The following is a 44365-nucleotide window of genomic DNA, read 5'->3' as shown; positions in this document are numbered from 1 at the left end:
CATTGTTTCGGTCTCGCGTACCGATAACGGTTTTGAAGCATCGTCAGACAAGATCGAACTGACCACCAAAAAGAATGTCGCTTCTGGCACCATCGAACAGAGCCTGTTTCTGGCGGCCGAGCGCAATGGCGTTCCGATCCCTGTTCTGATGAATCTGATCGAACTGTATTCCTATGAAGTCGACTTCCAGCGCGACATCCAGCCAGGTGACAGTTTCGAAGTCATGTATCAGGAGCTCGAGAACGACAAGGGTGAGCGCGTACGCTATGGTGATGTGCTTTATGCCAGCATGACCCTGAGCGGCAATGAAGTACGTCTTTATTCCTATACCGACAGCAACGGTGAAACCGACTTCTATAATCAGAAGGGTGAATCCTATCGCCGCGCACTGATGCGGACCCCGATCAATGGTGCGCGCCTGTCATCAGGATTCGGCCAGCGCAAGCATCCGATCCTTGGCTATACCAAGATGCATAAGGGCATTGATTTTGCCGCCCCGCGCGGCACCCCGATCTTTGCCGCCGGCAATGGCACGATTGCCAAAATTGGCCGCAATGGCGGTTATGGCAATTACATCCGCATCCGTCACAATGATTCCTATGAAACAGCCTATGCCCATATGAAGGGTTTTGCCAAAGGCCTCAAACAGGGATCCCGCGTCAAACAGGGTGACGTGATCGGCTATGTCGGAAGCACAGGCGCATCAACCGGCCCGCATCTTCATTACGAGATCCTGAAAAACAATGCGCAGGTCAACCCGATCCGCGTCAAGATGCCAAGTGGCAAAAAGCTTAAAGGTGATGAGCTGAAGACCTTCCTTGCGGATGCCGACATCCTGCGCAAGCAATATGCCGAGCTATCCCTTGATAACCGAAAGATTGCCAGCGCCGAATAACCCAAAGCCGAACCAGATAAAAAAGCCTGCCCCACGTCATGTCGGGCAGGCTTTTTTTTGAAACCGCTTCAGGTGATCATCATGAGACGGGCGATGCTACCCAGCATAGCCTCAATTGATCGAAACCATTCTTGCGATTAACGCTGAACAAACCTGCGACCCTGATCAGGCCGCATCTCGATCAAATTGCAGCTTGGCCAGGCGGCCATAAAGCGGGGATGTTTCAAGTAATTCCTGATGGGTGCCGATCGCAACCAGCTTGCCATCATCAATCACCGCAATCCGGTCGGCATGCAGCACTGTGGCCAGGCGATGGGCAATCACAAGCGTCGTCCGCTCTGCCATGATGGTTTCAAGCGCCTTTTGCACCACCTGTTCGCTTTCCGCATCCAGTGCACTGGTGGCTTCATCAAGCAGCAGGATCGACGGATTGCGCAAGATCGCACGTGCGATTGCAATACGCTGACGCTGACCACCAGACAACCGGACACCTTTTTCACCAAGATAGGTGTTAAAGCCATCGGGCAGACGGTCAAGGAACTCACTGGCATGCGCGGCTTCGGCTGCGGCACGGACATCAGCATCACTGGCACCCGGGCGCCCATAGCGAATATTGTCCCAGGCATTGGCAGCAAAGATCACCGGATCCTGTGCAACCAGACCAATGCGTTCACGCACATCGACCGGATCAGCTTCGCGGATATCAACACCATCCACCCGAATTGCACCTTTGTCCGGATCATAGAAACGCAGCAGCAACTGGAAGACTGTGGTTTTCCCCGCCCCTGATGGCCCGACCAGCGCAACCGTTTCACCCGGCCTGACCGAAAGGGTCAGACCTTCGAGTGCGGATCGATCCGGACGGGCCGGATAATGGAACGTGACATCTTCAAAACTGACATGCCCCTGATGCGGGACCGGCAAAGTCACCGGATTTTCGGGTGCTGCAATCTTTGGTTCGGTTTCCAGCAAGGCAACAAGACGTTCGGCCGCCCCGGCGGCGCGTTGCAAATCACCGATCACTTCACTGATAGCACCGACCGATCCGGCGACAACCACCGCATAAAATACAAAGGCAGAAAGCTCGCCCGCTGAAATCACGCCATCAAGGACGTCATGCCCCCCAATCCAGAGGATCGTGCCAACTGCCCCGAACACCATGACAATAACAATAGCAGTCAGAAGGGCACGGGCCGAGATACGGGCGACAGCCGTTTTGAATGCCCCCTCGACATGGCCGTTAAAGCGCGTGCTTTCGATTTCTTCGTGGGTATAGGCCTGAACCGTGCGCAACGCATTCAGCGTTTCCTCGGAAAAGGCACTGACATCCGCAATCCGATCCTGGGATTCGCGCGACAGGCGGCGCACCCGGCGGCCATAGCCGACAATCGGGATCACAACCAGAGGCACGACCAGAAGAACAAGGGCGGTCAGTTTCGGACTGGTGATGGCAAGCATCGTCAGACCACCGACAAACATCAACGCATTGCGCAAGGCGATCGAAACACTCGATCCGATGACAGATTGTAAAAGTGTGGTGTCCGTCGTCAGACGCGAAAGAACCTCACCGGTCCGGGTCACTTCAAAAAATGCGGAATCAAGACGGATGATATGGCGATACACGGCAGAGCGGATATCGGCGACAACCCGCTCCCCGATCCAGGAGACCAGGAAAAAGCGCATATAGCTTGCCCCCGCCAGAAGCAGGGTCACGGCAAACAGAACGAACAGTGCCCGGTCAAGCAGACCGCCATCGCCGTCAGCGAAGCCTTCATCGACCAGCATGCGCAAACCATTGCCAAGGGCAAGAACGGTTCCCGATGCCGTCACCAGCGCAAGCAAGGCCCCGACCAGCTGCAACCGGTATTTCAGAACAAAGGGAACGATCGCCCTCAGTGACGACAGGTTCCGGCTGGTTTCACGATCAATCAGTTTTGCAGAAGCAGAAGGTGTACGCGCCAAGGCACTTTATCCCGTATGCATTGGGAACGACAAAGCCGCTCAGAGATCAGCCAAGATCAAGTTTGTTTCCGGTTTTCACCGCAATATCCATCGCAAGCTGATCATGAAGCGTGGTCGAACCACGCGTTGATGTCCAGGTCTCGTTATCTTCGTCAAAGTCATAGTGACTTGCACCACTGACCGGTGAAGAGAGCCAGACCTGACGGTTCGGACCATGCTTGTTGATAATGAATTGCTCACCCGAATCGAGTTCGATTGTCAGGATGCCAGATTGCAAATCGACTTCAAGCTCATCGCCCAGCGCGTCATCAATGACATCAGAGAGGGTCTCGATTGTTTCATCTGCAATCTGATGGAAGCGGGTTTCCTCAAGGGCCACAGTCTTGTTCTCCGTCTGTCGCCGGAAGCGCGTTTGGCCCCGGCAAGGCGATAATCAATTGTTGGCGCACCATACTATATAAAGTGTGCTGTGCAAGTATGCATAAGATGCACCTTGCGAGAAAAGCTTGAAACCTGTGTCTGCGGCTGCTACATGACCGCGAGATCGTTACTGCACTCCCCTCATTTGGCGTTAATTGGATAAAACCGGTTACAGGGGTTGCGCGAGCCGATTTTTTACACTATACACCGCGCTTCAAATTCCGGAGTGATTAGGCGATGAAAAAAGATATCCATCCCGATTACCATGAGATCACCGTTCAGATGACTGACGGCACCACCTTCACCACGCAGTCGACCTGGGGCAATCCGGGCGACGTGATGAAGCTTGACATCGATCCGAAAAGCCATCCGGCTTGGACTGGTGTTCACCGTCTTCTGGACAGCGGCGGGCAGCTTGCTAAGTTCAAAAAGCGCTTCGCTGGTTTCAATATCGGCAACTAAGCAAAGAACACATTTCTGTGTTCTGTGGGATCAGCGCCCGTTGCATCTGATTGATGCTGCGGGCGTTTTTCTTTGTCTGAACCATTGATTGATGGAGCAGACCACACAAAAAACTGCCAATGACGACAAATCTGGTCTGCTATGCAGCATATCTGATGGTTATCCCGGCTTTTTTTTGCCATAATTCCATTTGTCAGGACAGGGTGGCATTTAATTCGCCGCCCTCTTTGGCTTGTCAAAACGACCAGGTTTATAGATGAACCAAGTGGCGGCGCGTAATCAGGTAAGCTATGAGGTCTATGTAAAAGACCGCTCAGGCCGTTGGCAGATCCACGGCCACTTTACTGGTGCGCAAAAAAAACAGGCTGAAGAAGAAGCGAAGAATATTGAACGCGCGAACCATGTTTCGGGCGTCAAAGTGATTCGCGAAGTCTATAATCACGCGACCAACAGTTCGGACGAATATGTCGTCTACGAAACGCGTGGTCAGGGCCGCCTGGAAAACAGTAACGTCCAAAGCAAGCCAAAGGCATCCCGCCCGCAAGCACAGGCCAAGGCACCTGCCTCGCGTCCGGCACCATCCCCGGCCCCCGCCGAGGCAGCTTCTGACAGTACGGAAAGCAGTACTGCAACAGCTGAACCTGTCAAACGACGCCCTGCTCGTGCCGTTGCAGAGGAAGGCCAAAGCATTTTTGGTCTTGCTCTCAAGATGATGATTGCCTTTTGCATCGCGATTGCGATCGGGCTGGCAACGATGCTTGTAGCGGCCAAGGGGCTTGAATATCTGCCAAGTATGGGCATGCATATCAGTCAGGGCTTTTATGACAAAGCCAACTTCATGTCCTTTACGATTGGCTTCCTTGCCAGCGTCGTGCCGATGCTGATGGCTGTGACCAAGAAATTCAAAGGACGCAGCCGAACCAAAGCATCAACAAGCCGGTCGCCCAGACAGGCGCGCGACAAGGTATCCCGCGCAAGTCTGTCCGGCAGCGCCACAGCAGCACAAACTTCTGTGACGCGAAAAACAGCCGCCGAGATGGCAGCAGAACTGGCCCAAGAGGATAACGATGCTGATACGGACGCATCGGTTGAAAGCACGGATGACGCATCGAAGGACGAGGCAAAAGACGCCCCGATTGATGATACGCCTGATCGACCACTGGTCGAGACCAGGGAAATGCGAGCCACCCGCGATCAGATGAAAAACTTCATCTCCGGGTCGATGCAGGCGATCAAACGCACTGTGCCGGTTCTTGATGCCTATCATAAATTTGGCGTCAATCTGTATGTCGCGGGTGCCTGTGATGCCTGCAGCGAAAAGAACGCCCTGGAGCAAAGAGACGGGCGCGCGGTTTTGCGTGACTGTATCTCGGCCCTTGGCGCGAACAAAAGCATGGCCGATACATTCTGCAAAAATGTAGACAGTTACATCCTTGAGCCGAAATACAAGGATATGTACGGCGCTGGTCGCGAATCGATGGATGCCTACCTTAGAGACGAGAAAAGCATCATGACGTCAGTTTCGCGCGCCATCGCGAACTGGAGCGAAAAGCCCGCCGCAGGTCCGCAAGGGGCAGCAGGCAAGAAGCTTCATGCGCTGATGTTTACCGACATTGTCAATTCGACAGCCAAAACCCAGGAACTGGGCGATCATGGCGCCCAGCAAATGGTCCATATTCATAACCAGATCGTTCGCACGGCCCTGATCAATAACTATGGCAAGGAAGTCAAGCATATGGGCGACGGCATTATGGCCGTGTTCCCGTCTTCTGCCAGCTCTGTCGAAGCAGCGATTGAAATTCAGAAGAATATGGCAATCCACAATGCCTCACAGGATATGAAATTCCAGATTCGCATCGGCATTAATGCCGGCGAGGCGATTGCCGAAGAAAATGACCTGTTTGGCACCGTTGTTCAGCTTGCCGCACGCGTATGTGCACAGGCAGGCGGTGACGAAACGCTGGTATCAGCCAACGTCAAAGACACCTATAGTGGTAGCCGCGCTGCTTTTGTCTCGATGGGAACACGTCAGATGAAAGGCTTTGCTGAACCGGTCGAAGTATTCCAGGTTCAATCCCGCGCCTGACATCCCCCGATATTGATCACTTCAATCATCGTCAGAACCCGACTGCCCGGGGCCTTTGCCCAAGCGGGGGTATGTTCTCTGCTTGATTTCGGGATTCTCAGGCAATCAGTTGGCACAACGCGCGGCGACCTGAAGTTCCATTCGGGCCGTTCGCATATAAAGCGCCTGTGCACGATGCATCAGATCGACCAGTCCTGGTGACAGAAACTCGTAAGTCTCGTTGCGCTCTTCAAGACAGACCCGAAGGTCAACCATCAGGTTGTCGACATCAACCGCCTCTTCCCACTGGATTTCCCCCTCTTCGACCGCACGTACAGCAAGCAACCAGGCCATGGCCCGGATCAGACGGGTGGTCATGCGCATTTCTTCGACACACCGTGCAATCGCTTCACCGCTATTTTGCTTTTTGCCGCGCTGGCTTCTGTGAGCAGAAAGGTAATTGCGCGCCTCTACGAGCAGCGTAAAGGCTTCGTCATATGTTCGCGAGAAGTGAATGACCGAGAAGTTGCTCTGATATGACGCCTTCTGCGACGCCGGGGGATGCTCATATGTCATCCATATAATATTGGAAAGGCCCGGGGCGGCTTCAAGACACAGAAGCCCCAAATAGAAAGACCGCCCACTTTCGGGGCGGTCTCACCTCAACCTGCTAAACTTGCCGGACTTTTTTGGTTTTGTTTTTCTTGTGGCCGAACTTTAGCCAGCGGTTCATAAGCGGTCAAGGCTATTCATGGCACAAATGTGACAATACGTATTAACCCGTACCCTTTTACGTATTTTGCGCACTCAATCTGCGGCAATCCCGCGCAATCCGCGCCATACAAGTATTTGAAGATACAAGACAAAGAAAAAGAACCGCCCCAAAAGGGCGGCTCAGTTTAACAGGGAGGCATCGAAACATCACGTTCGACAAGGGGGTCAACAGATGACCCTCTATTCCACATATAAGACGATAAGTTTAAATTTCAATTAACCTCAGGTTTAAAATCTCTATCCTCACGTCTAGTGTTTGGAGAGACTTCAAACCGCCTCTCCAACTCTTGTCGATACTTTGCCCTAACTCTTGAACAATGCCTCTGCGCCGGCATGCGCGCCCTTGCGATGCTCAAGTGCGGCATCGACCCGTTTGACTTCCTGTTCAAGAGCGACGCGATACTCCTTCAGGCTATCCACCGACATGCCTTCAAGGCTGCGCGGCAGACCAAAAGCCCCCTTCATGAAATTGCCGAGTTCTTCTTCGTCCACGCTTGTCCTCCATATCCTGCAATCAAACCTTTGCCGAACGGTTCCGTGCACCATTTGGGCAATTGAATTCGGCACCGACCCTAGATAGGTATTAAACTAACTTTTCGCCACGGAGGTCACCATGCCCAATCATCAATTGCCATCGAAAATGCAAGCCGTCGAAATTCGCAAGGATGCCGATGCGCCCTATCTGGCACTGGGCGAGATTGATGTTCCGGTATTTGGCGATGATGATGTTCTGGTTCGGGTTCGTGCCGCGGGTGTGAACCGCCCTGATCTGATGCAGGTCGCGGGCATGTACCCGCCGCCGCCCGGTGCATCGGATATTCCAGGATTGGAACTGGCGGGTGAGATTGTGGCACTTGGCGCCAATGTAACCGGCTGGAATGTTGGTGATCATGTGTGCGCACTGGTAACCGGTGGCGGCTATGCCCAGTATACCACCGTGCCAGCCGCGCAGTGCCTTCCTGTTCCCAGGGGTCTTTCAATGATTGAGGCTGCGGGCCTTCCCGAGACCTTCTTTACTGTCTGGCACAATGTTTTTGACAAGGCCGGACTTGCAAACGGGGAAACATTCCTTGTGCATGGCGGGACTTCGGGCATCGGGACAACCGCCATCCAGCTTGCCAAGGCGTTTGGCGCCAAGGTCATCGCCACCGCGGGCAGCGACGAGAAATGCGAGGCTTGCCTTAATCTTGGCGCGGATATTGCCATCAATTACAAGACCCGGGATTTCGTCGAAGACGTGATGGCAGCGACCGATGGCAAGGGGGCGAATGTCATTCTTGATATGGTGGCGGGGGACTATGTCAGCCGCAATTTCAAGGCCGCAGCCGTCGAGGGGCGGATATTGATCATTGCCTTCTTGCGCGGCCCCAAGGCCGAAACCAATTTCACCCCGCTGTTGCTTAAACGTCTGACACTGATGGGATCGACTTTGCGTGCGCAACCTGTCGCCAGCAAGGCCGCAATCGCCGATGCCCTGCGCAACCGGGTCTGGCCGATGATCGAAGACGGTAAAATTGGCCCGGTGATCTATAAAACCGTCCCGTTTGCCGATGCACAGGGCGCGCATGCCATATTGAAGGGTGGCGCACACATCGGAAAAGTGATACTGGAAGTCGATTGATCGTTGATGGATGCTGGTCTGAACAGTTTATCTGACCGTTCCATCGCAACATGACTATGATTGCGGATCGAAAAGAAATATTCTTTTCACAAGACCGCAACAGATTGTTGCATTTACCCGCACATTGATCGAAAAGAACGCAATGGCGGCTCCGACGATGCGCGGCAACCCTGGATCACCCCTTGGTTGCCTTTGCAGCATTGCCGGACCACCAAAAGAGATTATATTCTGGGGCAAAGATTCCCGCGCTTTTTGGGCTCATACCCAACGCCGGTCTCCAGAGAGAAAGAAGGAAACAGGAGGAATTATGGCACAGCCCCTCATGCCCAAAGCAACCGCTGTATGGCTTATCGACAATACCGGCTTGTCGTTCCGGCAGATTGCCGCCTTTACCGAGCTTCACGAGCTTGAAATTCAGGCAATCGCTGATGGTGACGTCAGTCAGGGTATCGTCGGACTTGATCCGGTTGCCAATGGTCAGCTGACCAAGGATGAAATTGCGCGCTGTGAAAAAGATCCGCGTGAATTCCTGAAAATGGCAAAAACCGATCTGCCACGCCCGCGTGCGCAGTCCAAAGGTGCCCGTTACACCCCGGTTTCCAAGCGCCAGGATCGCCCGAATGCGATTGCGTGGCTGCTGAAGCATCACCCGGAGCTGTCTGACGCGCAGGTTTGCAAACTGATCGGTACCACCAAGGATACCATTGGCAAGATCCGCGACCGGACCCATTGGAATTCCGCCAACCTGACCCCGCGCAACCCGGTTACCATGGGCCTTTGCACCGAACTTGACCTTGAAAAGCAGGTTGTGATCGCACGTTCGAAGAACCCGGAAAAAATCGCCCGCGATGTCGAGCCGGATCCGCTGCCCGAAGAATTGCAGATCAACCCGGAACCAGATTATCCGGGCAAAAAAGCTGCCGAGAAGAAGGACGAGCCGAAAACTTCCGACTACATGGAAGCGGCCGAAAATCTCTTCCGCTCCTGATCAAAACAAAAGGTCGCCCGACGGGCGGCCTTTTTTCTTTGGGTTATCCGGCTCTTATTGCATAAAGTTTGTTTCACATGATTGCCGCTAAACCGTAACGCAACCGACATATGCGCGACATACCATTCGCCTGCTTTCGAACGAACAACACCGAAGAAACGTTTCCATGCAAAAACGTCCAACTGAACGCCAGGCTGGCATTGTCGAACTTGTACGCGCCGACGGTTTTCGCACCATCGATCAACTTGCCGAACGCTTTGACGTCACACCTCAGACCATCCGCCGCGATGTGAACGCCCTTTGTGATGAAGGGTTGCTGCGTCGCCGCCACGGGGGTGTAGAACCCGCGCTTGAACATGAAAACATTGCCTACCGGGCCCGCAAGGTTCTGAACGTCAATGAAAAACGCAAGATCGCAGCCCTTGTTGCACGCGAAATTCCCAATGGAGCTTCGTTGTTCTTTTCAATCGGCACCACGCCTGAACTGGTGGCGAGTGCGCTTTTGCAGCATCGCGATTTGCGGATTTTCACCAACAATCTGAATGTTGCCTATGTGGCCGCGACCAATGATAGCTTTGATGTAACCCTGATTGGTGGTCGTTTGCGCAACCGTGACCGGGACGTTCTGGGACCAGAGGTCGAGGCGTTCTTTAACAGCTACAAGGTTGATTATGGTATCTTCGGTGTCGGTGGTATCGACCCGGATGGCAGTCTTCTTGATTTCGATGAACAGGAAGTTCGTGCGCGATCAGCAATCCTGAAAAATGCGCGCAAGTCATATCTGGTTGCCGATCACACCAAGTTTGGCCGAAATGCCGTGGTTCGGGGTGGATCAATCACCGATGTCAGCGCATTTTTCACAGATTGCACGCCGCCTGACCACATCCTGCAAATGATCACCCGTGCGGGTGTAACGATGTTCATGCCCGAACCCAACGCCGAGTTTCCGACATTTTACGTGCCCGAAGAAGACTGATCTGCCGATTGTGCTGCACGTCTTTGTGCTTCGCGGGTTTCCGCAGCGGCCATCAGACTTTTGCGGACTTCGCGCAGGGCCGGGGTTAATGTCTTGTCCCTGCGCATGACAATTGCAAGTTCACGCGACAGGGCTGGCATCAAAGGGCGGGTCTTGATCGGGAATTGTGTCCGGCCCGGACGTGCGCCCATCTCAGGCAGGATCGTTGCACCGATCCCCGCACCGACCAGTTCCTTTATCGCCTCGACAGAACCAAGCTCCATTACCGAGTGCCCGGCGATACCGGCATCGCGTAACCAGTCATCGACAAGTGTGCGGGTAAGACCACCGCGTTCATAAAGAACCAATGGCTGCGTTTCGAGATCACCGGGATGAATGACGTCTGGCACATCTGCGTCATCGGCAAAGATCGCCACAAAAGGATCGGTCATCACCGGCGTGATCGACAGGCTCCGACCACTGCACGGCATGGTAACCAGACCAAGATCAAGCTGGTTATCTTCAATCGCGCGAATGATATCGCCTGTGTTGCCGGTCCTCACCATAATTTCAAGTTTCGGAAAGGCCCGTTGCAGCTGTTCAAGAATGGCAGGCAGGAAATAGATGCAGGCCGTCGCCCCGGTTCCGATCCGGACCTGTCCGGCAAGCCCGTCGGCAAAAACCGAAACGGCATCAAGTGCAGAGCGGATTGATGCATCAATACCGCCAATATGAGCAAGCAACGCCTGCCCTGCTACGGTCGGCTCCGCCCGCTTGCCAACCCGTTCAATCAACTTCACCCCCAGCCTGTCTTCAAGCTGGCGCACCTGCTGGCTCACAGCCGGTTGGCTAAGATTGAGCTTCGCCGCTGCGGCGGAAAAACTGCCAAGGGTCACAACATCGGCAAAGGTATGAAGCTGATCAAGGTTAAGTGCTCGCATATCAAAATTTTCCTTATGACATGCATAATATTTCAAATCTTCCGTTATGATATGGTTCGACTTACTGTCTGGTCAAACAAATCAACACCGGACAACATTATGTGCCTGACGACCCACGAAACCATCCCTGCGAACAGCCTGACAATCCGCAATGCAACCGATACCGATATGGATCAGGTGACTGCGATTTATCGCCATCATGTCCTGACCGGCACGGCCTCCTTTGAAGAAATCCCGCCCGACATTGATGAAATCACCAACCGGTTTCAGGCAATCCGCGACAAGGGCATGCCCTATCTGGTTGCCATCCGGGGTGATGTCATTGTTGGCTATTGCTATGCCAGTTCCTATCGACCACGCACCGCCTATCGCCATACTGTTGAAAACTCGATCTATGTTGCACCCGATTGCACCGGTCAGGGTATCGGAAGTCTTTTGATGGAACATCTGATTGCCCGATGTGAAGCAGGCCCCTGGCGCCAGATGATCGCGGCAATTGGCGACAGCGCCAATCACGCCTCGATTGCCCTTCATCGCAAACATGGTTTTGAGCCTACCGGCGTTTTTCATAAAGTCGGCTTCAAGTTTGACCGGTGGCTTGACTCGGTTCTGATGCAGCGCCCCCTTGGGGAGGACAAACCATCCCTGCCCGGTCCGACAGGCCAATGATCCGGCCGCGCACGATTATTGCCCTTGGTCTTGCCCAGCTGATCAGCTGGGGAACGGCCTATTACCTGATCGGGAATTTCGGTACAGCCCTTGCCGCGCGCAATGGCTGGGACAGTGCGGTGATTTATGGTGGCTTTTCATGCGCCCTTCTGGTCATGGGGATATGTTCATCAACCTGTGGCCGACTGATTGACCTATATGGGGGTCGCCCGGTTCTTTTGGCCGGTTCCCTTCTTAATGCCCTTGGGTGTCTGATCCTCGCCTTTGGCGATCAGATCGTCCTTCATTTTATCGGCTGGATCATCTTGGGCATTGGGATGCGCGCGACCCTGTATGATGCAGCCTTTGCCACACTGGCCCGGATCGGTGGCCCGAACGCGGGACGGGCGATGGGGCAAATCACCCTGTTTGGCGGATTGGCTTCGACTGTATTCTGGCCATTGGGGCATCTGATCGAAGGCCAGTTTGGCATCACCACAGCCCTTGCAAGCTATGCGGGCTTTGCCCTTTTGACCGTGCCCCTGCATTTGATGATGCCATCCGTTGACCGCGAAACACATCCTGAAGTGCCTTTCCAGAATGAAAAGCATAGCGGCACAGGTACTTCATCTGTGCTGCAAAGTGTTCCTGCCCCACTGCCCCGACAAGGTTTATGCGGCATCCTGTATGCCGTCATTGTTACGGTTCTGAATGTTGTGAATGCGGCAATGTCGGCACATATGATTGCGGTTCTGATCGGGATCGGGCTTGGCACCATGCTGGCTATTGAAACCGCCAGCCTACGCGGCATCGGTCAATCCGTCGCCCGTGCAGCAGAAGTCCTGTTTGGCAAACGCCTTGCGCCAACCAAACTGACCGTCATCGCAACCGCCGTGCTCCCGGTTTCCTTCCTGCTTGTTCTGATTGGTGATCCTTACGTCATTGCAGCCATGAGTTTTACATTGCTCTATGGGGCTGCCAACGGCGTTTTGACCATTACGCGCGGTACCTTGCCGCTGATGATTTTTGGCAAGCGCGGCTATGGGCAGCAGGTCGGGCGCTTGCTGGTGCCCGGATTTTTCCTGTCTGCGATTGCCCCCAGTCTTTATGACCAGCTGATTTCGCGTTTTGGTCCGCAATCAGCAATCTGGGCATCCAGCGGTTTGTTGCTGATTGCCTTTGTTTGCGCGGTGATCCTTTTTCGAAGGCTGCCCCCGGGATTGGCAAAAATGCCCGCAACAGAACCTTTGTGAAATCCGCAACAAGGGCCTCAAAAAAGAACGCCTGCCAATCGGGGATGGCAGGCGCAAGGTGTGCTCTGTGATGAAAGAGCTGGGAGTATCCGTGCTTACGGGATCTCGGGTGTTATTTTGCGTATCCGATTTCTTTCAGGGCCTCGGCAATTTCCGGAAGGATTGCCGGGTCATCAATGGTGGCCGGTGTGTTGTAGCTTTCGCCATCGGCAATTGATCGCATGGTCTTGCGCAGGATCTTGCCAGACCGGGTTTTGGGAAGACGATCCACCACAGTTGCCTGCTTGAAGGCCGCGACCGGACCAATCTGATCGCGGACCATCGCAACCACTTCGGCAAGGATCGCGTCATGCGGGCGGGTCACACCGGCCTTCAGAACCACAAAGCCAAGTGGCAATTGCCCCTTAAGGTCGTCATGAACGCCAATCACAGCACATTCGGCAACATCCTTATGCCCGGAAAGGACTTCTTCCATTGCCCCGGTCGAGAGGCGATGTCCGGCAACATTGATGATGTCATCCGTACGCGAATGACATAGATATAGCCGTCTTCATCAATGAAGCCCGCATCACCCGTAGCGTAATAGCCTGGGAATTCTTCAAGATAGGATGACTTGAAACGGTCGTCATTCTGCCAAAGGGTCGGCAAAGTTCCCGGTGGCAGCGGAAGTTTGGCGGCCAATGCTCCGATCTGTCCGCGTGGAAGCGGCTTGCCTGCTTCATCCAGAACCTGGACATCCCAGCCACAGGCAGCAACCGTCGGCGATCCGTATTTGATCGGCAGAAGTTCAATCCCGCGCGGGTTCGCACAGATCGACCAGCCGGTTTCGGTTTGCCACCAGTGATCAATGACGGGTACGCCAAGGCTGCTTTCCGCCCATTGCAGGGTATCGGGATCGGACCGTTCGCCTGCAAGATAAAGTGCCTCAAGACAGCCCAGATCATAATTGGCCATATGGGCGGCCTTGGGATCATCGCGCTTGATCGCCCGAAATGCCGTCGGCGCGGTAAACAGAACCTTGACCTTATGTTGGGAAATCACCCGCCAGAAGGCACCGGCGTCCGGGGTACCAACGGGCTTTCCTTCATACATAACAGTCGTACAGCCCGCCAGTAACGGCGCGTAAACGATATAGGAATGCCCGACCACCCAGCCAACGTCGGACGCGGCCCAGTAAACATCGCCGGCCTCAACGCCATAGATGTTTTTCATCGACCATTGCAGGGCAACCATGTGCCCGCCATTGTCACGCACAACGCCCTTGGGCTGACCAGTGGTGCCTGATGTGTAAAGAACATAAAGCGGATCAGTCGCGGCGACCGGGACGCAATCAGATGGTGCGGCCTTGGCACATTCGACCGTCCAGTCATAATCGCGCCCATCAATCAGTGGCGCATCACATTGCGGGCGCTGGAACAGGATGACGCCTGATGGCTTGTGCGTTGCCATATCAATGGCCCGATCAAGCAGCGGCTTATATTCAATCACCCGTGATCCCTCGATGCCACAGCTTGCACTCAGGATCAGCTTGGGTTTGGCGTCATTGATACGGGTGGCAAGTTCGTTCGAGGCAAAGCCACCAAACACCACTGAATGAATGGCACCGATACGCGCACAGGCCAACATCGCCATCGCAGCCTGCGGGATCATCGGCATATAGATGATCACACGATCACCCTTGGTCACCCCGCGCGCATGCAAAGCCCCGGCAAGGCGGGAAACCTCTTCGCGCAATTGGTGATAGGTGAATTTTTCAACCGTATTGGTGACCGGGCTGTCATAGATCAGGGCTGTTTGATCGCCACGACCATTTTCGATATGGCGGTCCAGCGCATTGTAGCAGGTATTGACTTCGCCACCGGTGAACCAGCGATAAAACGGCGCGTTGCTGTCATCAAGAACGCGGTCCCATTTGCGGTACCATGAAATGTTTTCGGCTGCTTCTGCCCAGAAACCTTCCTTGTCGGTGATCGAGCGATCATAGGCTTCCTGATAACGACCAGTCATTGGCGAAATTTCCTCCCGCGGTGATGAGTCTTGTGCTCATGCAGAACGCGTATTTGTGACGTGCGAATAAATCGGCATCATAATACCTATTTAATTCACACTTACCCCTTAGACATTGGTAGAGCGTCGGTAAGGCGCAGTTTTCTGCGGATTACAATTACTCAAAACTGACAGGTGCGTGATCGGAATTTCGCGATCATGCGTATCTGTTCGGGCATATGAATGTATCTGGGGGTGCCGCCAAAGGATTTGAAGCGCAGACATAAAGTTGCCGCCTCACGCGTGGGCGACAATCGGAGGCGGCAAAAGCAAGAGTTAGGAAATCTGTGAGGTCGTCAAACCGTCTTCATGGTTAGTCGCATGTTTTTCATCACGCGTTTGGCCATGACCGGACGGCTAATGGGTTATTCGGCGTATCTCGTCCTTGATTTCAAGCTTGCGACGTTTAATGTCTGCGACAAGGGAATCATCGGGCGCCGGACGGCGCGTCTCGAGGTGGAGTTCCTGCTCAAGTGCAGCATGTTTGGCAGTAAGAGCTTCGATATGGCTTTGAACGCTCATTCGCCTACTCCTTATATCTGACATTGCCCACAAGAAGATGGTATTAATTTCGTAACATGATTTCCAGTGTTTCGATCATCACCGTGAACTCGAACACAGTCCAGCAAGGATCGGCATGACACAAAAAGATCGACTTATCATCGGCATAACCGGTGCATCCGGGGTGATTTATGGCATACGATTTTTACAGTTGCTGAAAAACACGCCGATCGAGACTCATCTGGTTCTTTCGAAGGCAGCCGAGCGCACCATCGCCTATGAGACCGACTTTAAAATTCGCGAAATCAAGGAGATGGCAGACGTCCTCCATGATAATTCCGACATCGGCGCGTCGATTGCGTCGGGATCGTTTCGCACACGCGGTATGGTCATTGCGCCTTGCTCGATGAAGTCTCTGGCCGAGGTCGCAAGCGGAGTCGCGGACAATCTGATTGCGCGCGCTGCCGATGTGATGCTCAAGGAACGTCGCCGCCTTGTTCTGATGGTGCGTGAAACCCCGCTTCATGCCGGGCATATCCGCAATATGGCGCAGGCCACGGAAAACGGTGCAATCATTGCCCCGCCGGTCCCGGCATTCTACGCCCGTCCACAGTCACTTGATGAAATGGTCACGCAAAGCTGTGGCCGGGTTCTCGACCTGTTTGATATCGATTTGCCCGAAACGGCACGTTGGGGCGATGAAGATGCTGCCAATCACATCCCTGTAACCGGCAAACCCAGAAACCGGGATTAAGAATTCCACGTCAGACCATTCTGTCCTATGGCGCGGATAAAAGCCCCATCATTGCGATCAGACGACTAACCGCCTGGTCGCAATCATCCTGTTCAAGGTCAAACCGGTTGGGGGATAAATAGGCCCGCGCGGCAGAAAACGGGTCCTCTGACGGGATCGGTTCTACTGCGTCGCACAGAATATGCTGTTCGATCTGCTCTGCCTGCAATTCATCAGATTTGACCTTTTGGCGCAATTCCTGCACATCGGGACGCGGATCATCGCGCATGAAGCGGCGCGTCTGGCGAAGCGGGATGATCACATTGTCCCGCCAGTCGCGTACGGATTCTTCAAGCGAACAAACACTGTGCGGTGCCAGTCCCTTCTGGCCAAGAAAGAACATGAACAGCAGCATGTTCACATCAAGTCCGCAGCGTTCCTGCAATTCCAGACACAGTTTTGCCACGCCGTCGCGACCATACATCGCGACTGTAAAGCGCCATACTTCGTCCTGATCAATCACCAAACTGCTCGTATCCTGCGGGTTTCTTTTTGTATCACACGGTCTTTGCCGTACGCGCCACCTTTGGCGGATGACCAAGATAGGCACCAAGCCCCTTGGCCGTCGACACCATGGTCCCGGCCGTATCCACAAGCCGGGGACCAACAATAACATCTTCCATCGCGACATCGACCACTTTGCGTTTTGACCAGGCGACGACACGGTCGAATTTCTGTTCGGCAACCAGATCAACCGCATGCACGCCAAAAGCCGATGCAATTACCCGGTCACGCGGTGATGGTATCCCGCCACGCTGCACATGCCCCAAGACCGTCACACGGGTTTCCCAGCCGGTCCTCGCGCCAAGCTCGTCAGCCAGCCAATGACCAATACCGCCATAACGGACTTTCTGGCCGTCATCGCCCTGCGTCACTGCGGCCCCGTCATCGCGCTTGACCGCCTCGGCCACAATGACAAGAGCATGATTGCGTCCACGCTTGCGAATATTCAGGCAATGTTCGGTCAGGGCATCAAGATCATAGTCCATTTCCGGGATCAGAATGGCATCAGCGCCACCTGCAACCCCGGCAAACAGGGCGATATGCCCGGCATCGCGCCCCATGACCTCAAGGATCATGATGCGATCATGCGACGCCGCAGTCGGCTGCAACCGGTCAAGGGCCTCGACCGCGACATTCACCGCCGTGGTAAAGCCCACCGAATATTCGGTCTGGGCCAGATCGTTATCGATGGTTTTGGGAATACCCACCAGATTGATGCCCCCCATCCGGGCCAGACGGTGAAGGATGGCCATGCTGCCATCGCCGCCAACCCCGATCAGCGCATCAAGACCAAGCTTGTGATAGCCATCAATCACTTCCCGGGAACGGTCGGCAAAGCTGCCATCGGGCATGGGATAGTGGAACGGATCACCCTTGTTGATCGTACCAAGGATCGTCCCGCCAAGCCGCAGCATACCGTCATTATTGACCTGATCATTAAGGTCAATGGCCTGCGGGGGATCCTGCATCAGGCCATGCGTGCCCTGACGGATACCCACGACATCCCAGCCATATCCAAGTACCGCACGTCGGACGACCGCCAGAATGACCGCATTCAATCCGGCGCAATCGCCCCCACTGGTCAAAATCCCGATCCGCATGCGTTTCCTTCCCATTGTCGTCATCATTGTTTAAAGGGTGATACAAATCATATGGGTTGCCCATCTGATATCTGTTAATATCACTTCCCCTTCGCGTTGATTATTAAGCTGGATCAAAAATGGACGAAATCAATCAGATCGAGATTGAAAAGAGACTTCTTTCGTTGCGCGAGGAACACCGTGATCTTGATATCGCCATCGAACAGATGGTGCAGGCCCCCCATCATGATCAGTTGCGTCTCGGGCGCATGAAAAAGCGTAAACTCGCCCTTAAAGACGAAATTCGTTATGTCGAGTCGCAGCTTGTTCCCGACATTATCGCCTGATCACACCGGTCAGACTCCTGTTTGACGGATCGCCCAACCAGAAAACTTGTTCTCTTGCCATAAGCCTCGTGCCTGGTTCGAACATACCAAATCCCCCGTTCTTATCGTTCGGGGGATAATCGTTTGGACATGACAACAAGAAAATCTGAACGCAGGCACAATGTCGGACATCTCATTACGAGAACCGGTATCAAATCCCGTACGGGATACGATCAAGCTTGGCCAGAAGCATTTCCTTTTGCGCCCGCAAAGCCGCATCGGCACCACGAAGGATTGAATCGACCGTATCACCGCTGGCAGACTGATAAAATCCGAACACCGGAACAATCGGGATGAACTTGTCTTTGTGGGGATAGGGATTCTGATGCAGCCAGCGCGTGATCGCATCAACACGCTGCAAAACATCGTCCTGATCAACATTATACATCAGGGCAACAAAGTCATTGCAACCAAGATAGCCCAGATGATGCGGTGCCATGACAAAATCGGCAATGATCCTGCGGACATAGTTAAACAGACCGTCTTTGCATTCCTGACCGTAGCGCTGCAAAATATCTTCGATATTAAACAGTTCACAAATCAGAACGATCCTGTTGGTGCGATCCGTCCCGATCAGGGAAACTTCGTTTTCAAGAATCTGCATGAAAGTCGGACGACCAAGCGCACCGGTAAACGGGTCGCGCCCTTCAAGCCGCGCCAGTCGGGCATGGCGTCTCTTGAGATCATTGAGGTTTTCGGTCAGGCCATTGATGCGCACCATCAAACGACCGATTGCCTGTTCAACCGCCGGTGTCACCTGATTATCCGGGATGCCCAGAACATTGGCGATGTCAGATGTGTGAAACGGAACTTCTTCCTCGACCGTATCGGGAAGATTATCCGTATCTATATCGATCTGATGGTCGCGATTGGGCGCACGCCGTTTTCCGGCGTCCCTGCCATAGGCATGAATTCCGTATGGATTTGATGGAAATCTTCCATCCCCTCCCCCCATAGAGGGTGTAATTGAACCGGGCCTTGTGACCTTCATGTCTGACCTTCCCGTGCTACCTGCACAGTTATATGAGTTATTTGTAAATAATAAATCAAAGGTACTGTCAATTTCCACATAAATTCAATCGACAGTAAGGGTAGGAAATCTACACCATCGTATAGCATGGAATTTTTGACCGTAAATAAGAAAAATTTAAAGAAAGATGCAAGTCCGGCAAGGCGCAAGCAGGCTTGCATGATGGCCCGCGCTGCATATAATGCGGCCCTTCACGAAACAGCCCGTATACGGAGCCGCTATCATGAGCGATCAAACGCCGGTCATCGGCATTATCATGGGAAGCCAGTCTGACTGGGAAACCATGAAAAACGCCGCAGATGTCCTCGATGCGCTGAATGTGCCTTATGAGACCAAAATCGTCTCGGCTCACCGCACCCCTGATCGCCTCTATGATTATGCCAAAACGGCAAAATCGCGCGGTCTTAAGGTCATTATCGCCGGTGCTGGCGGTGCGGCCCATCTTCCGGGCATGGCGGCGGCGATGACCCCGCTTCCGGTTCTTGGTGTTCCGGTTCAGAGCCGCACGCTTAAGGGTCTTGATAGCCTTCTTTCCATCGTCCAGATGCCGGGCGGCGTTCCGGTCGGAACCCTTGCCATCGGCTCGGCCGGGGCAAAGAACGCCGGCCTGATGGCCGCTGAAATCATGGCACTGATGGATGACGGGCTTGCCACGCGCCTTGATGACTGGCGCGCAGCCCAGACCGCATCGGTCGCAGACGAGCCGGTTGATCCGGCACTGTGATCGCAATACAGGCGCGCCCAACCGGGCGCGTTTTTATTTTGCGCAAACCAGATTTGATGATTGTCTGATTGCAGGCAATCTTTTCCCTATCGGGAAGAATTTTGATCGAGGAATACATGACGCAGGATTTCGACACGCGCGTAATCGCACCGGGGAGCACCATCGGTATCATGGGCAACGGCCAGCTGGGCCGCATGGCTGCCTTCTGTGCCGCCGAGCTCGGCTATAAGGTCCATGTTTTCGGCCCGGGTGCCGACAGCCCGACCGAGCAGGTCTGTGCCAAGGCGACAATTGCCGATTACACCGATCTTGATGCACTGCGTGCCTTTGCCGAAGATGTCGATGTTGTCACTTTCGAGTTTGAAAATGTTCCCCATGACAGCGTCAAATTGCTGTCCGAACTGGTTCCGGTCCGTCCGGGCTGGAAATGCCTGCATCTCTCCCAGAACCGTCTGCGCGAAAAGACCTTTTGCAATGAACACGGCATCGGCACCGCACCGTTCGAGGCCGTCCGTTCGCTTGCCGATCTTGAAGCAGCCGTTGCCAAACTTGGCCGCCCGTCGGTTCTGAAAACGACCGAGCTTGGCTATGACGGCAAAGGTCAGGTCAAGATCAGTGCCGATACCGATCTGGCACAGGCGTGGGACGAGATGAAAGGTGCCGAGGCCATCCTTGAAGGCTTCATTTCCTTTGAACGCGAGATTTCCGTCATTGTCGCCCGCGGTGTTCAGGGGGATACCGCCTGCTTCTGCCCGGTTGAGAATGTGCATACCAACCACATCCTTGATGTGACCGTCGCCCCGGCTGAAATTGCCGACAGCCTGTCGAAGAAGGCTGAAGACATCGCGATCAAGCTGGTTACGGCGATGGAGTTTGTCGGTCTTCTGGCGGTCGAGATGTTTGTCACCACCGATGGCGACATTCTGGTCAATGAAGTCGCACCGCGCCCGCACAATTCCGGTCACTGGACCATTGATGCCTGTATCACCAGCCAGTTCGAACAGTTCATCCGTGCTGTGTGTGGCCTGCCTCTTGGCGATCCGGCCCATCATTCCAAAGCGCGCATGAAAAACCTTCTGGGCGACGACATCAATGACTGGCAGGCAATTTTGACCGAGCCGAACGCCAAACTGCACCTTTATGGCAAGGCCGAAGCAAAGCCGGGCCGTAAAATGGGTCATGTCACCTGGGTTCTGCCGAAATAACCCGGACGAACACGACCGACCAGTCATCTTTCGGGCCCCGGATACCCTGTGTATCCGGGGCTTTTTCATATGTGTTTCATCACGTTACCCCATCAAATACCGATCTGGCATTTTGTGCCGGGCAGATTGGCATCGGGTTTGCTCCTGATCGGGACAGGAAACTCTTTACGGATGGAACGTGATGAAGAAACTTCTGATCATTCTTTCAATGATCCTTGGCCTTGGTGCCATGGAAAGCCGCATCAACGCAGCATTTGCCGTCCCGGGCGCCGCTGGATTCCCGCAGGTCATCGAAGGTGACAAGCTGCGTTTTGGCAATCTGGTTGTCGAACTGTTTGGCATTCGCGCCCCGAAACCGGGCATGATTTGCCGTGCCGGTGCGGTTGAATTTCAGTGCGGGGCAGCCGCCTCACAGGCACTGGGCCGCATCATCGACAATTACGCCATCAAATGTCAGCAGGTATCGGATGTGCAACTGTTCCCTATGCTGACGGAATGCACCATCGGGCGCAATGACCTGAACCGTTTGATCCTGCGCGCGGGCTGGGCCATGGTTGATATGGTCACCTGCGACAGCCATCCGAGCTGTGCGACCTATTTGCGTGATCAGGAATTTGCCAAGGAAAACCGCAAAGGCATCTGGATGGGCACCCCACCATCGGAACTGGTTGCCCTTGCTGCCAAGCCGACGGCCGAAGATATTCAGTCCAGCGACAACAAGGCAAAGCGCAAAGCTACTGGCGATGCCCCGCGTCATCTGTTCGGGTCGCCCTTCACGGTTGATCTTGCCGGTGACATGAAACGTGCCAACGCGCCGGATAAAACTCTTTTGAGCTTCCTTGAAAACACCTTCTAGATCACGCAATCTCTGAGTTTCCCAAACCCGTCAAAACAAAACGCCACCGCATTTCTGCCGGTGGCGTTTTGTTATTTTCGATCCGTAAATACGTTATCCACCAAACTGACGACGAACCCGTCCGGGTGTCGGCACGCAGTTGGCAAATTTCGCACCAAGCTTGAAGGGTGCTGCGGCACATTTGCCGATCTTGCCAAGCTTGGCGGTGATTTTCGGGATTTGCAGAACATTGCCGATACGGCGATCAAGAAATGCCCAGCTATCGGCATGACCATCCGAGGTGTCATCAAGCCAGAATGCCAGGGTTGATCCATAAACACCGGCAAGCAACATGCGCTTGGTGTACCAGTTATGATCGGTTGATGTGTCGCCCGCAGCCACCCACATTGCATCGACCGTCCCGTGCGTAAGCTTCAGCCCAAGAGCCGCGTTCTGCGGCAAAGCCATAAAGGCAAGGGCTGCGCGAACGGCATCTTTCTGATTTTCGACCAGATCAAGACGGGTTTTGACTGCCGTCGCAATGCGTTCGCGAATTTTCATGTTCTCAAGGCCCTTTTCATCAAGGGCAGCAACCATCTTGCGATCGGTCAGCTCGACATAGGTCACAATCGCCTGACGAATGCCATTGGGCAGCAAACGATCAACCTCGCCCGGCGCAAGATCAAGATCCATGGCCCCGGCCAGCAGGGACTGTTTGGTCCAGCCATCAAACGGCACATGTTCAAGGGCTGCCTCAACCAGTGCTTCGCGCTGGGCTTGTAGACGGCTCATGCTTTCGGACACGGTCATTTAGGACTCCTTGTCACTTGATCGGGCGTCTTCGGCGTCATCAGCGTTTTCTGATGCGGCAGACTGCCTGAATGTAGTCTCGGGCGGGTATTCGCGCAATTCCTCGTTAAATCCGAGAAGGGTCATGTCTTCCATACGTTCAGGATACATCACGCCGATCAGGTGATCATATTCATGCTGTACCACGCGCGCGTGGAACCCACCTGCAATGCGCTCGATCTCCTCGCCCTGTTCATTTAACCCGCGATAACGAATTTTGTTCCAGCGCGGCACGACGCCTTGAAGACCGGGGATAGAAAGACAGCCCTCCCAGCCATCAACGATTTCTTCGCCAACCGGCTCGATTTCCGGATTGATCAGAACCGACAGCGGAATGGCTCCGTCATCGGGATCGTCGCTTTGGCGCATCGCCGGCACGTAATAGACCATGATCGCCTTGGACTCGAACACCTGTGGTGCCGCAAGGCCAACGCCCCCGGCATCTTTCATGGTATCCTTCATATCAGCAATCAGTCGCTGAATTTCGGGATCAAGCGGGTTTTCGACCCGATCAGCAACCTTGCGCAAAACCGGGTGGCCCATCCGGGCAATCTTGAGGATCGACATAGCCTTATATCCAACCAAAATTGCCCGGCTGTAAAGCCCCTAAGCATGCAATTCCGTCTAGTGACCGGTCAGAACCAGCGTCTGGATCGGAAGCAGCAATGCCTGAACACGCAAAAGCAGGGCATGCACAACACCGACGGTCTGAACCATATGCAGGAACAGCCATTCCCCCATGCCAATATCAGGGCTTTCAAGTTTCTCGTGAGTACTGGTATAGGCGTTGCCCGCGCATTTGCTGCCAAGCGGCACATTTGCAATCGTTTCCGGATAAAGCGGCATCATCTTGACAAGGAATGTGCCCGGTTTGGCGCGTTCGGTAATATCAAGCAACTGGTCGCTTGGTCGGAACTGCCCCGCTGCAATCACCGGCTGAACATCCGTAATGACCATCGGAATGATTTCGAATGGCAGGGACGCACAGGATACCTCGGTAATCACACCGCGTTTCACCACCTGTGTCGATATCTGGTTAAAGCCAGCAAGAAACACCGTTTCCGCATCTTTTTCCGGGATCAGAATTCCGGCCGGACGCAAGATCGGGCTGACAAAGTCACCGACCTGAAGGGCGAATTGCTGGATATTGCCCTTAACCCCGGCACGGACCACGGTTTTGGACAGATCGGCCTCGGCAGATCGAAGGGATGCCTGCGCATTGGCAAGCTGGGCTGGCAACAGGCTATCAAGCTTGGTCTTGATGACATTCAGGCTGGCCTCGGCCGCATTCAACCCGCCCTGTCTTGTGGTCAGGGAGACTTCAAGACGTTCGACCTCGCGCCGGGATACCGCATTGGTCCCGCGCGCCAGCAGGTCTGCCTTGACCTTTAATTCATCGCGGACCTGATTATAGGCACCGCGTGCCTGTTCGACATTGCCCTCTGCCACGGCAATATCGGCCCGTGCGACATCCATCTGGGCGCGGATTTCGGCAATCCGCTGTTCGGCCATCGCAACCGCTTCGCGTTCAACACGGTTATCAAGCCGGAATAACGGATCCCCCGCATTCACATTGTCGTCGTTCTTGACATAGACCTCGACCACACGACCGCCCTTTTCCGGCAGAATCGTGACGGTCCGGAAGAACGATGTGACATTGGTCGTTGACGGGTGAAAATAGAAAATCACCGTAATCAGGCTCAGCGTCAGGATCGCACAGGCCGTAATGCCATAGCGCAGCTCATACCAGACAGAAAACAGCGTGATTTCCTTGCCAATACGTTTGCCCTGCACGTAACGGCGGACCAGATAATCAGGCAGGATGGTAAAGATCGAACACAGAAGAAGCTCAAACATCTTTTTGGTTCTCCTGCTTGGTGCTCTCATCCGTTGCGACCGGCGTGCTTGCGGCTACTGGTTCGGAAGAAGCAGGCTGCGGCTGTACCGGTGCAGAAGCTGTGGACTCGGCCTGCCCGGTCCTGGCTTGGGCCATACTTTTTAGTGCGTTTGCCATTGTCTGAATCGGGGAAATGAAGTCCGGGAACTGAATAACCGCCAGAACAAGGGCCGCGACCCAGAAGATATTATTGTGGGTAAACAGGGCCAAAAGGGTCAGAACACCAATCAGTTGTAACTGTGTGTGATTGGCATGATGGGCCAGCCTTTCGGGCAAGGCATGAATATTGAGATAGAATGCGCCAATCAAAAAGACCGCAATAACGACAAACCAGACAACACCGACAAACAGAATGTCCGTTTCCCCCGGTGCGGTAATAAAAAATGGCGCATGGGCCAATGCCGCATCGCGCAGATTGCTTTCCATAACTATATCCTAACCGTTTCCCAACCGGTTTTGCCCGGTTTGTTCCAGATATCCGGCCCGAGAACACAACAAGGCCCTGCGATAAATTGAATTTGGTCAATTCATCATAGCAACCTTTGATGTCAATTTGATCACATAATTCCCGCAATTGGTTGGCCCGTAAAACCGGCAGGCCGAAACAACCACATGCCTTGGCGTTTTGCGATGCAGGCATGTATAAACGTCAGAGGCGAATATCCCCTTCCCTCTTTTCTTTTTGGCCTGTTTGCACTATATACAGGTCCACGGTCAGCTTGACCGTAAATCCAACCGGGGGGCATTCCGCACTCCGGGTGTTTTTGTTTTTTTGAAAGGAGCGTGGTTTCCGTGCAGGTAATCGTTCGCGACAACAATGTCGATCAGGCTCTGAAAGCGCTTAAGAAAAAGATGCAGCGCGAGGGCATTTTCCGTGAGATGAAACTCCGTCGCCACTTTGAAAAGCCGTCGGAGAAGAAAGCTCGCGAAGGGGCGGAAGCAATCCGTCGTGCCCGCAAGCTGGAGCGTAAGCGCATCGAGCGCGAAGGCTTCTAGTCTTTTTCACTTTCGGGGTATCTCGAACGTGACTGTACGATCGAATTTGGCTTGCCAAGTTCGGACCCGTGCGCCAAGCCCGCCTCGGAGCAATCCGGGCGGGTTTGGTTTTTCCGAATTTCAGTCAGAGCCCACCTTATCTGAAAGCAGCATTGCGTTGACGCTTGTTGCGCCCGCGATGAGTAACGATACTGTTTGGTACGCCAAACATGCCTCACCACCGACCGGCCCCGCTGAAAGAAGCAACATGAACCGCGCGTTTCCCGACACCAAACAGGTTGCGCCAGATGCCAACCTCGAAGAGGCACAACCGCGCAAGCGCGGATCAGGTGTTCAGCTGGTCTATCGTGAACTGCGTCAGGGCATTCTCGAACTGTCGATCAAGCCGGGCACGATCCTTGATGAATCCCAGCTTTCTGCACGCTTCAAGATGTCGCGCACCCCGATCCGAGAAGCCTTGGTCAGACTGGCCGCAGAAAACCTGATTACGACACTGCCCAACAGAACCAGCATGGTTCCACCGATCGACTTTTCCAATCTGCCCGCCTATTTCGACGCCCTGACATTGATGTACCGGATTTCGACACGTTCTGCGGCCGAGCTTCACAACGAAAGTGATCTGGTAGAAATCAGACGGCTGGAACAGGAATTTGCCCAAGCTGTTGGCAGACGAGATGCATTGGCGATGATTTCGCGGAATCGTGACTTCCACGTCGCCATCGCGCGGGCCGGAAAGAACACCTATTACGAGGAATTTTTCGCCCGTCTACTTGATGAAGGGCGGCGTATTTTGCGTCTTTATTACGAGTCCTATGATGATGCGCTGCCGCGCCAATATGTTCAGGAACATGAACAACTGGTCGATGCCATTGCAACCCGGAATGTCGATCTTGCCGATGATCTGGCCAAACAACATGCAGCCCAGATTGTTCGCCAAATTCAGAGTTATCTGGCGACCCGCTATCAAAGCGACCTGCCCCTCTGACACCGGGCAAACATGACGTGATGAAAAAAAGCGGGGAGAAAAATCTCCCCGCTTTGTCATTTAAGTCCAGCTGCGTATCTGGATATCACAGTCTAGAAGCCGACGATTTTTGACGGCAACCAGGTCGCCGTGACCGGAAACGCCACCACCAGCAGCAAGGTCAATATTTGCAGCAGGATGAACGGGATCACGCCGCGGCACATCTGCCCATAGGTCATGTTGGGCGGGGCAATGGATTTCAGATAGAAAATCGACGATGCCATTGGCGGTGTCAGATATCCGGTCTGAATAACGATGATCACCAGCGTCGCAAACCAGACCGGGTCAACACCGGCACTGCGAATGAACGGCGTAAAAAGCGGCACACAAATCAACACATTGGCCGTCCAGTCCAGAACAAAGCCGAGAATGAACACGACGATCAGGAAGAATATGATCATTCCGGTCGTGCCAAGGCCCGATCCTTCAAGGAAGCCACGGATAAGCTGCGCCCCGCCATTGGCGGCAAACACGCCCATAAACATCGTGCCCGCAGCAACAATCAGAAGGATCATCGCTGAAATACGCACCGTGATCGCCAATGACTCGCGCATCACCGACATGCTGAACCGACCATAGGCAATACACAGGATAAGCGCACCAACCGCACCAACAGCCGCTGCCTCGGTCGGTGATGCTATCCCCGCCAGCAAAGATCCAAGCACGGCAAAGATCAGGGCAATGACCGGAAGAAGCGTTGAACATGTCAGCCTAAGCTTTTCGCCAAGCGGCATTTCGTCTTCTTCTTCAAGTTCCGGCACTTTTTCGGGCGGGCGGATCATCCCGTGGATCAACAGATAACCGATAAACAGCGCAATCATGATCAAGCCGGGGAACATCATTCCGGCAAGGACTTCACCCACCGAAAGCTGTGCCAGTGACGCATACATTACCGCAATCACCGATGGCGGGATCATGGTACCAAGCGAACCACCCGCACAAATCGTCCCGGCAATCAGGCGATTGTCATAGCGGTATTTCTGCATGGCAGGGATGGCCATCATCCCGATCATGACTTCGACCGCACCAACAACCCCCGCTGCTGCGGCAAAAACCGCGCCCATTGCAATGGTCGCCACGGCAAGTCCGCCCGGAAGCCCTTTCAGCCAGATCTGCATGGTTTTGAACAGGCGTTCCGCAATTCCGGACCGCTCAAGGATTGCCCCCATAAGGATGAACATGGGGATGGCCGACAGGATGAAGTTGGTCGCCGCAGTATAGAAACTGCCATAGAGCTGATTGAAAATATGCGGCCCAAAGGCGAATGCGCCGGCTGATACCGCGACAATTGCCAACGAAAAGGCAATCGGAATGCCTGCAAGAACCAGGACAAAAAGCCCCGGAAACATCAAAGCGGAAACAAGCATTTCAGGCGTCCCCTTCTTTTACCTGGGTGACACCTTTGGCTGCGCCGAATGCGCGCAGACCTTCGACAAGCAGTTGCAGGCTCAAAGCCAGAAGTCCCAGGGCAAGGAGCGTATAGAACGGCCACATGAGCGGTGCCCACGGACTGACCATTTCAACTTCCCCGGAAACATAGGCATGCCATGCCTTGCCAATTGCGACTTTCGACAACATCGCAAAAATCGGGAACAGCAAGAAGACATAGATGAAGCCATTAAACCCGTCCCGGAACTTGGCGGGAAAGCGCGAGGACAAGAAGTCGATCCGCACATGGGCGTCTTCACGAAGTGCCTGTGCAGCGCCCAGGACAAACAAGGTTCCCGTAGCCATATAGGCGATGTCAAAGGCCCAAAGTGTTGGCGCGTTAAACAGATAACGCGCCAACACTTCGTAAATCATCGAGACGACCAGGCCCAATGCAACGATGTTGGCCACTTTTGAAAAAACGATCGACAAGCAGTCAATACCGCGAAACAGATATGAAAACATGGTCGCCTCCACGCAATCAGTCCTGGTTCCGGATCAGATAGCTGCTTTCTGCCGACCAGCGCGCCTTATAGGCATTATAGTCTGCAAGAATGTCAGCCATGGCCGGTTTGCCTGCTTCTTTCTCGGCATCCGCCTTTTTGGAAATCCAGTCGCTACCCGCCGAAGAAAGCTGTTCGATGAAAGCCGGGTCCAGGGTGATGATCTCGTTCTTGCCACCACGGAAGGTTTCCATCGCCTTCATGTCCTTGTCATAGAAGCTGACAACACTTTCGAGCGTGGTGAGTTCGGCTGCGGCCTCAAGCAACGGCTTGAGATCATCATCAAGCGCATCCCAGGTTTCCTGTTTGACGACAACTTCCCAAAGGAAGGTCGGCTGATGCACGCCCGGAACGATGATATAGGGGGCTGCTTCGTGGAAACCTTCCGGCAGGTTGCCCGACGGCGGGCCCCACTCGATGGCATCAACGCCTTTACGCTGCAGAAGGGTGTAAATTTCCCCCGGCGGCACAACGGTCGGAACCGCACCAAAATATTCGCGCATTACTTCGGCCCATGGGCCCGACGTACGATATTTAAGGCCTTTAAGGTCTTCGGCACTGCGGATCGGCTTGTTGGCATGTGCCATGATTTCAGACGAACCGATGCCGACGATCAGGTTCTTGAACCCTTCGGAAGCACGAATTTCAGACAGCTTTTCCTTTCCGCCGCCTTCATAAATCCAGGTCACGAATGCTTCCGGGCCCATACCGCCCGGGAAACCGGCAAAGATCGCGTTGATCGGATCTTTGTTTACCAGATAGCTCGGGGTTGAGTGACCGGCCTCGACAATACCGTCGCGCACGCCGTCATAAACCTGCAGGGCCGGAACCAGAACACCGGCACCGAACGGCTGGATTTCAACACGGTCACCGGTCAGAAGCGCTGCGTTATCGGCAAAGCGCTCAAGAAAATTGACATAAAACGGCGAACCTTCCGGCACAGAGGTCGGAACACGCCAGGTTACATCAGCCGCAAGAGCGGGCAGTGCGACAAGGCCAATGCCCATCGCCAGCGCGCCCTTCTTCACGAAATTGAACATGTTTTGCTTCCCTGAATTTTTACTAACCAGAACATTTTGTCCTGCTCGATGGGTAGCTAAACATAATTGCATACTTAAAGTCGACAAAAAATTTATACAATATACAAAAACACACGCTTATCTCCGCCTGACACAGGCAATCCACCTCGCGCATAGCGGACATACATCTTCCAATAAGCCGTTGACGTTACGGCGCTTTCAGTTAAACCGTCCCTGACCGGGCATTTTGCCCATGCGCCCCACACGGTCGATCACGGTTCCCGTCAAAAGGTATGCCCACAAGGCGGGATGCCGTTTGACCTGTTTGCGCAAGACCAACCAGTCAAACGGGGAGACCTGACTGTGAGTTCGCCTGCCACCAATCCGGCTGTATCCGCCGGTGATTTCAACGGACGTTATCGTCTGACACGTGTTTTGCCCGCAATCGCCCTTGCCGGTGCGATCTATGGCATTGCCGGGCTTGCCGATTACCATATCAACGCGGTTCTTCTGACCATTGCGGTCATGATTGCGCTTTGTCTTCTGCGCGTGCCCGTGCCCATCGCCCTGATTTCCGCAGCCCTTCTGGGCGGCCTGCATGCAGGGATGGATACCGGGACTGCGATTGCCGCCCTTAACGACAATCTCTTGGTCGGCGCACAGGTCGGCATGACCTATGTAATGATCGGCGCCTTTGCCGTGGCGATTGCGCGTTCGGGTCTACTTGATCTGTTTGCACAAAAGATTGCAGCCCGGGTCGGCACCGACAAACAGGCGACCTCCAAGGGCATGAAATGGATGCTGTTTGCCATTTTCATTGCCTGTTCGCTGATGTCACAGAACCTTGTGCCGGTGCATATCGCCTTTATCCCGGTGATGATCCCGCCGCTTCTGGCGGTCTTTAACCGCCTGCGTGTGGATCGCCGTGCCATTGCCTGCATTCTGGCCTGCTCGATCAGCTTTTCCTATTTGCTGCTGCCGACCGGCTTTGGCGCGATTTACCTCAATGAAATCCTGATGGCCAATGTCAACGAAGTCGGCAGTGCCTATGACCTTTCCATGACCGCTGATATGGCGCCCAAGGCCATGTTCCTGCCGGTGATGGGCATTGTCGCCGGGATGCTGGTTGCGGTTTTCATCACCTATCGCAAGCCCCGTGATTACGTCGCCACTGAACTGACCGAGGACGCGGGCAGCAATGCCAAACAGGTCGAAGTCAAACCGCTTCAGCTGATCGCAACCCTTGCAGCCCTTGCCGTCGCCCTGATTTGCCAGTTGCAGTTTGACAGCCTTCTGGTTGGCGCGATGATCGGCTTTGTCATTCTGGCCGCGGCCGGTGTATTCCGCTGGCGCGCGCAGGATGATGTCTTTACCGAAGGCATGCGCATGATGGCCCAGATCGCTGTCATCATCACCATTGCATCGGGCTTTGCCGGGGTGCTTGATGCCACGGGCGAAATCGCCCCGCTGGTCGAGGCATCTGCAAACCTGATCGGGGAAAACAGGGCGCTTGGTGCCCTGATCATGTTGCTGGTCGGGCTTTTCATCACCATCGGCTTTGGCGACAGCTTTGCCAGCGTTCCGATCCTTGCCCCGATCTATATCCCGCTGGCCCTTGCCCTTGGCTTCTCGCCCATGGCAACCATCGCCCTTCTGGGCGCATCAGCGGCCCTTGGTGATGCCGGATCGCCTGCATCGACCATTACCCTTGGTGCAACATCGGGCCTTAATGCCGATGGACAGCATGACCATGTGAAGGATTCCGTGATCCCGACCTTCATCCACGCCAATTTCGGCATGGTCCTGTTTGCCTGGGTCGCAGCAATGGTTCTCTAACCGGAACCTGATACCCAACAGCGAAATGACAAGGAGCGGCCCCGCAAAGGCCGCTCCTTTTGTATTTATATGCTCGCTATTTTCCTAGGCCGCTTTGCAGATCGACGTGCCACCATCAACCGCCATCGCCGTTCCGGTGACAAAGCTTGACGCATCGGATGCCAGGAACAAGGCCGCCTTGGCGATTTCCATCGGATCGGCAATCCGGCCCAGCGCATGGAATCCTTCGACCATGGCACGGGTTTCCGGGTCACTGGTAAAACTTGATGCCATCGGCGTATCGGTTCCACCGGGCACCATCGCATTGACCCGCACATTGGCCGCGCCGTATTCCACTGCCAGACATTGCGCCATCCCAAGCAGCCCCATCTTGCTGGCGGCATAGGCGGTCATGCCGGGCATTCCGATGGTATGACCGACAAAGGTCGATGTGAAAATCACTGATCCGCCGCCGCGTTTGGCAATTTCGGGGAGCTGATACTTCGCCCCGAACATCGACGCCGTCAGATTGGTGCGCAGCGTCTGCTCCCAATCCTCAACCGTGATGTCATCAAGCGATCCAAGTGTTCCCAAACGCCCGGCATTGTTAAAACCGACATCAAGCCCGCCATATTCACCAACCGCGGCATTGACCAGCGCCTTGGCAAAGGCTTCCTCGCACACATCACCGGCCATGCCAAATGCCTGCCCGCCTGCCCCGGTGATTTCGCCGACCACGGTATCAAGCCGATCCGCATTGCGCGCCGCAAGGACAAGCTTTGCCCCTTCCGATGCAAACAGCTTGGCTGATGCCGCCCCGATACCGCTGCTGGCACCGGTGATAATCACAACCTTGTTTTCAAGTAACATGATCTTTCCATTCCATCTGGCACCGGAGCCCTGTAACAAACGGCAAACATCCCGGTGCAATTAACGATGGGGAAAGGGTAAGCGGGCCGGATGATCCCTGCTCGCCAGTTTCGGACCTGCAATTCCGAGCCCTGCTTTCAGGCCCCAAGAACCGGCAGCGTGCCTATGATTTTCCGGAAATCCAGTTGGCAAACTGATCCATCATGGTTGGCTCATAGCCAATCGGATCAGGCATCGGTTCAGACCGGATAATGATCCCCGACTGGGTGCGATAGACCCGGTAAACCGTATCTTCCCTGATATCGGTAAAGGTCGAGCTGCCATAGTCGGCATCAATCAGGAAGTTCCATTCGGCAAGGTAACTCACGATATCAAGCGCGTCCCCGATCCCCAGATCATAGGCCCGAAAGGGTGCGGTATTTTGCCGCACCACATCACGATAGCGGCCTTCAAACCGCACAAGCTGATAACGGGCATCCATGCCAATGATATTGGCCCACGGCTTTAACTTGATGAATTCCGCATCAATCCGCCACTGATCGCCAAGTATTTCATAAGTCCCGCTCACACCGGGATCATCCGACACCAGATGGGCGGTAAACACATCCTCGGACACCGGTTCGAAATAAAGGGCAGCAATCGGGTCTTCGTCGGTCAGGCGCACATAGGTCAGAACATTCAGCCCCATCGATGCGACCAGCGCAATCGACAGAACAATAACCAGAAACAGCGAGACCCTGACTATCCGAAACATATAACCTTCCAACTAGCGTGGGGAAAAATCCTCTGACAGCTTGAAGTTATAAGCAACCTCTCGGACGAAAAAAAGGCGGCCCCATCGGAGCCGCCTTCTTCATTTCAAACCGGATGGTTCGATCAGTTATCAAGATGCATGACGATTTCTTCGCACATCTTTTTGGCATCACCAAACAGCATCATGGTGTTGTCCTTGAAGAACAGTTCGTTCTGGATGCCTGCGTAGCCCGCTGACATGCCACGTTTGACGAACAGGACCGTTTTGGCCTTTTCGACTTCAAGGATCGGCATACCAAAGATCGGGCTGGCCGGATCGGTTTTGGCAGCCGGGTTGGTGATGTCATTGGCACCGATGACAAAGGCAACGTCGGCGGATCCGAAATCACGGTTGATTTCTTCCATCTCCAGAACGTCGTCATAGGGAACGCTGGCCTCGGCCAGAAGCACGTTCATATGACCTGGCATACGACCTGCCACCGGATGGATGGCGTAGCGGACATTGACACCCTCACTTTTGAGGATATCGGCCATTTCACGCAAAGCATGCTGTGCCTGTGCCACGGCCATGCCATAGCCCGGCACGATGATCACGCTTGAGGCGTTCTTCATGATGAAGGCCGCATCATCGGCTGATCCGGATTTGACCGCGCGGTCGCCATCGCCACCGCCGCCTGCTGCTGCTTCGCCTTCGGCCCCAAAGCCACCAAAGATGACATTGAAGATCGAACGGTTCATGCCCTTGCACATGATGTAGGACAGGATCGCACCCGACGCACCAACCAGCGCACCGGTAATGATCAACGCATTATTCTGAAGCGTAAAGCCGATGCCACATGCTGCCCAACCGGAATAGGAGTTCAGCATGGAAACAACAACCGGCATGTCCGCCCCGCCAATCGGAATGATCAGCGTGATGCCCAGAACAAGGGCAAGCGCAACCAGGATCCAGAAGGCTGTGTGGCTTTCGGTTGCGACAAGGATGATGGCAAAGACAACGATGCCAATCCCGATGCAAAGATTGAGCATATGCTGCCCCGGGAAGCGCACCGGCGTCCCCGAAACAATGCCCTGCAACTTGCCAAATGCGACAAGCGAACCGGTAAAGGTGATGGCACCAATCGCAACACCAAGACCCATTTCAATCAGGCTGGCCGCACCGATATTGCCCGCCGTGCCAAGACCATAGGCACCGGGTGAATAAAGGGCTGCACCGGCAACAAACACAGCCGCCAGACCAACGAGCGAGTGGAAGGCCGCAACAAGCTGTGGCAGTGCGGTCATCTGGATCTTGAGCGCGATGACCGTACCGATGGCACCGCCGATCAGGATCCCGACAATGATAGTGGTGTAAGACAGCACCGACGGGGATGCCAGCGTGGTAAAGATGGCAATTGCCATACCCACCATGCCAAGGATGTTCCCGGTCCGGGCTGATTCAGGTGACGACAGGCCGCGCAACGAAAGAATGAAGCAGACCGAGGCCACCAGATACAGGAAAGCCGAAAGGTTTTCCGACATTGTGTGTTCCCCCTACTTCTTTTTCTTGAACATATGCAGCATGCGCTGGGCAACGATGAAGCCGCCAAAGATGTTGATCGACGCCAACACCACCGCGATGAAGCCCATCATCTTGGAGAAGTTCATCTCCACCGGGCCTGCTGCAAGAAGCGCACCGACAATAATCACCGACGAAATGGCGTTGGTAACCGCCATCAGAGGTGAATGAAGGGCCGGGGTGACTTTCCACACGACGTAATAGCCAACAAAGCAGGCCAGTACGAACACGGTCAGGCCAAGGACAGTCGGGCTGACACCCGATCCCTGGACCGCGACCGCGGCGGTGTTTGCCGCGTCGGACGCACCGCTTGCCAGACTGTCAGCAAGCTTTGCGGCCTTTTCCGCCAGACCAAGGGCGGCATCGCGCAGTTCATTTGCATTCTGGGCTACGGATTGATCAGCCATTTGCGACCTCCTCCCCGCCGAATTTCGGATGTACGACCTTTCCGTCATGGGTCAGACGGGTTTCGGCAATGATCTGGTCTTCGCCGTTAAACACCAGTGCGCCCTTGTCCTTGTCGACAGAAAGGGTGATGAAGTTCAAAAGGTTCTTGGCATACATCGCGGTTGCATCGGTCGCGACCGAGCTTGTGATGTTTGCAGGGCCGATCAGCTTGACACCATTTTCGGTCATAACCGTTTCGCCAAGCTTCACACCGGCAACGTTGCCGCCGCGTTCAGCCGCAAGGTCAATGATCACCGAACCCGGCTTCATGCCTGCAACCATGTCGGCTGTGACAATTTCCGGGGCCGGACGACCGGGAATAAGGGCGGTCGTGATCACGATATCGGTTTTGGCCAGAACTTCCTTAAGCTTGGCTGCCTGTTTCTTTTTGTAGTCGTCCGACATTTCCTTGGCATATCCGCCAGAGGTTTCTGCATCAGATGCACTGTCGTCTTCGACTTCGATAAAGGTCCCGCCAAGGGATTGAACCTGTTCCTTGACCGCCGGGCGCACATCAAATGCCGAAACAACGGCACCAAGACGCTTGGCGGTTGCAATGGCCTGAAGCCCTGCAACACCGGCCCCAACCACGACAACACGTGCCGGTGCCAAAGTACCCGCAGCGGTCATCATCATCGGGTAAATGCGGCCAAATTCATGGGCAGCATCCAGAACGGCGCGATATCCGGCAAGGTTGGATTGCGAGGACAGCACATCCATCGACTGCGCACGCGAAATACGCGGCATCAGTTCCATGGAATATCCATCCACACCGGCCTGCGCCATCGCCTCGATCAGCTCCTTGCGATCATATGGCTCCAGCAGGGCGACAACCGCCGCCCCCTTTTTATAGGCCGTCAATTCATTGGTTTTGCCGTCAATGACAGGTGGGCGCACCTTGAAGATGACATCGGCATCCTTCACGGTGGTTTTCATCGTTTTGGCAATAGTTGCACCGGCATCGACAAAGCGATCATCCGGTATGGCGGCGTCAATTCCGGCACCAGCCTCAATTGCAACGTCGAACCCCAAAGACTTCAGCTTCTTGACTGTCTCTGGTGTGACGGCAACGCGCTTCTCTCCGGGCCATATTTCCTTTGGAACGGCCAGTTTCATCGCGTTAGACCTCCTTCCCTAATGTTTTGGTAAGCACGGTAATTCTTGTTTTTATTGCGAAGTAACCGGTTTCGAAATGTCATCACGCATCTCGTTTGATCCCGGCTACCGGCACCCTTGCCCGGAAAGAAAAAAGGCGGTTCTTCCAGCAAATGCAGAAGAAACCGCCCACTTTCCCACCACGCATTCCGAGGCATAAAGCCTTGGTGACATGTCAGGTCCCACCCGCCATTGGTGCTCAGGACAAACAATCAATGACGCCCCGCCATGTCTGCGTTGAAAGCAAGATGCGATTTCCCACCAACAACCTCAATATCAAAAACCAACAAAAAATCAGTTTAACTACATTTCGATTAAAAAATTCAAAAATGATCTATGTGCGGAAATTCGCACATTTTATTTCCACCACGGAACAGGTCCTTGTCCTGACCGGCAAGTAATAGATCGTTGATTTACGGCAGTTTCCCCTATTTATACCCCACGCAGTAAGTGAACATTATCTTACAAATAAACGCAGAAGTCTGTATTAATCGCCTGCGCGGCACAGATATGGAAACGTATGGAACAGGAAAAAGTTCGCGAAAAAACTTCGCGACTTTTTGGAAATGCGATGCTGTTTTTGCCTGAAACGACCGCTACGCACCCTTGAAACAGGTAAAATCAAACCCGATTCCGGTGTCAAAAAAGTCGAATCGCCAGATCAGAATTCCGGTTATCAGGCGTCCGGGCGGTCCAGACCGATCAATTCAAGCGCCTCATTCTGACGGGTCTCCAGTTCAGAAACATCAAAATCCCCCACCAGATCATGGAACAGGCGATACCAGTTCACATGGGCATCAAGGCGCAGGAACACCGCACCAAGCCCGACGGCGGCACGATCAACCAGAACAAATTCACGCGGCGGTTTGACCCCGCCAACCCGACGAAGTTCCTGATGGACCTTGGCGGCAACTTCTGCGCCGTAGGCAACCGAATTGGTTTCACCCATCTTGCGTTCGCGGTCATCAAGGATCGGGCCATAAACAAAGCTGGCCCAGATATTAAGCACATCAATCAGTTCGCGTGATGGCGCCTCAAAGCCCCAGCTTTCATAAGCACTCACCGCCTTTTCCTCGTCCTTGTCGCGAAGCGCTTCATAAAGCGTAATCACGGCATTGACGAAACCGGGTTTAAAAATGCGGATACAGCCAAAATCAAGAAGATTGACCGAAAGGTCATCGCGTAATGTGTAATTGCCCAGATGCGGATCACCATGGATCACGCCGTATCGGTAAAACGGCACATACCAGGCCCGGAACATATTAAGGGCAACCGCATTACGCGCATCCTGATCCGGGTCGCTATCAAGGAATTTCTGGAATTTCTGGCCGGTTTGCCAGGTCATGGTCAAAAGCCGGCTGGTGGTTAGCTCGTCCACGGGTTCAGGCACATGTATGGCATTTTCCCCGGCCAGCATGTGGCCATACAGGCGCATGTGCTTGGCTTCGCGGGCATAATCAAGCTCTTCACGCAGACGCGCTGTCAGTTCGTCCTGAATGTTGCCGGCATCAATCGCACTGTCATAGCGCTTATAGATCGCAAAGGCGGCACGCAGCTGTTTCAGATCGGCCTCAACAGTTGCAGACATATCGGGATATTGCAGTTTGCAGGCAACATCCCGACCATCAGGCAAGACGGCCTTATGGACCTGCCCCAATGAGGCGGCTGCGACCGCATCGCGGCTGAATTCGGTGAAGTTTGATTGCCATCCGGCCCCCAGTTCGCTGCGCATCCGGCGTTTGACAAACAGCCAGCCCATGCTGGGCGCGTCTGCCTGAAGAGATGCCAGCGCCTGGCTATATTCACGCGGCAGGGCATCGGGGATGGTCGAGAGGATTTGGGCGACCTTCATCAGCGGCCCCTTAAGCCCGCCGAGCGCCGCGGTCAGTTCGGCAGCGTATTTCGCATGATCGATTTGGCCGCCGAAGACCTTTCCGGTGGCAAGGCGCGCGGCCAGCTTGCTGGCCGACGCCCCCACCCTTGCATAACGACGAACCCGCCCGCCAAACCTGTTTTCTTCGGATGGGACGGTAAAATCATCGTCGTTAGCACTCATATTAGGAAAGCTCCTCCAGCTCGTCGATCATACGCTTGATCATGTTCAGACCACGTTGCCAGAAGGCCGGGTCAGATGCATCAAGTCCGAACGGTGCCAGAAGTTCCTTGTGATGCTTGGTGCCGCCAGCTTTGAGCATATCTAGATACTTCTGCTGGAAGCCGTCTTCGGCGTTCTCGTAAACATCGTAAAGCGAGTTCACGAGGCAATCGCCAAAGGCATAGGCATACACATAGAATGGCGAATGAATGAAATGCGGAATGTATGACCAGTAATATTTGTACTCGTCCTCATACCGGATGGCATCGCCCAGACTTTCATGCTGTACGGCAATCCAGATGTCGCAGATCTCATCGACGGTCAATTCACCTTCGCGACGCTTGTCATGAACACGTTTTTCAAACTCGAAGAACGCGATCTGGCGCACGACGGTATTGAGCATATCCTCAACCTTGCCTGCGAGCATAATGCGTTTCATCTTCGGATCGGCTTCCGAACGCAGCATCGACTGGAAGGTCAGCATTTCACCAAAGACCGATGCGGTTTCAGCAAGGGTAAGCGGCGTATCGGACAGGAAATAGCCATGCTCGCCCGCCAGAACCTGATGCACGCCATGGCCCAGCTCATGGGCAAGGGTCATCACGTCACGCGTTTTGCCGTGATAGTTCAACAGCAAATAGGGATGCGCGGACGGAACGGTCGGATGGGCAAAGGCCCCCGATGACTTGCCAGCACGCGGCGGCACATCGATCCAGGGATTATCAAAGAATTTCTGACCAACCTCTGCCAGTTCCGGTGAAAATTCGCCATAGGCCCTAAGAACGGTCGAACGCGCCGTTTCCCATTCGATCTGACGATCATCATCGTCAGGAAGCGGCGCATTGCGGTCCCAGTAATCAAGCTGATCGACACCGAACCATTTCGCCTTGAGGCGATAGTAACGATGCGACAGATCGGCATGGCTGTTTTTAACGGCAGTATTCAGGGCGCTCACAACTTCGTCCTCAACCTGGTTGGACAGGTTGCGCGAGGAAACCGGTGTTGCAAACTTGCGCAGGCGATCATCAATTTCCTTGTCCTTGGCAAGGGTATTGGTGATGTGCGCCAGAAGCTTGATATTCTTGCCCAGAACGTCACCGATTGCCTTGGCGGCCTTTTTGCGGTCTTCCACCCTGGTCGAGGACAGCATGTTCGACGCGTCCGACATGGTCAGGTCATTGCCATCAATCGGGAAGCGCAGATCAGCCATGGTCTGGTCAAACAGACGCACCCATGCGCTTGCCCCGGCAACGCGACGTTCGTGAAGAACCTGCTCGACCTCGTCTGAAAGCTGGTGCGGACGGAACGCACGGTTTTCATTCAGCCACGGACGGTAACGGCGCAGGTCGGCACTCTGATCATATTTGGCATCAAGAACGGCATCCTCGATCCGGTTCAGTTCAAGCCCGAAGAACAGTGACAGGCTTGAAATAGCCGTCATTTCTTCCTGAACGGACTGATAGAACTGGCCGATGGCCGCATCGGCACTGTCACCTGCATAAAGAAGCTGCGCAAAGGAGCCGATCTTGCCGCAAATTTCGCTGATGGCTTCGTATTCGGCAATTGCCGCAGCCAATTCATCACCGGAAAGATCGTTCAGCTTGCCCTGATAGCTTTGCTGAAACGCTTGCGACCGGCTTTTGGCATCATCAAGATCGCGCCGGATTGCGGGGTCTTTTGGATCGTTATAGAGATCCGTCAGATCCCAGGTCGGCAAATTCTTGTTGATCGCGTTCATTTGTCCTCCAGACAGTCTCTAATCTCTTGCTTTCGCCCCGGTTTGCACAAACATGATCCCTCATGTCGCGCAATCAGCTCCCGATACCGATATATAGCTGCTTGATGCCATATCACCAGTCCTGAATGCAGATAGGCTTGCATGCAATGAGTTTGATCATATCGCCACCGCCATACTGAACAACCGCAAACCACGATAAAGTTGTCGGGTCATTGTGTTCAGAACGCGTCATTGACGGAACGATTGCGTGAAAATTTCGTTAGAAATTCAATATTCTTTGGCAAAAGCAACGCCGCAGGGACCAGAATTGTCATTTTCCGGCTGCGAAATGATGCAATCCCTGATAACAAAATTGTCTTGGAACGTTCATTTAAATTCAGCACGATTGCATCTGACCGGATGTGAACGATTTGAATAGAACACACCAGATCAGGGCAACACCAAGATTGTCCGACCACGGGAAAAGATAACCAGGCAAGGAAATGTCATGACGAGCTTGCAGGATTATGCCGACTGGCAAAACTTGCCCTCGATGTTTTTCGCTCAGGCCAAAAAATACGGTGACGCACCGTTCCTTTGGACCAAAAGCAGCGAAACCGGTGAATTTGCGCCCACCACCTGGCTTGAGGCCGCCGATCAGGTCCGCGCCCTTGCCCGCGCGCTTTATGATATTGGCGTGCGTGCCGGTGACCGGGTGTTGCTTGTGTCCGAAAACCGCACCGAATGGGGCATTGCCGACCTTGCCATCATGTGCGTCGGTGCAATGACGGTCCCGGCCTATACCACCAATACCGAGCGCGACCATCTGCACGCGATCGAAGACAGTGGTGCGGCAATTGCCATCATCTCGACCAAGAAACTTGCCCAGCCCTTCCTGCATGCTGCCCTTGATAGCGGGCGCTGCCGTCATGCCATCATGATGGAAGAATGGGGGCAAAGCTTTGTCGGTGATATCACCATTTCACGCTGGGATGACCTCATTGCCAAGGGCCGTGGTCTTTCCGATGATATTGATGGCTGGGTTTCGGGCATCAAGCGAGATGATCTTGCCTGCCTGATTTATACGTCGGGCACCGGTGGATCCCCCAAGGGCGTGATGCTCAGCCACGGGGCGATCATTTCAAACTGCATGGGTGCCTTTGACATTATCGAAACCCTTGGCATCAACAACGAAATCTTCCTGTCCTTCCTGCCGCTGTCGCATTCCTATGAGCATACAGCCGGGCTTTATTTCCCGATCAGTATTGGTGCCCAGATCTATTACGCCGAAAGCCTTGACAAGCTTGCAGCCAACCTTGCCGAAGTCCGCCCGACCATCATGACCGCTGTGCCGCGTCTTTACGAGATGCTTTATCAGCGTATGAGCCGCATGGTCGAAAAGGAAGGCGGCTTCAAACAGAAACTGTTTGAACTTACATTGCGCCTTGGCCGCAAGAACTATGAAAAGCAGCGCCTGACCCTTATCGAGAAGTTCCAGAATCTCGCATGTGAGTTGCTGTTGCGCCGCAAATTGCGTCAACGTTTCGGTGGTCGCATCAAGGCGATGGTTTCAGGCGGAGGGCCGCTGAACTATGAGCTGGGCGTTCTGTTTGTATCGTGCGGCATTCGTATTCTTCAGGGCTATGGCCAGACGGAATTTGCGCCGGTGGTTTCGTGTAACCGTGCAGAAAACAACAAGCTGCGTACTGTTGGCCCGCCCATGGTTGGTGCCGAAGTCAAGATTGCCGAAGATGGCGAAATCCTGATGCGCGGCGAAAGCATGATGAAGGGCTACTGGAACCTGCCCGAAGTCACCGCAGCCACCATCATTGACGGATGGCTTCATACAGGCGACATCGGCACGTTTGACGAAGAAGGCAGCCTGATGATCACCGACCGCAAGAAGGACATCATTGTCAATTCCGGCGGCGACAACATCTCGCCGCAGCGGATCGAAGGCCTGATGACTCTGGAAACCGAAATTTCACAGGCCATGGTATATGGCGATGCCTTGCCTTATCTGGTTGCTGTGATCTGGCCAGAAGAAGACTTCATGCGCGAATTTGCCCGCGACAATTCGATTACCAACACCATCGAAGAATTGTCTAAAAATGATGACTTCCGCAAAGTCTTCCGCGAGGCAATTGATCGGGTCAATACGCGCCTGTCGACGATTGAAAAGGTCCGAAGCTTCATGTTTGCCGAGGCCCCGTTTACCATCGATAACGAGATGCTTACGCCATCCATGAAAATCCGTCGGCATAAAATCCGCGAGGCGTATGGCAAGCAACTTGACGGACTCTATCAGCGCAAGCGCCAGGGGCAGTAACCGACCAAATGCCCAAGACTAAAGAACACCAACATAACCAGACTCTGACCCTGATCCGTGGGTTACCCGGATCAGGGAAATCAACATTGGCAAGGAATCTGGCATCGGCAACAGGTGCTGTTCATCTTGAAGCCGATATGTTCATGGTAGATCGGCAGGGTTTCTACGAGTTCGATATCCGTCGACTCACAAAAACCCACGCCAAATGCGAAGCCAAATGCCAGGAAGCCCTTAAGGAAGGCAAGAATGTCGTCGTATCGAACACCTTCACCCGTTTCTGGGAAATGAAGGCCTATATCGATATGGCCGAACATCTTGGCGTTCCGCTTCAAATCGTTGAATGCCATGGCCGGTTTGGCAGCATCCATCAGGTTCCTGACGAAACGTTTGCCGATATGCGTGATCGCTGGGAAGACCTTCCCGCCGCATATCGCTAGTTTGCCGCCGAGAAAACCCTTTTGAGGATATCAGTTGTCCAGCGGGCCGGATCAGAGCGGATATCTGCCTCTCGCAGGGCGATGTAATGGAACAATCCGTCCATCGCCTTTTCCGTCGCATGATCGGTTAGCGACGCTTTCAGATCCGGTACAAACGGCAATGTGTCATATTGCCCGACCATCTGGTCATACAGCGACAGCGCCCCGGTATCAGAAAGTGCATCGGTAATCACCGGACGCAAACGGCCTTCAATATCCGATCCCCCCACACGGCGCAGATAACTGGTCGCCGCATCATCTGGCCCCTCAAGGATACCCTTTGCATCGGCAACCGTCATCTGGCTGATCGCCTTGACCAGAATGTCACCAGCATCGGTCATGGTTTGCTCAGCCGCGCGGTTCATACGCAATTCAATCTCGTCGGCATAGCTGCCAAGACCGGCAGCGCTCAGAAGTTTCTGCGCACTTTTGACACTTTCAGGAAGCGGAATATGGGCGACCGGATCGGCATTAAACCCGTCTGTGGCACCAAGCTGCTCGGTCACCAGTTCCACCCCCATATCAAGCGCCTGCTTAAGCCCCTGCTCGACCGTGTCTGACGAAAGAGCCGATATCGCAGAACTGCTGCTGCCTGAGGAGCTCGTAGCGCCAGATGAATTCAGCGCCTCGCCAAGGGTCTGCTTTGCCTTATCAAAAAAGGACTGGGCATTGGCCAAAGAGGCCATACCGACGACCATACAAACGACTGCAGAGACTGCAGGTATCCTGAATTTTTTAGCCAACATTCGTTCGTCCCAACCTGTGTTACCCTCAAGAAACCAGATGGTGACAACAAATAGTGACTTGAACAAGACAACCAATGTCCCTGAAAATCATTTCCCGTCAGAAAAATCGCATCTCTGATGTTTTAGCCGTCAGACAAGGCGGTTCCATGTTCTGCAATTATCCGGTCAATTTCGCGCCTTGCGAATAGCGCTATTTGGGACTGCGCTTCACGTTGCGCATCCGATTGCGGGTCAAATGCACCAATAACGATAATGTTTTCATCATTCAGCTGGTTGGCTGGACCGGTGTAATTAAAGGAACCGGCAATCACGACCTGATCATCAAGCACCATCAGCTTGTGATGCAGCTTGCCGAGTTTACTGCTTTTTTTTACGCCATATAGGTCACCACCTGCGGCGACCAGATCCTTTGTTGGTGCCCAGGCATTCACCCCCTGACTGTAATCAAGCGCACCGCGGATCGGCATCCCCATCTCAATGAGACGCAACATCGTGTCATCAATACCCGATGATTTCGAAAACGTGAAAATGGCAAAATCGATCCGCGATCGTGCCTTCATCATCTGCTTCATGATTTCCATTTCCGGATTGTGATCCGGTG

43 protein-coding genes and 1 pseudogene (2 of these 44 running past the window's edge) are annotated in these 44365 nt (G+C 54.1%); 18 read left to right on the top strand and 26 right to left on the bottom strand.

Annotated features, from left to right (window positions below; genetic code table 11):
* Nucleotides 1-895, top strand: the 3' portion of a protein-coding gene (locus WA318_RS07200) for a M23 family metallopeptidase (protein ID WP_258548764.1). 416 nt of this gene lie to the left of the window's left edge; 895 of the gene's 1311 nt are visible here — the last part of the coding sequence; its start codon lies beyond the left edge, outside the window; the stop codon is at nt 893-895.
* Nucleotides 896-1060: 165 nt separating this feature from the next.
* On the opposite strand, the gene WA318_RS07195 is transcribed toward WA318_RS07200, so the two are convergent.
* Both WA318_RS07195 and cyaY read right to left on the bottom strand, forming a co-directional pair.
* Complete coding sequence (locus WA318_RS07195; RefSeq protein WP_336080429.1) at nt 1061-2857, bottom strand: ABC transporter transmembrane domain-containing protein; 1797 nt, start codon at nt 2855-2857, stop codon at nt 1061-1063.
* A 46-nt stretch (nt 2858-2903) separates the two neighbouring features.
* Complete coding sequence (gene cyaY, locus WA318_RS07190; RefSeq protein ID WP_336080428.1) at nt 2904-3236, bottom strand: iron donor protein CyaY; 333 nt, start codon at nt 3234-3236, stop codon at nt 2904-2906.
* A gap of 278 nt (nt 3237-3514) precedes the next feature.
* On the opposite strand from cyaY, the gene rpmE reads away from it, so the two are divergent.
* Both rpmE and WA318_RS07180 read left to right on the top strand, forming a co-directional pair.
* Nucleotides 3515-3739 carry a 50S ribosomal protein L31 gene (gene rpmE / locus WA318_RS07185; protein WP_114099196.1) on the top strand — a complete coding sequence of 75 codons (225 nt, stop codon included), beginning with the start codon at nt 3515-3517 and terminating at the stop codon, nt 3737-3739.
* A 256-nt stretch (nt 3740-3995) separates the two neighbouring features.
* Nucleotides 3996-5825, top strand: a complete 1830-nt coding sequence (locus tag WA318_RS07180) for an adenylate/guanylate cyclase domain-containing protein (protein WP_336080427.1) — start codon at nt 3996-3998, stop codon at nt 5823-5825.
* Between the two features lie 105 nt (nt 5826-5930).
* Here WA318_RS07180 and WA318_RS07175 read toward each other — a convergent pair whose 3' ends face one another.
* Both WA318_RS07175 and WA318_RS07170 read right to left on the bottom strand, forming a co-directional pair.
* The gene (locus tag WA318_RS07175; RefSeq protein ID WP_336080426.1) at nt 5931-6380 is read right to left on the bottom strand and encodes a DUF1465 family protein; all 450 of its coding nucleotides are present in this window, start codon (nt 6378-6380) and stop codon (nt 5931-5933) included.
* A gap of 501 nt (nt 6381-6881) precedes the next feature.
* Nucleotides 6882-7070, bottom strand: a complete 189-nt coding sequence (locus tag WA318_RS07170) for a DUF1192 domain-containing protein (RefSeq protein ID WP_258548763.1) — start codon at nt 7068-7070, stop codon at nt 6882-6884.
* A 121-nt stretch (nt 7071-7191) separates the two neighbouring features.
* Between WA318_RS07170 and WA318_RS07165 the strand changes: the two genes are divergently transcribed.
* The 3 genes from WA318_RS07165 (at nt 7192) to WA318_RS07155 (ending at nt 10163) form a co-directional block, all read left to right on the top strand.
* The gene (locus WA318_RS07165) at nt 7192-8199 is read left to right on the top strand and encodes an NAD(P)H-quinone oxidoreductase (protein WP_336080425.1); all 1008 of its coding nucleotides are present in this window, start codon (nt 7192-7194) and stop codon (nt 8197-8199) included.
* Nucleotides 8200-8506: 307 nt separating this feature from the next.
* A complete protein-coding gene (locus tag WA318_RS07160) occupies nt 8507-9187 on the top strand; it encodes a DUF1013 domain-containing protein (protein ID WP_114099193.1) in 681 nt (226 codons plus the stop codon).
* A 166-nt stretch (nt 9188-9353) separates the two neighbouring features.
* On the top strand, nt 9354-10163 hold the full coding sequence (locus tag WA318_RS07155; protein WP_114099192.1) for a DeoR/GlpR family DNA-binding transcription regulator: 810 nt from the start codon (nt 9354-9356) through the stop codon (nt 10161-10163).
* On the opposite strand, the gene WA318_RS07150 is transcribed toward WA318_RS07155, so the two are convergent.
* Nucleotides 10142-11083, bottom strand: coding sequence for a LysR family transcriptional regulator (locus WA318_RS07150; RefSeq protein ID WP_336080424.1), 942 nt, complete (start codon nt 11081-11083; stop codon nt 10142-10144). The genes WA318_RS07155 and WA318_RS07150 overlap by 22 nt on opposite strands.
* Before the next feature lie 99 nt (nt 11084-11182).
* Here WA318_RS07150 and WA318_RS07145 point away from each other — a divergent pair, with 99 nt between their 5' ends.
* Entirely contained in the window at nt 11183-11752 is a 570-nt protein-coding gene (locus tag WA318_RS07145) for a GNAT family N-acetyltransferase (protein ID WP_336080423.1), read from the top strand.
* A complete protein-coding gene (locus tag WA318_RS07140; protein ID WP_336080422.1) occupies nt 11749-12984 on the top strand; it encodes an MFS transporter in 1236 nt (411 codons plus the stop codon). The genes WA318_RS07145 and WA318_RS07140 overlap by 4 nt, the downstream gene beginning before the upstream one ends.
* A 112-nt stretch (nt 12985-13096) precedes the next feature.
* On the opposite strand, the pseudogene WA318_RS07135 reads toward WA318_RS07140, so the two are convergent.
* Nucleotides 13097-14991 (bottom strand): annotated as a pseudogene (locus WA318_RS07135) (propionyl-CoA synthetase).
* Nucleotides 14992-15387: 396 nt separating this feature from the next.
* Nucleotides 15388-15552, bottom strand: coding sequence for a YdcH family protein (locus WA318_RS07130; protein WP_114099188.1), 165 nt, complete (start codon nt 15550-15552; stop codon nt 15388-15390).
* 115 nt (nt 15553-15667) lie between these two features.
* On the opposite strand from WA318_RS07130, the gene WA318_RS07125 reads away from it, so the two are divergent.
* On the top strand, nt 15668-16285 hold the full coding sequence (locus tag WA318_RS07125) for a UbiX family flavin prenyltransferase (protein WP_114099187.1): 618 nt from the start codon (nt 15668-15670) through the stop codon (nt 16283-16285).
* A 25-nt stretch (nt 16286-16310) separates the two neighbouring features.
* Here WA318_RS07125 and WA318_RS07120 read toward each other — a convergent pair whose 3' ends face one another.
* Together WA318_RS07120 and WA318_RS07115 are read right to left on the bottom strand one after the other, a co-directional pair.
* On the bottom strand, nt 16311-16787 hold the full coding sequence (locus WA318_RS07120) for a TIGR02444 family protein (RefSeq protein ID WP_336080421.1): 477 nt from the start codon (nt 16785-16787) through the stop codon (nt 16311-16313).
* A gap of 34 nt (nt 16788-16821) precedes the next feature.
* Nucleotides 16822-17928, bottom strand: coding sequence for an ATP-dependent 6-phosphofructokinase (locus WA318_RS07115; protein ID WP_114099186.1), 1107 nt, complete (start codon nt 17926-17928; stop codon nt 16822-16824).
* Between the two features lie 119 nt (nt 17929-18047).
* Here WA318_RS07115 and WA318_RS07110 point away from each other — a divergent pair, with 119 nt between their 5' ends.
* Entirely contained in the window at nt 18048-18254 is a 207-nt protein-coding gene (locus tag WA318_RS07110; protein WP_114099185.1) for a YdcH family protein, read from the top strand.
* A 190-nt stretch (nt 18255-18444) separates the two neighbouring features.
* Here WA318_RS07110 and WA318_RS07105 read toward each other — a convergent pair whose 3' ends face one another.
* Complete coding sequence (locus WA318_RS07105; RefSeq protein ID WP_258548760.1) at nt 18445-19284, bottom strand: GGDEF domain-containing protein; 840 nt, start codon at nt 19282-19284, stop codon at nt 18445-18447.
* Nucleotides 19285-19546: 262 nt separating this feature from the next.
* Between WA318_RS07105 and purE the strand changes: the two genes are divergently transcribed.
* From purE to WA318_RS07090, 3 genes are all read left to right on the top strand, one after another.
* On the top strand, nt 19547-20047 hold the full coding sequence (gene purE / locus WA318_RS07100) for a 5-(carboxyamino)imidazole ribonucleotide mutase (protein ID WP_114099183.1): 501 nt from the start codon (nt 19547-19549) through the stop codon (nt 20045-20047).
* 116 nt (nt 20048-20163) lie between these two features.
* The gene (locus WA318_RS07095) at nt 20164-21252 is read left to right on the top strand and encodes a 5-(carboxyamino)imidazole ribonucleotide synthase (protein ID WP_336080420.1); all 1089 of its coding nucleotides are present in this window, start codon (nt 20164-20166) and stop codon (nt 21250-21252) included.
* Between the two features lie 181 nt (nt 21253-21433).
* A complete protein-coding gene (locus WA318_RS07090; RefSeq protein WP_336080419.1) occupies nt 21434-22108 on the top strand; it encodes a thermonuclease family protein in 675 nt (224 codons plus the stop codon).
* Between the two features lie 93 nt (nt 22109-22201).
* Here WA318_RS07090 and WA318_RS07085 read toward each other — a convergent pair whose 3' ends face one another.
* The 4 genes from WA318_RS07085 to WA318_RS07070 are packed head-to-tail and all read right to left on the bottom strand — an operon-like array spanning nt 22202 to nt 25259.
* Nucleotides 22202-22897: a COQ9 family protein gene (locus WA318_RS07085; RefSeq protein ID WP_114099180.1), complete on the bottom strand. Its 696-nt coding sequence runs from the start codon at nt 22895-22897 to the stop codon at nt 22202-22204.
* Nucleotides 22898-23503 carry a peptide deformylase gene (gene def / locus WA318_RS07080; protein ID WP_114099179.1) on the bottom strand — a complete coding sequence of 202 codons (606 nt, stop codon included), beginning with the start codon at nt 23501-23503 and terminating at the stop codon, nt 22898-22900.
* A gap of 57 nt (nt 23504-23560) precedes the next feature.
* On the bottom strand, nt 23561-24793 hold the full coding sequence (locus tag WA318_RS07075) for an HlyD family secretion protein (RefSeq protein ID WP_114099178.1): 1233 nt from the start codon (nt 24791-24793) through the stop codon (nt 23561-23563).
* A complete protein-coding gene (locus WA318_RS07070) occupies nt 24786-25259 on the bottom strand; it encodes a hypothetical protein (protein WP_336080418.1) in 474 nt (157 codons plus the stop codon). The genes WA318_RS07075 and WA318_RS07070 overlap by 8 nt, the downstream gene beginning before the upstream one ends.
* A gap of 366 nt (nt 25260-25625) precedes the next feature.
* Between WA318_RS07070 and rpsU the strand changes: the two genes are divergently transcribed.
* On the top strand, nt 25626-25829 hold the full coding sequence (gene rpsU / locus WA318_RS07065) for a 30S ribosomal protein S21 (protein ID WP_008891676.1): 204 nt from the start codon (nt 25626-25628) through the stop codon (nt 25827-25829).
* 247 nt (nt 25830-26076) lie between these two features.
* Entirely contained in the window at nt 26077-26814 is a 738-nt protein-coding gene (locus WA318_RS07060; RefSeq protein WP_114099213.1) for a GntR family transcriptional regulator, read from the top strand.
* A gap of 92 nt (nt 26815-26906) precedes the next feature.
* Here the strand turns inward: WA318_RS07060 and WA318_RS07055 are convergent, their stop codons facing one another.
* From WA318_RS07055 to dctP, 3 genes are read right to left on the bottom strand one after another with little or no spacing between them, the layout of a single operon-like run.
* Nucleotides 26907-28220 (bottom strand): TRAP transporter large permease, encoded by a 1314-nt coding sequence (locus tag WA318_RS07055; RefSeq protein WP_336080417.1) that lies wholly within the window; start codon nt 28218-28220, stop codon nt 26907-26909.
* A 1-nt stretch (nt 28221) separates the two neighbouring features.
* Complete coding sequence (locus tag WA318_RS07050; protein ID WP_114099175.1) at nt 28222-28746, bottom strand: TRAP transporter small permease subunit; 525 nt, start codon at nt 28744-28746, stop codon at nt 28222-28224.
* 16 nt (nt 28747-28762) lie between these two features.
* The gene (dctP, locus tag WA318_RS07045) at nt 28763-29824 is read right to left on the bottom strand and encodes a TRAP transporter substrate-binding protein DctP (RefSeq protein ID WP_336080416.1); all 1062 of its coding nucleotides are present in this window, start codon (nt 29822-29824) and stop codon (nt 28763-28765) included.
* Between the two features lie 342 nt (nt 29825-30166).
* Between dctP and WA318_RS07040 the strand changes: the two genes are divergently transcribed.
* Nucleotides 30167-31639, top strand: a complete 1473-nt coding sequence (locus tag WA318_RS07040) for a Na+/H+ antiporter family protein (protein ID WP_336080415.1) — start codon at nt 30167-30169, stop codon at nt 31637-31639.
* A gap of 84 nt (nt 31640-31723) precedes the next feature.
* Here WA318_RS07040 and WA318_RS07035 read toward each other — a convergent pair whose 3' ends face one another.
* The 7 genes from WA318_RS07035 to WA318_RS07005 all read right to left on the bottom strand — a co-directional run bounded on the left by WA318_RS07035 (nt 31724) and on the right by WA318_RS07005 (nt 40234).
* Nucleotides 31724-32488 carry an SDR family oxidoreductase gene (locus WA318_RS07035; RefSeq protein WP_336080414.1) on the bottom strand — a complete coding sequence of 255 codons (765 nt, stop codon included), beginning with the start codon at nt 32486-32488 and terminating at the stop codon, nt 31724-31726.
* A 163-nt stretch (nt 32489-32651) separates the two neighbouring features.
* The gene (locus tag WA318_RS07030; protein ID WP_336080413.1) at nt 32652-33242 is read right to left on the bottom strand and encodes a hypothetical protein; all 591 of its coding nucleotides are present in this window, start codon (nt 33240-33242) and stop codon (nt 32652-32654) included.
* 122 nt (nt 33243-33364) lie between these two features.
* Nucleotides 33365-34762, bottom strand: a complete 1398-nt coding sequence (locus WA318_RS07025) for an NAD(P)(+) transhydrogenase (Re/Si-specific) subunit beta (RefSeq protein ID WP_114099171.1) — start codon at nt 34760-34762, stop codon at nt 33365-33367.
* 12 nt (nt 34763-34774) lie between these two features.
* Entirely contained in the window at nt 34775-35206 is a 432-nt protein-coding gene (locus WA318_RS07020; protein WP_336080412.1) for an NAD(P) transhydrogenase subunit alpha, read from the bottom strand.
* A complete protein-coding gene (locus WA318_RS07015) occupies nt 35199-36362 on the bottom strand; it encodes a Re/Si-specific NAD(P)(+) transhydrogenase subunit alpha (protein WP_336080411.1) in 1164 nt (387 codons plus the stop codon). Before WA318_RS07015 ends, WA318_RS07020 begins: the two co-directional genes overlap by 8 nt.
* Nucleotides 36363-37077: 715 nt before the next feature.
* The gene (locus tag WA318_RS07010; protein WP_336080410.1) at nt 37078-38457 is read right to left on the bottom strand and encodes an ABC1 kinase family protein; all 1380 of its coding nucleotides are present in this window, start codon (nt 38455-38457) and stop codon (nt 37078-37080) included.
* A gap of 1 nt (nt 38458) precedes the next feature.
* Nucleotides 38459-40234 (bottom strand): M3 family oligoendopeptidase, encoded by a 1776-nt coding sequence (locus WA318_RS07005; RefSeq protein WP_336080409.1) that lies wholly within the window; start codon nt 40232-40234, stop codon nt 38459-38461.
* A gap of 487 nt (nt 40235-40721) precedes the next feature.
* Here WA318_RS07005 and WA318_RS07000 point away from each other — a divergent pair, with 487 nt between their 5' ends.
* Nucleotides 40722-42542, top strand: a complete 1821-nt coding sequence (locus WA318_RS07000) for an AMP-dependent synthetase/ligase (RefSeq protein ID WP_336080408.1) — start codon at nt 40722-40724, stop codon at nt 42540-42542.
* 8 nt (nt 42543-42550) lie between these two features.
* Complete coding sequence (locus WA318_RS06995; RefSeq protein ID WP_114099164.1) at nt 42551-42979, top strand: ATP-binding protein; 429 nt, start codon at nt 42551-42553, stop codon at nt 42977-42979.
* Here WA318_RS06995 and WA318_RS06990 read toward each other — a convergent pair.
* Both WA318_RS06990 and WA318_RS06985 read right to left on the bottom strand, forming a co-directional pair.
* Nucleotides 42976-43704, bottom strand: coding sequence for a DUF4197 domain-containing protein (locus tag WA318_RS06990; protein WP_336080407.1), 729 nt, complete (start codon nt 43702-43704; stop codon nt 42976-42978). The two genes, WA318_RS06995 and WA318_RS06990, sit on opposite strands and share 4 nt — an antisense overlap.
* Nucleotides 43705-43886: 182 nt before the next feature.
* Nucleotides 43887-44365: the 3' end of a phospholipase D-like domain-containing protein gene (locus WA318_RS06985; RefSeq protein ID WP_336080406.1), read on the bottom strand. Its footprint extends 586 nt past the window's final position; the window shows 479 of its 1065 coding nt (coding positions 587-1065); the start codon falls outside the window, past its right edge — the gene reads right to left on this strand; it ends in the stop codon at nt 43887-43889.

The sequence above is a fragment of the Thalassospira sp. CH_XMU1448-2 genome (assembly GCF_037027285.1).
GTDB lineage: Bacteria > Pseudomonadota > Alphaproteobacteria > Rhodospirillales > Thalassospiraceae > Thalassospira > Thalassospira profundimaris_C.
Note: the sequence above shows the minus strand (reverse complement) of the source record. Positions and strands in the feature narration are given on the sequence as shown.

Excerpts from the sequence above, each read along its gene's own strand:
- WA318_RS07140 (WP_336080422.1), top strand. The coding sequence starts at position 11,749 with ATGATCCGGCCGCGCACGATTATTGCCCTTGGTCTTGCCCAGCTGATC.
- WA318_RS07055 (WP_336080417.1), bottom strand. The coding sequence starts at position 28,220 with ATGCTTGTTTCCGCTTTGATGTTTCCGGGGCTTTTTGTCCTGGTTCTT.
- WA318_RS07020 (WP_336080412.1), bottom strand. The coding sequence starts at position 35,206 with ATGGCTGATCAATCCGTAGCCCAGAATGCAAATGAACTGCGCGATGCC.
- WA318_RS07155 (WP_114099192.1), top strand. The coding sequence starts at position 9,354 with ATGCAAAAACGTCCAACTGAACGCCAGGCTGGCATTGTCGAACTTGTA.
- rpmE (WP_114099196.1), top strand. The coding sequence starts at position 3,515 with ATGAAAAAAGATATCCATCCCGATTACCATGAGATCACCGTTCAGATG.
- WA318_RS07035 (WP_336080414.1), bottom strand. The coding sequence starts at position 32,488 with ATGTTACTTGAAAACAAGGTTGTGATTATCACCGGTGCCAGCAGCGGT.
- WA318_RS07125 (WP_114099187.1), top strand. The coding sequence starts at position 15,668 with ATGACACAAAAAGATCGACTTATCATCGGCATAACCGGTGCATCCGGG.
- WA318_RS07025 (WP_114099171.1), bottom strand. The coding sequence starts at position 34,762 with ATGTCGGAAAACCTTTCGGCTTTCCTGTATCTGGTGGCCTCGGTCTGC.
- WA318_RS07050 (WP_114099175.1), bottom strand. The coding sequence starts at position 28,746 with ATGTTTTCATATCTGTTTCGCGGTATTGACTGCTTGTCGATCGTTTTT.
- WA318_RS07110 (WP_114099185.1), top strand. The coding sequence starts at position 18,048 with ATGGACGAAATCAATCAGATCGAGATTGAAAAGAGACTTCTTTCGTTG.
- dctP (WP_336080416.1), bottom strand. The coding sequence starts at position 29,824 with ATGTTCAATTTCGTGAAGAAGGGCGCGCTGGCGATGGGCATTGGCCTT.
- WA318_RS07030 (WP_336080413.1), bottom strand. The coding sequence starts at position 33,242 with ATGTTTCGGATAGTCAGGGTCTCGCTGTTTCTGGTTATTGTTCTGTCG.
- WA318_RS07115 (WP_114099186.1), bottom strand. The coding sequence starts at position 17,928 with ATGCGGATCGGGATTTTGACCAGTGGGGGCGATTGCGCCGGATTGAAT.
- def (WP_114099179.1), bottom strand. The coding sequence starts at position 23,503 with ATGTCGATCCTCAAGATTGCCCGGATGGGCCACCCGGTTTTGCGCAAG.
- WA318_RS07060 (WP_114099213.1), top strand. The coding sequence starts at position 26,077 with ATGAACCGCGCGTTTCCCGACACCAAACAGGTTGCGCCAGATGCCAAC.
- purE (WP_114099183.1), top strand. The coding sequence starts at position 19,547 with ATGAGCGATCAAACGCCGGTCATCGGCATTATCATGGGAAGCCAGTCT.
- WA318_RS07070 (WP_336080418.1), bottom strand. The coding sequence starts at position 25,259 with ATGGAAAGCAATCTGCGCGATGCGGCATTGGCCCATGCGCCATTTTTT.
- WA318_RS07010 (WP_336080410.1), bottom strand. The coding sequence starts at position 38,457 with ATGAGTGCTAACGACGATGATTTTACCGTCCCATCCGAAGAAAACAGG.
- WA318_RS07095 (WP_336080420.1), top strand. The coding sequence starts at position 20,164 with ATGACGCAGGATTTCGACACGCGCGTAATCGCACCGGGGAGCACCATC.
- WA318_RS07015 (WP_336080411.1), bottom strand. The coding sequence starts at position 36,362 with ATGAAACTGGCCGTTCCAAAGGAAATATGGCCCGGAGAGAAGCGCGTT.
- WA318_RS07175 (WP_336080426.1), bottom strand. The coding sequence starts at position 6,380 with ATGACATATGAGCATCCCCCGGCGTCGCAGAAGGCGTCATATCAGAGC.
- WA318_RS06990 (WP_336080407.1), bottom strand. The coding sequence starts at position 43,704 with ATGGCCTCTTTGGCCAATGCCCAGTCCTTTTTTGATAAGGCAAAGCAG.
- WA318_RS07000 (WP_336080408.1), top strand. The coding sequence starts at position 40,722 with ATGACGAGCTTGCAGGATTATGCCGACTGGCAAAACTTGCCCTCGATG.
- WA318_RS06995 (WP_114099164.1), top strand. The coding sequence starts at position 42,551 with ATGCCCAAGACTAAAGAACACCAACATAACCAGACTCTGACCCTGATC.
- WA318_RS07130 (WP_114099188.1), bottom strand. The coding sequence starts at position 15,552 with ATGAGCGTTCAAAGCCATATCGAAGCTCTTACTGCCAAACATGCTGCA.
- WA318_RS07005 (WP_336080409.1), bottom strand. The coding sequence starts at position 40,234 with ATGAACGCGATCAACAAGAATTTGCCGACCTGGGATCTGACGGATCTC.
- WA318_RS07085 (WP_114099180.1), bottom strand. The coding sequence starts at position 22,897 with ATGACCGTGTCCGAAAGCATGAGCCGTCTACAAGCCCAGCGCGAAGCA.
- WA318_RS07090 (WP_336080419.1), top strand. The coding sequence starts at position 21,434 with ATGAAGAAACTTCTGATCATTCTTTCAATGATCCTTGGCCTTGGTGCC.
- WA318_RS07075 (WP_114099178.1), bottom strand. The coding sequence starts at position 24,793 with ATGTTTGAGCTTCTTCTGTGTTCGATCTTTACCATCCTGCCTGATTAT.
- WA318_RS07150 (WP_336080424.1), bottom strand. The coding sequence starts at position 11,083 with ATGCGAGCACTTAACCTTGATCAGCTTCATACCTTTGCCGATGTTGTG.
- WA318_RS07165 (WP_336080425.1), top strand. The coding sequence starts at position 7,192 with ATGCCCAATCATCAATTGCCATCGAAAATGCAAGCCGTCGAAATTCGC.
- WA318_RS07145 (WP_336080423.1), top strand. The coding sequence starts at position 11,183 with ATGTGCCTGACGACCCACGAAACCATCCCTGCGAACAGCCTGACAATC.
- WA318_RS07160 (WP_114099193.1), top strand. The coding sequence starts at position 8,507 with ATGGCACAGCCCCTCATGCCCAAAGCAACCGCTGTATGGCTTATCGAC.
- WA318_RS07180 (WP_336080427.1), top strand. The coding sequence starts at position 3,996 with ATGAACCAAGTGGCGGCGCGTAATCAGGTAAGCTATGAGGTCTATGTA.
- WA318_RS07105 (WP_258548760.1), bottom strand. The coding sequence starts at position 19,284 with ATGAAGGTCACAAGGCCCGGTTCAATTACACCCTCTATGGGGGGAGGG.